At 62.4% G+C, this 56,693-nt stretch carries 55 protein-coding genes and 1 pseudogene (1 of these 56 cut by a window edge); 37 read left to right on the top strand and 19 right to left on the bottom strand.

Annotated elements, in window-relative coordinates; all coding sequences use genetic code 11:
• The 6 genes from KBX17_RS07305 to KBX17_RS07280 form a co-directional block, all read right to left on the bottom strand.
• Positions 1–317, bottom strand: partial view of a spermidine synthase gene (locus tag KBX17_RS07305; RefSeq protein ID WP_256019126.1) — the 5' end (the start) only. It extends 478 nt beyond the left edge of the window; the window shows 317 of its 795 coding nt (coding positions 1–317); the start codon lies at positions 315–317; the stop codon falls past the left edge of the window.
• An 11-nt stretch (positions 318–328) separates the two neighbouring features.
• Complete coding sequence (locus tag KBX17_RS07300) at positions 329–1,078, bottom strand: ABC transporter permease (protein ID WP_255996169.1); 750 nt, start codon at positions 1,076–1,078, stop codon at positions 329–331.
• A 2-nt stretch (positions 1,079–1,080) separates the two neighbouring features.
• The gene (locus KBX17_RS07295) at positions 1,081–1,827 is read right to left on the bottom strand and encodes an ABC transporter permease (protein WP_256019125.1); all 747 of its coding nucleotides are present in this window, start codon (positions 1,825–1,827) and stop codon (positions 1,081–1,083) included.
• Positions 1,824–2,741, bottom strand: coding sequence for an ABC transporter ATP-binding protein (locus KBX17_RS07290; RefSeq protein WP_256019123.1), 918 nt, complete (start codon positions 2,739–2,741; stop codon positions 1,824–1,826). Before KBX17_RS07290 ends, KBX17_RS07295 begins: the two co-directional genes overlap by 4 nt.
• An 81-nt stretch (positions 2,742–2,822) precedes the next feature.
• On the bottom strand, positions 2,823–3,509 hold the full coding sequence (locus tag KBX17_RS07285) for a response regulator transcription factor (RefSeq protein WP_255995151.1): 687 nt from the start codon (positions 3,507–3,509) through the stop codon (positions 2,823–2,825).
• A complete protein-coding gene (locus KBX17_RS07280; RefSeq protein ID WP_256019122.1) occupies positions 3,509–4,636 on the bottom strand; it encodes a sensor histidine kinase in 1,128 nt (375 codons plus the stop codon). The genes KBX17_RS07285 and KBX17_RS07280 overlap by 1 nt, the downstream gene beginning before the upstream one ends.
• Positions 4,637–4,743: 107 nt before the next feature.
• Between KBX17_RS07280 and mnmA the strand changes: the two genes are divergently transcribed.
• From mnmA to KBX17_RS07260, 4 genes are all read left to right on the top strand, one after another.
• Positions 4,744–5,847: a tRNA 2-thiouridine(34) synthase MnmA gene (gene mnmA, locus KBX17_RS07275; RefSeq protein ID WP_256019120.1), complete on the top strand. Its 1,104-nt coding sequence runs from the start codon at positions 4,744–4,746 to the stop codon at positions 5,845–5,847.
• Between the two features lie 38 nt (positions 5,848–5,885).
• Entirely contained in the window at positions 5,886–6,383 is a 498-nt protein-coding gene (locus tag KBX17_RS07270; RefSeq protein WP_256019119.1) for a hypothetical protein, read from the top strand.
• Positions 6,376–7,266, top strand: a complete 891-nt coding sequence (locus tag KBX17_RS07265) for a methionine synthase (protein WP_256019117.1) — start codon at positions 6,376–6,378, stop codon at positions 7,264–7,266. Before KBX17_RS07270 ends, KBX17_RS07265 begins: the two co-directional genes overlap by 8 nt.
• A 110-nt stretch (positions 7,267–7,376) precedes the next feature.
• Complete coding sequence (locus tag KBX17_RS07260; RefSeq protein WP_256019116.1) at positions 7,377–7,760, top strand: hypothetical protein; 384 nt, start codon at positions 7,377–7,379, stop codon at positions 7,758–7,760.
• Between the two features lie 16 nt (positions 7,761–7,776).
• On the opposite strand, the gene KBX17_RS07255 is transcribed toward KBX17_RS07260, so the two are convergent.
• Complete coding sequence (locus tag KBX17_RS07255) at positions 7,777–8,457, bottom strand: 3'-5' exonuclease (protein WP_256019114.1); 681 nt, start codon at positions 8,455–8,457, stop codon at positions 7,777–7,779.
• Positions 8,458–8,528: 71 nt separating this feature from the next.
• On the opposite strand from KBX17_RS07255, the gene KBX17_RS07250 reads away from it, so the two are divergent.
• The 6 genes from KBX17_RS07250 to KBX17_RS07225 all read left to right on the top strand — a co-directional run bounded on the left by KBX17_RS07250 (position 8,529) and on the right by KBX17_RS07225 (position 13,903).
• Positions 8,529–9,287, top strand: a complete 759-nt coding sequence (locus KBX17_RS07250) for a MerR family transcriptional regulator (RefSeq protein ID WP_256019113.1) — start codon at positions 8,529–8,531, stop codon at positions 9,285–9,287.
• Between the two features lie 22 nt (positions 9,288–9,309).
• The gene (gene ligA, locus KBX17_RS07245; protein ID WP_256019112.1) at positions 9,310–11,334 is read left to right on the top strand and encodes an NAD-dependent DNA ligase LigA; all 2,025 of its coding nucleotides are present in this window, start codon (positions 9,310–9,312) and stop codon (positions 11,332–11,334) included.
• Positions 11,335–11,419: 85 nt separating this feature from the next.
• On the top strand, positions 11,420–11,914 hold the full coding sequence (locus KBX17_RS07240; protein WP_256019111.1) for a hypothetical protein: 495 nt from the start codon (positions 11,420–11,422) through the stop codon (positions 11,912–11,914).
• A 188-nt stretch (positions 11,915–12,102) separates the two neighbouring features.
• The gene (locus tag KBX17_RS07235; RefSeq protein ID WP_256019110.1) at positions 12,103–12,636 is read left to right on the top strand and encodes a helix-turn-helix transcriptional regulator; all 534 of its coding nucleotides are present in this window, start codon (positions 12,103–12,105) and stop codon (positions 12,634–12,636) included.
• Positions 12,636–13,652, top strand: a complete 1,017-nt coding sequence (locus KBX17_RS07230; protein ID WP_256019109.1) for a serine hydrolase — start codon at positions 12,636–12,638, stop codon at positions 13,650–13,652. Before KBX17_RS07235 ends, KBX17_RS07230 begins: the two co-directional genes overlap by 1 nt.
• A 2-nt stretch (positions 13,653–13,654) precedes the next feature.
• Positions 13,655–13,903 carry a hypothetical protein gene (locus KBX17_RS07225; RefSeq protein WP_256019108.1) on the top strand — a complete coding sequence of 83 codons (249 nt, stop codon included), beginning with the start codon at positions 13,655–13,657 and terminating at the stop codon, positions 13,901–13,903.
• Between the two features lie 12 nt (positions 13,904–13,915).
• Here KBX17_RS07225 and KBX17_RS07220 read toward each other — a convergent pair whose 3' ends face one another.
• Positions 13,916–14,590 carry an amino acid-binding ACT domain protein gene (locus KBX17_RS07220; protein ID WP_256019107.1) on the bottom strand — a complete coding sequence of 225 codons (675 nt, stop codon included), beginning with the start codon at positions 14,588–14,590 and terminating at the stop codon, positions 13,916–13,918.
• Positions 14,591–14,673: 83 nt separating this feature from the next.
• Here KBX17_RS07220 and KBX17_RS07215 point away from each other — a divergent pair, with 83 nt between their 5' ends.
• From KBX17_RS07215 to KBX17_RS07185, 7 genes are all read left to right on the top strand, one after another.
• On the top strand, positions 14,674–15,813 hold the full coding sequence (locus KBX17_RS07215) for a cytochrome P450 (protein WP_255995161.1): 1,140 nt from the start codon (positions 14,674–14,676) through the stop codon (positions 15,811–15,813).
• Between the two features lie 67 nt (positions 15,814–15,880).
• Positions 15,881–16,186, top strand: a complete 306-nt coding sequence (gene gatC, locus KBX17_RS07210) for an Asp-tRNA(Asn)/Glu-tRNA(Gln) amidotransferase subunit GatC (protein WP_256019106.1) — start codon at positions 15,881–15,883, stop codon at positions 16,184–16,186.
• Positions 16,187–16,189: 3 nt separating this feature from the next.
• The gene (gene gatA, locus KBX17_RS07205; protein ID WP_256019105.1) at positions 16,190–17,644 is read left to right on the top strand and encodes an Asp-tRNA(Asn)/Glu-tRNA(Gln) amidotransferase subunit GatA; all 1,455 of its coding nucleotides are present in this window, start codon (positions 16,190–16,192) and stop codon (positions 17,642–17,644) included.
• Positions 17,645–17,649: 5 nt separating this feature from the next.
• The gene (locus KBX17_RS07200) at positions 17,650–18,951 is read left to right on the top strand and encodes an MFS transporter (protein ID WP_255995165.1); all 1,302 of its coding nucleotides are present in this window, start codon (positions 17,650–17,652) and stop codon (positions 18,949–18,951) included.
• A 10-nt stretch (positions 18,952–18,961) separates the two neighbouring features.
• A complete protein-coding gene (locus KBX17_RS07195; RefSeq protein WP_255995166.1) occupies positions 18,962–19,993 on the top strand; it encodes a 6-phosphofructokinase in 1,032 nt (343 codons plus the stop codon).
• Positions 19,994–20,013: 20 nt separating this feature from the next.
• The gene (locus KBX17_RS07190; RefSeq protein ID WP_255995167.1) at positions 20,014–20,943 is read left to right on the top strand and encodes an NAD-dependent epimerase/dehydratase family protein; all 930 of its coding nucleotides are present in this window, start codon (positions 20,014–20,016) and stop codon (positions 20,941–20,943) included.
• Positions 20,940–21,521: a GNAT family N-acetyltransferase gene (locus tag KBX17_RS07185; protein ID WP_256019104.1), complete on the top strand. Its 582-nt coding sequence runs from the start codon at positions 20,940–20,942 to the stop codon at positions 21,519–21,521. Before KBX17_RS07190 ends, KBX17_RS07185 begins: the two co-directional genes overlap by 4 nt.
• Here KBX17_RS07185 and KBX17_RS07180 read toward each other — a convergent pair.
• Genes KBX17_RS07180 through nadA form a run of 4 tightly spaced genes read right to left on the bottom strand, consistent with a single transcriptional unit; the run spans position 21,518 to position 24,841 of the window.
• Complete coding sequence (locus KBX17_RS07180; protein WP_005290463.1) at positions 21,518–22,432, bottom strand: PrsW family glutamic-type intramembrane protease; 915 nt, start codon at positions 22,430–22,432, stop codon at positions 21,518–21,520. The genes KBX17_RS07185 and KBX17_RS07180 overlap by 4 nt on opposite strands.
• The gene (locus tag KBX17_RS07175) at positions 22,432–22,992 is read right to left on the bottom strand and encodes a hypothetical protein (RefSeq protein WP_156774835.1); all 561 of its coding nucleotides are present in this window, start codon (positions 22,990–22,992) and stop codon (positions 22,432–22,434) included. Before KBX17_RS07175 ends, KBX17_RS07180 begins: the two co-directional genes overlap by 1 nt.
• 36 nt (positions 22,993–23,028) lie before the next feature.
• Complete coding sequence (gene nadC, locus KBX17_RS07170) at positions 23,029–23,880, bottom strand: carboxylating nicotinate-nucleotide diphosphorylase (protein ID WP_005290458.1); 852 nt, start codon at positions 23,878–23,880, stop codon at positions 23,029–23,031.
• Between the two features lie 7 nt (positions 23,881–23,887).
• Positions 23,888–24,841, bottom strand: a complete 954-nt coding sequence (gene nadA, locus KBX17_RS07165) for a quinolinate synthase NadA (RefSeq protein WP_255995169.1) — start codon at positions 24,839–24,841, stop codon at positions 23,888–23,890.
• A 63-nt stretch (positions 24,842–24,904) separates the two neighbouring features.
• Between nadA and KBX17_RS07160 the strand changes: the two genes are divergently transcribed.
• From KBX17_RS07160 to KBX17_RS07145, 4 genes are read left to right on the top strand one after another with little or no spacing between them, the layout of a single operon-like run.
• Positions 24,905–25,417, top strand: coding sequence for a mismatch-specific DNA-glycosylase (locus KBX17_RS07160; protein ID WP_005290455.1), 513 nt, complete (start codon positions 24,905–24,907; stop codon positions 25,415–25,417).
• Positions 25,418–25,463: 46 nt separating this feature from the next.
• Complete coding sequence (locus KBX17_RS07155; RefSeq protein WP_050748818.1) at positions 25,464–26,459, top strand: bile acid:sodium symporter family protein; 996 nt, start codon at positions 25,464–25,466, stop codon at positions 26,457–26,459.
• 49 nt (positions 26,460–26,508) lie between these two features.
• The gene (gene gatB / locus KBX17_RS07150; protein WP_005290451.1) at positions 26,509–28,008 is read left to right on the top strand and encodes an Asp-tRNA(Asn)/Glu-tRNA(Gln) amidotransferase subunit GatB; all 1,500 of its coding nucleotides are present in this window, start codon (positions 26,509–26,511) and stop codon (positions 28,006–28,008) included.
• Positions 28,009–28,010: 2 nt separating this feature from the next.
• Positions 28,011–28,640 carry a DUF6226 family protein gene (locus tag KBX17_RS07145; RefSeq protein ID WP_005290449.1) on the top strand — a complete coding sequence of 210 codons (630 nt, stop codon included), beginning with the start codon at positions 28,011–28,013 and terminating at the stop codon, positions 28,638–28,640.
• 42 nt (positions 28,641–28,682) lie between these two features.
• Here KBX17_RS07145 and KBX17_RS07140 read toward each other — a convergent pair whose 3' ends face one another.
• Positions 28,683–30,086, bottom strand: coding sequence for a hypothetical protein (locus tag KBX17_RS07140; RefSeq protein ID WP_005290447.1), 1,404 nt, complete (start codon positions 30,084–30,086; stop codon positions 28,683–28,685).
• Between the two features lie 69 nt (positions 30,087–30,155).
• Here KBX17_RS07140 and mgrA point away from each other — a divergent pair, with 69 nt between their 5' ends.
• Together mgrA and KBX17_RS07130 are read left to right on the top strand one after the other, a co-directional pair.
• Complete coding sequence (mgrA, locus tag KBX17_RS07135; protein ID WP_005290445.1) at positions 30,156–31,223, top strand: L-glyceraldehyde 3-phosphate reductase; 1,068 nt, start codon at positions 30,156–30,158, stop codon at positions 31,221–31,223.
• A 41-nt stretch (positions 31,224–31,264) separates the two neighbouring features.
• Positions 31,265–32,092, top strand: coding sequence for a DoxX family protein (locus tag KBX17_RS07130; RefSeq protein ID WP_256019103.1), 828 nt, complete (start codon positions 31,265–31,267; stop codon positions 32,090–32,092).
• A gap of 267 nt (positions 32,093–32,359) precedes the next feature.
• Here the strand turns inward: KBX17_RS07130 and KBX17_RS07125 are convergent.
• The 4 genes and pseudogenes from KBX17_RS07125 to KBX17_RS07110 all read right to left on the bottom strand — a co-directional run.
• A pseudogene (locus tag KBX17_RS07125) lies at positions 32,360–33,199 on the bottom strand (glycosyltransferase 87 family protein); the annotation flags it as partial.
• 1 nt (position 33,200) lies between these two features.
• Positions 33,201–35,054, bottom strand: a complete 1,854-nt coding sequence (gene ilvD / locus KBX17_RS07120) for a dihydroxy-acid dehydratase (protein WP_005290441.1) — start codon at positions 35,052–35,054, stop codon at positions 33,201–33,203.
• Between the two features lie 12 nt (positions 35,055–35,066).
• Entirely contained in the window at positions 35,067–35,552 is a 486-nt protein-coding gene (locus tag KBX17_RS07115; RefSeq protein ID WP_255995172.1) for a PH domain-containing protein, read from the bottom strand.
• A 64-nt stretch (positions 35,553–35,616) separates the two neighbouring features.
• Positions 35,617–37,095, bottom strand: coding sequence for a mechanosensitive ion channel family protein (locus tag KBX17_RS07110; protein WP_005290437.1), 1,479 nt, complete (start codon positions 37,093–37,095; stop codon positions 35,617–35,619).
• A 254-nt stretch (positions 37,096–37,349) separates the two neighbouring features.
• On the opposite strand from KBX17_RS07110, the gene KBX17_RS07105 reads away from it, so the two are divergent.
• The 3 genes from KBX17_RS07105 to ilvC all read left to right on the top strand — a co-directional run bounded on the left by KBX17_RS07105 (position 37,350) and on the right by ilvC (position 40,751).
• Positions 37,350–39,143, top strand: coding sequence for an acetolactate synthase large subunit (locus KBX17_RS07105; protein ID WP_370687590.1), 1,794 nt, complete (start codon positions 37,350–37,352; stop codon positions 39,141–39,143).
• 2 nt (positions 39,144–39,145) lie between these two features.
• Positions 39,146–39,673 carry an acetolactate synthase small subunit gene (gene ilvN, locus KBX17_RS07100; RefSeq protein ID WP_005290434.1) on the top strand — a complete coding sequence of 176 codons (528 nt, stop codon included), beginning with the start codon at positions 39,146–39,148 and terminating at the stop codon, positions 39,671–39,673.
• 61 nt (positions 39,674–39,734) lie between these two features.
• Entirely contained in the window at positions 39,735–40,751 is a 1,017-nt protein-coding gene (gene ilvC, locus KBX17_RS07095; RefSeq protein WP_005290432.1) for a ketol-acid reductoisomerase, read from the top strand.
• Positions 40,752–40,880: 129 nt separating this feature from the next.
• On the opposite strand, the gene KBX17_RS07090 is transcribed toward ilvC, so the two are convergent.
• Positions 40,881–41,480 (bottom strand): hypothetical protein, encoded by a 600-nt coding sequence (locus tag KBX17_RS07090; RefSeq protein WP_005290430.1) that lies wholly within the window; start codon positions 41,478–41,480, stop codon positions 40,881–40,883.
• 272 nt (positions 41,481–41,752) lie between these two features.
• Here KBX17_RS07090 and KBX17_RS07085 point away from each other — a divergent pair, with 272 nt between their 5' ends.
• The 11 genes from KBX17_RS07085 to KBX17_RS07035 all read left to right on the top strand — a co-directional run bounded on the left by KBX17_RS07085 (position 41,753) and on the right by KBX17_RS07035 (position 55,436).
• On the top strand, positions 41,753–42,616 hold the full coding sequence (locus KBX17_RS07085) for a cation diffusion facilitator family transporter (RefSeq protein ID WP_005290428.1): 864 nt from the start codon (positions 41,753–41,755) through the stop codon (positions 42,614–42,616).
• A gap of 15 nt (positions 42,617–42,631) precedes the next feature.
• Positions 42,632–44,380 (top strand): DUF262 domain-containing protein, encoded by a 1,749-nt coding sequence (locus KBX17_RS07080; protein WP_005290426.1) that lies wholly within the window; start codon positions 42,632–42,634, stop codon positions 44,378–44,380.
• Complete coding sequence (locus KBX17_RS07075; RefSeq protein ID WP_256019101.1) at positions 44,377–45,294, top strand: hypothetical protein; 918 nt, start codon at positions 44,377–44,379, stop codon at positions 45,292–45,294. The genes KBX17_RS07080 and KBX17_RS07075 overlap by 4 nt, the downstream gene beginning before the upstream one ends.
• Before the next feature lie 41 nt (positions 45,295–45,335).
• Complete coding sequence (gene serA, locus KBX17_RS07070) at positions 45,336–46,919, top strand: phosphoglycerate dehydrogenase (protein WP_256019100.1); 1,584 nt, start codon at positions 45,336–45,338, stop codon at positions 46,917–46,919.
• Between the two features lie 213 nt (positions 46,920–47,132).
• Positions 47,133–49,388, top strand: a complete 2,256-nt coding sequence (locus tag KBX17_RS07065) for a carbon starvation CstA family protein (protein ID WP_370687592.1) — start codon at positions 47,133–47,135, stop codon at positions 49,386–49,388.
• The gene (locus KBX17_RS07060) at positions 49,388–49,591 is read left to right on the top strand and encodes a YbdD/YjiX family protein (protein ID WP_255995177.1); all 204 of its coding nucleotides are present in this window, start codon (positions 49,388–49,390) and stop codon (positions 49,589–49,591) included. Before KBX17_RS07065 ends, KBX17_RS07060 begins: the two co-directional genes overlap by 1 nt.
• A gap of 10 nt (positions 49,592–49,601) precedes the next feature.
• Positions 49,602–50,618, top strand: a complete 1,017-nt coding sequence (locus tag KBX17_RS07055; RefSeq protein WP_256019098.1) for a 3-isopropylmalate dehydrogenase — start codon at positions 49,602–49,604, stop codon at positions 50,616–50,618.
• Between the two features lie 10 nt (positions 50,619–50,628).
• Positions 50,629–52,128 (top strand): cell wall-binding repeat-containing protein, encoded by a 1,500-nt coding sequence (locus tag KBX17_RS07050; RefSeq protein ID WP_256019097.1) that lies wholly within the window; start codon positions 50,629–50,631, stop codon positions 52,126–52,128.
• A gap of 46 nt (positions 52,129–52,174) precedes the next feature.
• Positions 52,175–54,025: a DUF294 nucleotidyltransferase-like domain-containing protein gene (locus KBX17_RS07045; RefSeq protein WP_256019096.1), complete on the top strand. Its 1,851-nt coding sequence runs from the start codon at positions 52,175–52,177 to the stop codon at positions 54,023–54,025.
• Positions 54,026–54,610 carry an exonuclease domain-containing protein gene (locus KBX17_RS07040; protein WP_256019095.1) on the top strand — a complete coding sequence of 195 codons (585 nt, stop codon included), beginning with the start codon at positions 54,026–54,028 and terminating at the stop codon, positions 54,608–54,610. It begins immediately after the preceding gene.
• 34 nt (positions 54,611–54,644) lie between these two features.
• A complete protein-coding gene (locus KBX17_RS07035) occupies positions 54,645–55,436 on the top strand; it encodes a fumarylacetoacetate hydrolase family protein (protein ID WP_256019094.1) in 792 nt (263 codons plus the stop codon).
• Positions 55,437–55,452: 16 nt separating this feature from the next.
• On the opposite strand, the gene KBX17_RS07030 is transcribed toward KBX17_RS07035, so the two are convergent.
• Positions 55,453–56,568 carry an isochorismate synthase MenF gene (locus KBX17_RS07030; RefSeq protein WP_040423755.1) on the bottom strand — a complete coding sequence of 372 codons (1,116 nt, stop codon included), beginning with the start codon at positions 56,566–56,568 and terminating at the stop codon, positions 55,453–55,455.
• Positions 56,569–56,693 lie beyond the last annotated feature (125 nt).

Raw genomic sequence — 56,693 nt, 5'->3', positions numbered from 1 at the left:
TTCTCCCGTGCCAGCACCGCCAAGTCCATGTCCCATTCCACGACCGTGTTGCGCGAATGCGGCCACACGTGCGCGAAGTAGCGCGCGAGCGTGCAGCCCCCACCGCCTAGATGTGTTAGCCGCGGCTTCTCCCAGCTCCTGGTTTCCACTGCCGCGGCGATCCACCGCATGTACTCGAAATCGAGACGCTCCGGCTCGCCGGGGACTATATGCGAGCTGGGCACCCCGTTGACCATGAGCAGCATCGACCCGTCCGGCTCGTGAATGATCTCCGCGACGCCGGTGTCGATTTCGTGGAATTCGCTGTCGTGGGCCATGAAGGTCGAGACTACAGGCGCGCATCAGTTCTGCGCAGATACGTGGTCGCGCCCGCCCAGGCGATGCTCGCGAGAACGATCGAAGCAAGGAGTACTTTCAGGATTCTGCCGACTTCAAGCGCTCCTGCGTACACGACGGCTGTGCTTTCCAGCCACATTGTGTCCGTGAGCAGAGCTTGGGGCACGACGAATTGCATACCCGGTGCACCGGAGGAGAGGACTCCGAATGCGACTATGCTCGCGACGAGCCCGATGGCGATTGGCACTGCAAAGCTGCGGATTGTCATCGATAGCAACGACTGCCATGACGCGACAGCGACGGCTGGTATGAGCGAGAACAACGCGGCCCCGACCAGGCTTGCTGGCGGCGGCCCTGAAAGCCCCGTCAACCAGCCCGCTCCGATACTTAGAACCAAGAAAACGAGCTGCATAAGTATCGTCAACGTCATGATGGTAGCGAGTTTAGAGGTGATCAGAGCTGCGTAAGAGCGCGGTGAAGTAAGCAACGGTGCCCAGTTACCGCCCCGATGCTCAACCCGCCACACCGCCGCCGTGAGAATGGCGATGCCCATGCTCATAAATAACATTCCGTAGAACAGCAGTGCTTGGGACCAGTAGCTGTCCCACCCTTGGTCAAGAGTCTCTAAATTGGCGGCGTAATTGCCGGCTCCGAATGCGACAGCAATGAAAGGCACGCCTAGAACGACCGTCCATATGTAGGAGCGGTGTAGTTTAAGCATGTCGTTGAGGTACAACTGCATGGCTAGACTTCCTTTCTGTTGAGTCGGCGGGTTAACGCCAAGAAACCGACAGTGATCAGTGTTAAGTACGCGAGCCACGCCATCCAGCTTGGATCAGTGGCGGAGATGCCCGTGTCTGAGAAACGGTAGGGAGTCGTAACCGCGAAGTATCCGAATGGGTTCATCGCTGCGAGCCACGGCGGAGACAACATCGCGCCAACCCCGAGGAAACCTCCGACGACTCCGAGCGCTAGCACTCCGACCTGGGATTCGGTCACGGCAGAGAGAATCAGCATCACGGCAAGCACGAGAATGCTCGTGATCACGCTGGCCGCGTAGAAGCCAAACCACGCTAGGGCAGCTTGTCTAGGAGGCAGCGGGGCCCCAAGCAGAATGGGAAGCGAAAAGGACAAACTGAACTCGAGAGTCTTCAACGCGGTGACCAACGGTGCGGTTACGAGCAGTTTGCGGCGTAGAAGTGAGCCGGTTGGCACACCAGCCATCGCGTTGAGCATCCATCCTCCACTCGCGTGTTCGGTATCCACAGCGCGGCTGGCAATGAGGGCAAGCTGTAGCGGGGACATCAGCGACAGCGAGATGGCAAGGACGACCAGGTGGCTGCCCCAAGCATTGTCGGGAAAGGCTGAGAAGTAGCCCACGGACTTTTCGGCGAGGAGATTTATGCAGGAGAAGAGCAGGACTGCAATAGATGTCAGCAATCCAAGCAGGATCACTTTCGTGCGTCGCAGTTTCGCGATTTCAACCATCATGCGCTCAACCCCTCCGTTCCGGTTAGTCCAATGAAGACTTCCTCCAAGCTGCGGCGTTTACGAACAACTTGGTAAAGCGGCACACCGTTGCCGACAAGCCGGGCGCAGATTTCGGCAACTTGTTGGTCGGTTACCCCGGCGAGTTCAATCCCGTTGTCACCGCGCACCGGTCGGAACGCGGCCAGAAGATCTGCGGCGATGTCCTCGGATGGGGTTTGGATGAAGAGGTCGGGCAGTTGAGCGTTGTAAAGCTGCTCTTGCGAACCTTGGAAGATGAGCCTGCCACGGTCGATGATGGTCAAATTCGTCGCCATCTTTTCTATTTCCGAAAGTAGGTGGCTGGAAACGAGCACCGTGCGGCCTTCATCTCGGGCAAGGCTGACAATGAGTTGACGGATCTCCTCGATGCCGGCGGGGTCGAGACCATTGGTGGGTTCGTCGAGTATGAGAAGCTGCGGGTCCCGAACGAGCGCCATCGCAATTCCGAGACGCTGTTTCATGCCGAGCGAATAGTTCTTCACTAGCTTGTCCATGTGCTTGCCCAGACGCACGAGTTCGATTGCACGCTGCGTGTGAACTGGATCGGCCTCGAACAGGCGGGTGGCGATCTGGATGTTCTCACCGCCTGTGAGGTGCGGATACGCCGAGGGCGCCTCAATTAGAGAGCCGACACCGCGGAGAACCTGCTGCCGCGTTTGTCGATTCATCGGCTGTCCGTGGATCTTGATTTCACCGCTAGTTGGAGTGACAAGTCCGAGAAGCATCTTCATGGTCGTGGATTTGCCGGAGCCATTCGGGCCAAGCAGACCGTGCACGGTGCCAGCTGTCACGTTGAGATTGAGGGAGTCAACGACAGTCGTGGAACCGTAGGTCTTTGTTAACCCCTGTGTTGCAATGATCGATGATGTATCCATGCCCTCAAGGCTTCCGCAGGACAGGGGCTGTGCGCGTCGGCGCGGGGCACGATCTTCTGCGTGATACCCGGGTATGAGGGCTTAGGAATCTAGCAAATCGGAGCGCGAGACCAACCCGGTCCGGTAGGCAAAGAGTGCGGCATGCACGCGGTCACGCGAATGCGTCTTCATTAAGACACGGCCAACGTGCGTTTTCACCGTCGGCATGGAGATGAACAGTCTTTCTGCGATTTCCGTGTTGGTCCATCCGCGTCCCACCGCGATGAGGATCTCGTGCTCCCGCTCGGTCAACTCCTCAATGGCGTGACGGTCGGCTGTGGAGAGCGGAATGTTTTCAGCTGGGGCTTCGCTAAGCTTCGCGACGATCCGGTTGGTCGCCCGCGGCGAAATCACAGCATCACCTGTGGCGACGGTGCGTATGGCGTCGAGAAGTGTTTCGGGCTCCGCATCCTTGAGCAGAAAACCGCTGGCGCCGGCGGCGAGTCCGCCCATGACATAATCCTCATCGTCGAAGGTGGTGAGGATAATGACCTTGGCACCGGGAAAGCGTTTCAAAAGCTGGCGGGTCCCAGAAATGCCGTCGAGAACAGGCATCTGCACATCCATGAGCACGATGTCCACCGGACGTTCGCTCATCGCGGCCAGCGCTTCCTCGCCGTTACCGGCGATCCATTGGACATCCATGTCTGGTTGCGAGTTCACGACATTGCGGATGCCATGGAGGAACAGTGCTTGGTCATCGACGAGGCCAATGGAATGAATCTTCATCAGCGCACCTCGCTGGTGATGCTCAGAGGCAGTCGAGCGTTCATCACCCACGTGTTGCCACCGGCAGGGGCGGAACTGAGGGAGCCGTTGATTAATGACGCGCGTTCGCGCATGCCAGGCAAGCCATGCCCGGGGCCGGGTCGCGCTCCCGGCGCGAACCGGTTGTCCACGCGAATGTCCACCTCGTCAGCGGCCCATGACACAGTCAGGTGTGCGTGCCCGTCGCCGTGTTTGAGCGCATTGGTCAGCGCTTCTTGCACGATGCGGTGCACCGTCAGTGAAGTAGGGGGATCGAGTCGAGTGGGTTGTTCGCCACTGACATTCACGCTGACGTCGAGGCCGCCGGCGCGGCTGGTTGTGACGAGTTCGTCGATGTCGAGCTTCGTCGATAACGGCGTAAGCGGGCGGGGATCTGGATCGCGCAACAGCCCCACTACTCCGCGCATCTGACGCAGTGACTCGCGACTGACAGTGCTGATAGTGCGCAGCGCACCGTCCCGGTCGGAACCGTAGAGTGCGCCGTCGGCTTGCGCCACAATGACGGTGAGTGAATGGGTCACAACGTCGTGGATCTCCCGGGCGAGGTGAGCGCGCTGCTCCGCTGAGGCGCGTTCGAATTCATCGCGCTGGCGTTCGAGCTGGAACTGCATGTCCTTTTCTGCGGTCTCTATCGCGCGGCGTCGGAGCTCGCCCATGAGTAGTCCGACGACCAGTAGAGTCACGCTCCATGCGATGTAGGGCACGCGCTGCGAGAATGGCATCGCGACGAGTGGTGCGGAGATGAACGTCGTAGCTATAACTACCCCGCTAAGCAGAGCCACCGTGGCGAAGTCGCGAAGGGGCGAAGATAGGTGGCGACGTGCGATATAAGCCGTGAAGACTACAACCGACACTGTTCCAATCGGCAGTTCGGGTTGGAATGCGCACGCTGCGAGCAAGATGATCGCGACACCAATTGTGAGCAGAGGCCACCGCCATCGTGTAAACGGTGCGGTCGCCGCGCACACAGCGAGCGCACCATCGATGATGCTCGGGCCGTTAGTAAGAGGGCCTATCTGGCCGAAGGTGACAAGCAGTAAAGCCAGCCCGACATCGCGCAGGCTCACATGGCTCGACTGGATCTTCATGACTTACCACCGTAACTTCCGTCTGCGCCGAATACGTCGTACCCGGGCACCACTTCGCCGATTCAGCCGTTTCGTCTCCACGACGTGGGGGACTACACTCTCGCACCGTGCGAGTTTTGGCAGCAATGAGCGGCGGCGTCGATTCCTCTGTGGCGGCGGCGCGGCTTGTCGACGCCGGACACGATGTCGTCGGTGTCCACCTTGCGCTGTCGAAGGATGCGCAGCAGACCCGTGAGTCCGCCCGGGGATGCTGCTCGCTGGAGGACTCTGCCGATGCGCGCCGCGTGTGCGACAAGCTGGGCATCCCGTTCTACGTGTGGGATTTCTCCGACCGCTTCAAAGAAGACGTCATCGACGACTTCGTCGACAGCTACGCCCGCGGCGAGACACCGAACCCGTGTCTGCGCTGCAACGAGAAGATCAAGTTCGCGGCCCTGCTTGAGCGCGCTGTGCAGCTCGGCTTCGACGCGATCGCGACAGGGCACTACGCACTCATTGACGATGCCGGGAACCTGCGCCGGTCCATCGATCCCCAGAAGGACCAGTCCTACGTCCTCGGCGTGATGACACGCGACGAGCTAGACCGCTGCATCTTCCCGGTCGGCGACACCGAGAAGCCCCAGATCCGCGAGGAAGCGGCCGCCCACGGCTTTTCGACGGCGGCAAAGCCCGACTCCTACGACATCTGCTTCATCCCCGACGGAAACACCCAGGCCTTCCTCGGCCGATCCATTGGCATGCGCCCCGGCATGATCGTCGACGAGTCCGGTGCCTCCCTGAAAGAGCACGACGGCGCTTTCCAGTACACGATTGGCCAGCGCAAGGGCCTGAACATCCGCGTTCCCGCTGCCGATGGCCAGCCGCGCTACGTCACTGATATCGACGCCGCGACCGGCACAGTCACTGTCGGCCCGCGTGCCGCGCTCGACGTGCGCACGATTCACGCCGACCGACTGAAAATCCTGCACGAGGCCATGTCTGCGGCTTCTCAGTGCAGCGATCCCATCGCTGCACACGTGCAGATCCGCGCGCATGGGGGAGTTGTGTCCTGCACCGCCCATGTTGACCTGGACGCTGACACGATGACCCTCGAGCTGGCCGAGCCGCTCTCTGGCGTGGCACGCGGCCAGGCCGCCGTGCTCTATCTGCCGGATCCCGACGGCGAGGGCGATGTCGTGCTCGGGTCCGGCACGATCTGCGGTACCGAGTAGGTCCGGGGCTGCTCTTCAGCTCCGCTATCCTCACTAACGTGGACAAGCACCTCATTTGGATTAACCCCTTGTCGCTTCCGTGGCGTCTCGGCCTGTTGGGAGCTCTCGTGCTCATCGCGGGCGGTGTCATCGCGCTCATGGCTACCCAGGGCCTACCGACGGTCATCGGCATCCTGCTGTTGCTTGCCATCGCCGTGGTGACCACGGTGGTCCACCGTATCGGCACCTTCCTCCATGTTGACGGGGATGTGCTGCGCTTCGGCCGCTACCCGCGCCCCCAGGACGAGATTCCGCTCACCCTCATCAAGGGCGCACGAGTAGAAGACCTCCCCGCAGATGAGCGCGTGACAAAGCCGTGGGGGACGCTCGCGCCCGACGCGTCGACGACGCTTGTCGATGTCAACCGCTCCACCCGCGCCGTCGTGCTCTCCCTTCGTGATGGGCGCACCGTCAAGATCGGTGTCGGCAGCCACAGCCCCAGTGCCGAGGACTTTGTAGCTGGCTTGCGGGAGCAGAACAGGAGCATCCATGGCTGATCCTGCCGATGCCGCTCCCACAGCCTTCGGATTGGGCCCTGTCCCCGGCACCGACCTCGTCGCCGCGGCAGACGTGGTGCTATCCGAAAGCCCCCTGCCGCACATTCCCCACCTCCCGGAGCGCGGAGCCGGATCTGATGTCATCGGTCGTACTGCCGCGTTGCTTCCCCTCAACGTCGACATTGGTCCGCGCAGTTGGCAGATTCACGCCCGCCCGCAGATTGCCACCATGCGCGCTCGCGACCAGTGGGAGCGCGACCTCGACTTGCTCGAGGAATTGTGGGCGGGCAAAGTGCCGGAGCTCAAAATCCAGCTGGTTGGCCCATGGACGCTTGCCGCTGAGATTGAGATGCCGAACGGGCATCGCATGATCACGGATCACGGGGCTCTCCGCGACATCACTGATGCGCTGGTGGAGGCTGTGGGGGAGCACAGACGGGACGTCGAAAAGCGCATGGGTGCAACGACTGTCTTGCAGCTCGATGAGCCGAAGCTCGACGCGGTTGTGCGCGGTGCGTTGCAGGGAACGACGGACTATGAGGACATCCCGCCGGTGAGTGAAGACGACGTCCTCGAACGCTTGGGGGTGTTCGGTCCGCACCTGCTCAACGCGTCGCGGCCAATGTACGGCGCGGATTGGTTCACCGTTGGGCGTGCGGTGGATGCGGACGGGCTGGGCGAAGCGCTCGACCGCGGCGCCCGGCCCGTGTTCCCGGTGATGGAACCGAACGACGTCTTCGCGCTCTTCGACCGGATGCAGCTCGACCCGGCGCAGCACGGGTTCGACGTGTACGCCGAGCCTGCCCCGACCTTGCTCTCAACCGCTCACAACTATCGCGCTGCGGTGGAGATGGTGGAGGCGCTGGCCCCAAGATCTAGTTGACATAGGTGCCGCGGAAACGTCGTAAAAGACCAGGTCATAGTTGCATGACGTGGCAATGATGCAATCGAGATCTCGGGCAGGTTCCGTGGTTGACCGGTAATCTGACTTCCATGAGCGAGGCAAAGCTTTCGTGGGAAAAGAGCCAGAATCACATGTGGGTGCTCGCGCTTATGGCGGTGCCCCTCTTCTTCGTCTTCGGGGAGCTGCTTGATAGCTACATCATTGCTTTCCCCATCGCAATGGGTTTCGCGTTGCCGTTCTTCTTCTTGGGTACTACCCGTTATGCGCGCCTCGATGCCACAACTCTGAGCTACAGCAACGGCAGCGAAGAGAAGACCCGTCCAGTGGAGGAGATTTCCCGGATCACCCAGGAACCGATGTCGGGTTCTCTGGTTTTCGAGTTCACGGACGGCACGAGCGACTACGTCGAAAACGGCGGTGACGAACAGGGCGTCAGTGAGTTCGTCGGCCAGGCGCAGCAGTACCTCGGTTAGCTGAGCTGAACTGCGCCTAGTTGAGCATCGGCCAGGCTGTGGTGATGCCTGTGGTGTCCCGCCCGCGGGATTCGCAGAATTTACGGAACTCCGTTTGAATTTCGAAGTGCTGCACGGCCTGGAACTCCATGAGTTCGTCGAATTCCATCTGGGACAGCTGCGGCCAGACCTTGTTCACCTGTTTCCACGCGATGCGCGCGGCAGCGGTAGCATCCGATGTCGCCTCGTGCGCGTTGTCTAAGCGCACCCCGTAGAACTCCGACAACGCACCCAAGTTTCGCTTACCGCCCTTGCGGTAACGGTCCATCGCGCGGTCAATGAGCAGTGGGTCGAACACCGGCCCCGTCACCGTGAAATCGCCGGTGAGTGCGCGCAGCACGGACAGGTCATAGGGCGCATTGAAGACGACCAAGGTCAAGCCTTCATCCCACGCTTGCTTGATCGCGGCTACCGTCTCCTGGAGCACGTCGTCATGGGGCCGCCCCTCAGCGCGCGCCTTTTCCGTGGTGATGCCGTGAATACGCGCCGCTTGTTCCGGGATGTCTACACCTGGGTCGGCGAGGGTTTCGTTGGCGGTCATGGAAGAGCCGTCGATACGCACCAGTGCTGAGGTGACAATTCTCGCGTCGCGCGGGTTCGCGGACGTGGTCTCCAAGTCGAAGGAGAGCATGCGCGAGGCGTTGAAGGTGGCAGCCATGCCCATCATTCTAGTGAGCACACGGACAACCCCATTGACCTTGCCCCAGGGTCAAGGTTCACACTTGTCGTATGAGCTACTCCATCAGCGAAGTCGCAGACATTGTGGGCGTGAGCGCCAAGGCCTTGCGCCACTGGGAGAGCCTTGGCCTACTGGCACCAGAACGCACGAGCGCTGGCTACCGCGAGTACTGCGACGCGGACATCGAACGCGCGGCCGCAATCGCGCTCTACCGCGGTGTCGGCATCGCGCTCGAGAGCATCGCAATGCTTATCGACGCCCCCGCCCACACCCTTCACACTGCGCTCCTGAAACATCGTGACGTGCTGGGTGGGCAGCTCAGCGCCATGCGTGAGCAGATCGATGCAGTGGACAAGTTGATTGCGCAATCTGAGAACGGGACCGTCGACATGGACGCCATCAAGGCGTACCTCGGGGAGAAAATGCCCGAGTACCAGGAGGAGGCAGAGCAGCGCTGGGGTGACACGGCCGAGTGGGCTCAGTCCCAGGAGGTGTTGGCCGGCATGGGGGAGGAGGACTTCGCCCGTCTGCAGCGCGAGCAGGAAGAATTCGCAGCTGACCTTGTCGCCGCCCGCGATGGCGGGGTCGCGCCGGGATCCGCGCAAGCGCGGCAGATCGTCGACCGACACCGGGCAATGATCGGCCAGTGGTACGAGGCGACACCGTCGCGCCAACTCATCCTCGCGCGGATGTACGTGGCCGACGCACGCTTCCACGACGCCTACGCAGGCGCGCAGGACTTTCTTCTCGAGCTGGTCGAGGCGCAGGCTGCTGCGGAAGGCGTTGACGTTAACGACCCTCAGTGGTGAGTCATCTCTACACTTGAATTCCGTGACTGAAGCTCAAGTTAGTGAAGACCTGCTGCGCCAGTGGAACGAGCTGGCGAAGGAGGTCCGCCATCACCGCGACCTCTATTACAACGCCGCCCCCGTGATCGCGGACGCGGAGTTCGACGAGATGTTCCGCCGGCTGCAGCAGCTGGAGGAGGATCACCCGGAGCTCGCTGTGCCTGACTCGCCGACAAAGGAAGTCGGCGCGGCACCCACGAGCACGGCATTCGAGGATGTCGAGCACCTTGAGCCGATGATGAGCTTGGACAATGTGTTCTCCGCTGAGGAATTGGCCGACTGGTTGACCAAGACCCCAGGGCCGTATCTCACTGAGCTGAAGATCGACGGTGTGTCCATTGACTTGGTCTACGAAAACGGCCAATTTACCCGCGCTGCCACTCGCGGCGATGGCAGGGTGGGGGAGAACATCACCGCTAACGCCCGCGTCATCGACGACATTCCGCACGAGCTCACCGGTGACTTCCCGGCATTGTTGGAGGTCCGCGGTGAGGTGTTCATCCGCCCGGAGGACTTCCCGGAGCTCAACGAGCTGCGCCAAAAGGAAGGCGGCAAGCCTTTTGCTAACCCCCGCAACACGGCAGCCGGCGGCCTGCGTCAGAAGGATCCGGAGAAGGTCCGCAACCGTAAGCTGCGCATGATCTGCCACGGCATCGGCGCCCGCGAGGGGGTTGAGTTCTCCTCGCAGCACGATGCCTACGAGAAGCTCGCGGCGTGGGGTCTGCCCGTCAGTGAATACACCAAGCGGGCGGAGACTGCCGAGGAAGTGCAGAAAACCGTCGAGTACTGGGCCGATCACCGCCACGACGCGATCCACGAGATGGACGGCTTGGTGATCAAGGTCGACGATCTAGCTGCCCAGCGCCAGCTCGGCTTCACTTCCCGCGCCCCGCGCTGGGCGATCGCATACAAATACCCGCCGGAAGAGGTGACCACAAAGCTCAAGGACATCGCCGTCTCTGTCGGCCGTACCGGCCGCGCCACGCCGTTCGCTGTGCTCGAGCCGGTCTTCGTGTCCGGGTCGACGGTGTCCATGGCCACGCTGCACAACCAGCACGAGGTCAAGCGCAAGGGCGTGCTGATCGGCGACACCGTCGTCGTCCGCAAGGCTGGGGAGATCATCCCGGAGGTCCTTGGCCCTGTCGCCGACCTGCGTGACGGCACTGAGAAGGAGTTCGTCTTCCCGGAGAATTGCCCGGTGTGTGGCACGAAGCTTGCTCCCGCCAAGGAAGGCGATGCTGACTGGCGCTGCCCGAACACCCGCTCGTGTCCCGCTCAGCTCGGCCAACGCTTGGAGTACCTCGCGTCCCGCGGCGCGTTCGACATTGAGGCTCTCGGCGAGAAGGGTGCGCAAGACCTCATCGCTTCGGGCGTGCTTATCGACGAAGGCGACCTTTTCACCCTCACCGAATCCGACCTTGAGAAGTCCTCGGTGTACACCACCAAGGCCGGCACAGTGAACGCTTCCGGCAAGAAGCTGCTGGCCAATCTCGAGCAGGCCAAGGAAAAAGAGCTGTGGCGTGTCCTCGTCGCGTTGTCGATCCGCCACGTCGGTCCGACAGCTGCCCGGGCGCTCGCATCGCGCTACGGAAGCATGGGAAAGCTTCTCGACGCTTCCGTCGACGACCTCGCCGACACCGACGGCGTGGGCGGAATCATCGCCGAGTCCTTCAAGGAGTGGTTCGAGGTCGAGTGGCACCGCGACATCGTGCGCAAGTGGGGGGCCGCCGGTGTGAACATGGAGGACGAGGCCTCCGATCTCGAGCAGACCCTCGAGGGGTTGACGGTTGTGGTGACCGGATCGCTGGAGAACTTCAGTCGCGACGGTGCGAAAGAAGCGATCCTTTCCCGCGGCGGTAAGGCGGCTGGCTCCGTGTCGAAGAAGACTGACTACGTGGTGGTCGGGGAGAACGCGGGGTCCAAGGAGACGAAGGCGCGGGATCTGGGCATCACGATTCTTGACGAGGCCCAGTTTGAGCAGCTCCTCGCTTCTGGCAGCGTTGAATAACTCTTGTGTGACTGTTGTTAACCTGTGTGGTTAGTGGTAGCTTCATGAACGTTTCAAGTACTACATCTCGTTGTAAGGAATCGTTGTGAAGAACAAACTCGTTGCCGCCACTGTCGCTTGCACTCTGTGCTTGGGGAGCGTTGCAAACGTTGCTGCTGCTCCAGAGAGTCACGCCGACTCTCGCCGCATTGGTGTCATCATTGGCATCACGGCCGGAACCCTGGCTATTGCAGGATCCAGCTTCGCCGCTGGCGCCGCTCTGAGCTCCCAGGGTGGCTTCCAGCCGCTCCAGTTCCCGCAGCCGGAGCCATTCGTGCCTCCGCAGCTCCCGCCGCTCGAGCCAGTTCCAGCGCCTGCCCCCGCCGCAGCGCCTGCACCTGTTCCGGAGGGAGCTCCAGCGCCCGCGCCTGCTCCCGAACAGGCGGCAGCACCTGCGGATGCGCCTCAGCCGGCACAGCCTGTCCAGCAGCCCGCAGAGGCGCCAGCCCCGGCGCCGGCAGCGGAGAAGCCCCGCCAGGAAATCGCATCTGTGAAGTCTGGTGCAACGCAACTCGCACCGGGCGTCGCTCGCTTCATCTAAAGCAGTACCCCTAAGGGGGATCGGGGCGGGTGCTCCGGCAGGGCTCGTCCGCCCTGTTTGATCGCTGTCTCCCACTAATCCAAGCGCGCTGCGGCGCGCTTTTTGCATTTCTGTTGATGGCGTCACGGAGATTCTGTATTTTTAGAGTCGTGGAACAGCATAATTCTGCTCAAGATGAAATTGATTCGATGAGTCTGGAACGTCTTGAACTCCGGGAGCGTTTGGAGGCCCTCGAAGCGCGCGTCGCCGCGCTCGAATCAGCGGCTCCCCGTGACACATCCACCAGAGATTTCTGGGTCGTGGACGGCATCGAGACCGCACACCAGGCGCGGTCCAACACGGATGCCGGGGAGCCCAGAGGCACCTGCCTCGGATCCGTCGTCTTTGCGGGTTCTGTATCTGTTGGGGGCCGCAAGTACTCCTACCAGTGGGAACGCAGTGCCGAGTACCTCACCAGTCACGCCTGGGACGAGTACGTCGAACGCATTGCGGCGATCACGCATCCCGTCCGCGGGGCGATTCTCCGTCGTCTGTTATCCGCCCCTGCGACGGTCGCCGAGTTGGTGGAGGAATCTGTCGTCAGTTCCACAGGCACCGGCTACCACCACGTCGGCGCACTTCAGGACACCGGTTGGATTGTGAAACTTGACGGCCGTTACGAAGTTCGTCCCTCCCGAGTCGTTCCCCTTTTGACCATCATTGCCTCTGGGGAGGACCACTAATGCGACAGATAGATACCTCCCGGATTCTCGTTGGTGCGGTCGCCGCGCTGGTAACCCTGGCAGTTCTGATAGTTTTCGGACCTCGTTATATCGTGTCGGCGACTGAGCAGACCGGCGAGGACGAGATCGTCTCGCTTCTTCAGGCCCACGCGCCCAGCGGTGCCAACGAGCTTGCCGCGTTCATTTATGAAGATGGCGACGTCCGCTACGGCGGGCTGGGTGCAGATGAGCACACTGAATTCGAGATTGGCTCTCTGACTAAGACATTCAACGGCGAGCTCGTGCGACAGCAAATCGATGACGGCTCCCTGCGACTCGACACACAGGTACAGGACATTATCGATGTCGCTGGGACTCCCGTTGCCGACGTCACCATCGAGGAGCTCCTCAATCACACGTCTGGTCTGTCCCGGCTTGAGAGCCTCGGATTCACGCAGATGGTGGCGACGAGCTTGCGTGACGGAGGCAATCCCTACCGGGATGCAACGCCAGAAGATATTCTTGACGCCGCTAAAGACGCGGAGCTGGAAGATCGCGGCGAGAGGAATTACTCAAACTTCGGCGCCGCACTGCTAGGCCAACTCCTCGCAAAGAACGCGGGCACGTCTTACGAGGATCTGCTGCGCACCCGTATTTTCGAACCCGCTGGAATGGATTCGACTTTCCTTGCCCTGTCCGGCACCGTTGAGGGCCACCCGCAGGGCGTCACTTTAGCTGGCCGTACTGCGCAGCGGTGGGACATGAATGGTTGGGCTCCAGCCGGTGCGATCCGCTCCACCGCCCACGACATGGGCAAATATGTCGACTGGGTTGCCGGTCACGGCGGCCCCGAACTCGGCTGGGCTGACCTCGAAGAAGAGGACGCGACCTACATCTTTCATAACGGTGGAACCGGCGGGTACAGCACCATGCTCGTCTGGGATCCCGATTCGCCTACGCCCCGCGCCGCATTCGTCGCTAATTCAAGCGCAGCCAGCGTTGATGATCTTGGCGTCGAACTTCTCAAGGGAGCCTAACCATGATCAACCTCATTCTTCTCATTGTCTTCCTGGCACTCGACACGCTCACCGTGAGGCGGCGGAGATCACCGTCGGAAGGTCTGGTTAGTGTTCTCTTCTCCGTCCCCGTCATCGTGTTCTTAGCGCGCGGGGTGAACTGGAATGGCGATGTCCCGTTTTTCGTGTGGTGGCTGCTCGCAGCCTGGTCAGCTGTCCTCGTTGGCATACAAGCTTCGCGATGGGGTAAGGCGGGCGTCTGCCTTAAGTAGACGTAGCTTGCGCTAGCGGACGAGTGCCCCCACAATCGCCCCGAGGTCCCCAATGTGTGTCACCTCGGAGGCGAGGAAGTCCGGCCCGCCAGTGCGGCCGATGACAAGGAAAAGGCCCGACGATGCCAGCGGTGTGATTGCCAAGGTGGAGTCCAGCAGCCACCAGGATTCGGGTACCCACGTGTCAATGTCGTCGCGGAGGATGCGGGCCTCGGGTGCGTCGATAAGCGCGGGCACAGAGCCGTCGTCCGCGGGAGCCGCCTGCGAGCCCGCAACGCGCTCAATCCCGTCCTCGGTCTCGCGCAGCACGACGGCCCACGAAGACGTCAACGCCTGCGGTATGACGGACACGAGTTCCTCCATGGCTTGCGGGAGGTTGTGGACTTGTCCTGCGACGCGCGCGAGCATTTCCACCTGACCGCGGCGATCGACGCGTCCAGTGAATGGGCGAATGGAATCGACCTCAACGCCGTCGAGAGCAGCTGCGGCAGTGATGATCGAGTCGACCATGCCGCCGGTGGGAAGATCTACGACGATATCGTCGGTGACCACCGGCTGGCCGTCCACGTAGGTGGATTCCACGATATCCACGGATTTGATGTTCGCATCGGCCATGCCGAAAGCCTCCGCCAGCTCACCAAGGCTGCCAGGGGTATCGGGGAGGACGACGCGGATTAGGTAGGACATGGCCTCATTTATATCAACTCGCAGAATCGTGGGCGGGCGTACGATCGAGATTGAGACACCCCCAACCGCATGAGAGGTACAAGATGCAGCCCCACGAACTGCACGAATCGACGCTTGCAGGAACCGAACCCCGACAATATGCAGACGCCCTCCACAGTGCTGGGAACAAATTGGCGAAGGACGGCGATGAGGTCGTTGTCGCCGGCCACGACCTCGCCCGCGAAGTCGCTGAGAATCCCGAACATTACTCATCCGCAGTGTCGCGCTTCATGCAGCTGCCCAACGGGCTCGACGGCGAGCAGCACGCTAAAGTCCGCGCAATGATCGAGCGCTACCTGGATGCCCCTGCAGTCGAAGGGCTCGAACCCGTTCTGCGGGAGATCGCACGCGAGATCATCAATGATGCGCTCGCGCACGGCACTGCAGATGCGGTAGGAGACCTGGGCACGCAGTACGCAGTGCGCGCGATGACGGCCTGGCTTGGATGGCCTTCTGCAGTCAACGACGAGCTCGTCGTATGGGTGGCAGATAACAACGCTGCCACCCGCTCCGGGCAACTCGAGCGCACGGCCGAAGTCGCACGGCGTTTCGATGACATTATTCGTTCCGTCGTCGAACCGTTGCGAGAGAATCCCGATGATTCTGTGACCTCACGCCTTGTTCACGACGAGAGTTTGGGGCGCCCGCTGGAGTTCGAGGAGGTCGTCTCCGTGCTCCGCAACTGGACGGCTGGCGATCTGAGCTCTATGGCCTACTGCATAGGGGTTATCGTGGAGGCCCTCCTCGCCCGCCCAAAGTTGCAGGAGCGTCTGCGTCAGGGTGTTTCTCGCGTCGAGTTCACCGCGATGGTCGATGAGATGCTTCGCGCAGACTCCCCGTTTGTGAGCAACCGCCGCGTCACCACGTGCCCGGTCTCCCTTGGCGGGGTCGATCTTCCTGAGGGGCAGCGCGTGCGCATTCACTGGACTGCGGCGAACCGCGACCCCGAGACTTTCTCTGACGTTGACGGCTTCGACCCCGAGGCAAACGCGGGGGAGAATCTGGTGTGGGGTGCTGGACCGCACGCCTGCCCCGGCAAGGAGCTTTCGGTGGTGGAGCTACAGGCGTTGATTGAGGAGCTGTGCGCCACGGCGGAGCTTTCGCCAGCAGGCGAGGGGGAGCGGGAGGTTCACCCGGTGGGCGGATGGGCATCGCTTCAGGTGCGGCTTACCGCTCGCGGATGAAGAATCCAGCTTGACGTAAGATAAGGCGCGTTAACCACAACCCGAAGATTGAAGAAGGTGGGACAACGTGGCTGAAGCTTCAGGAATTTCCCGCGATGAGGTCGCAGTCATTGCGCGTCTGGCGCGCATCGCCGTGAGCGACGAAGAGCTGGATCAGCTCGCTGGTCAGCTGGACACCATTGTGGAAGCTGTGTCAGCAGTGCAGGCCGTGGACACCGAGGGCGTGGAGCCGATGAGCCACCCGCACTCCATCGACGCGGGCATGCGCCCCGATGTTGTGCGCCCCACCCTGACTCAGGAGCAGGCGCTCGACCAGGCACCAGAGGTCGAAGAAGACCGCTTCATGGTTCCGCAGATTCTGGGGGAGGAGTAGACGATGGCGAACTGGACCGAACTGCCCGCACACGAACTGGCAGAAAAGATTCAGGCGGGTGAGGTGACCTCCCGCGAAGTCACACAGGCGTTCCTCAACAAAATCGCTGAGACCGACGGTGAGATTGGTGCTTTCCTGCACGTCGGTGCGGAAGAAGCGCTGCAGGTCGCGGAAGAGGTCGACGCGCAGGTCGCCGCCGGCGAGAAACCAGCCTCCCCGCTGGCTGGCGTGCCGCTGGCGCTGAAGGACCTGTTTGTCACCACCGATGCACCGACCACTGCCGCCTCCAAGATGCTCGAGGGCTACATGAGCCCGTACGACGCCACGATCGTGACGAAGATCCGCGAGGCAAAGATCCCGATCCTGGGCAAGACGAACCTCGACGAGTTCGCCATGGGGTCTTCGACCGAGAACTCCGCGTACAAGATCACCCGCAACCCGCACGATTTGGAGCGTACTCCGGGCGGTTCCGGTGGTGGCACGGCTGCGGCTCTGGCCGCCAACCAGGCTCCGCTGGGCATCGGCACCGACACCGGCGGCTCGATCCGCCAGCCGGCATCGCTGACCGGCACAGTGGGCGTGAAGCCTACCTACGGTGCTGTGTCCCGTTACGGCATGATTGCTAACGCTTCCTCCCTGGACCAGTGCGGCCCATGCGCCAACTCTGTTCTCGATGCCGCGCTGCTGCACGAGGTCATTGCTGGCCACGACGAGTATGACGCGACCAGCGTGGACAAGGACGTGGCCTCCGTGGTCGAGGCTGCCCGTGAGGGCGCATCCGGCGACCTGTCTGGTGTCAAGGTTGGCCGTGTCAAGCAATTCGGCGGCGAGGGGACTCAGACTGGTGTCGTCGAGGCTATTGACGCTGCGTTCGCTCAACTGGAGAAGCAGGGCGCGGAGATCATTGAGGTTGATTGCCCGAACTTCGAGCACGTCATGGGCGCGTACTACATCATCCAGACCTCCGAAGTTTCGTCGAACCTGGCCCGTTTCGACGGCATGCGGTACGGCCAGCGCAGGGGAGAAGGCTCTGCAGAGGAAGTCATGGCGCGCACCCGCGGCGAGGGCTTCGGTGACGAGGTCAAACGCCGCGTCATCCTGGGCACCTACGCACTTTCTGTCGGCTACTACGATGCCTACTACCTGCAGGCCCAGCGCATTCGCACGCTTGTTGCGCAGGATTTCCAGAAGGCCTTCGAACAGGTCGACGTGATTGCCGGCCCGGCCACCCCGACGACAGCTTTCAAGCTCGGTGACAAAGTGGATGACCCGCTGGCGATGTACAACTTCGACCTGTTCACTTTGCCGCTCAACCTCGCGGGCCTGCCCGGCATGAGCGTGCCTGCCGGCACCGCCTCCGACACCGGCCTGCCGGTGGGCCTCCAGCTCATTGCGCCGGCCTTCGCCGATGAGCGCCTCTACCGCGTCGGCGCCGCTTTTGAGGCCGGCAGGGCGTAGGTTTCTTGCACGGTTCGCGGCCCTGGTTCGCGCTGTCGGCGCTGACGATCGGGTACTTCCTGATCATGTTCGATCAGGGCCTCATGCCGGTGATCACACCGCACCTTCCGGCTGAAGTGTCCGGCGCGGTGTGGCTCACCAGCATCTACCTGTTGTGCACGGTCGTGCCGATGCCGGTGACTGGCAGGCTGGGGGATAAGTACGGCCAGCGCACTGTCTACCTCGCCGGGTTGGGCACGTTCGCGGCCAGTCTGGTGCTCGCAGCGGTGTCATGGTCGTGGCCGGTCATTGTGATCGCCCGTGCGCTGCAAGGCCTTGGTTCCGCGATCTTCCTGCCACAGGCATTCGGCTTGATCAATCGCATTTTCCCTTCCGACGGTAGGGGCAAGGCGTTCGGGTTTTGGGGCGTTGTCGGCTCGGTCGGATCGCTGCTTGGCCCTATTGTTGGCGGAGTTTTCGTAGGCAGTTTCGGTTGGCGCTCAACCTTCATCCTGCAGGCCGGCATTGCCGGGGTTGGCCTCGTCCTAGCCGCCTTCTGGCTTCCGCGTCTCGCTCCAACTTCCGTACTCATTCCCGTCGGTGCCGCGGCGATGTCCTTTGTCGGCCTTGGCGCGTTGGTGTACGGCATCCAGTTCGGTTCGTGGATCCCGCTGGTCGGCGGTGCGATCGTGGTGCTTTTGCTGGTGCGAACATCGTCATTTGTTCCCCGTGAGCTCTACCGCGACCGCAACTTCGTCCTGGGCACCTCTGCCATTGTCGCCATGGGTTTCGCGGTCGCGGCGATGTTCATCCCGGTCATGTACTGGCTGCAAACCGTCGCAGGTGTCAGTGCACAGACCGCCGGCCTACTCACGGCCCCGATGTCGGTGGTGGCCATGCTGCTCACCCCGTGGGCCGGAGCGCTGTCAGACAAAATCAGCGCCAGACTTTTGTGCACTGCGGGCTTTGCGACGATGGTGGCCGCTCTCATCATCGCCTGGTCCATCACAGTTTCTGCTGCCGACTACCGTTGGTTCGCGCTTGTGACCGCGCTGTTGGGACTTGGCAGCGCCTTCGTCTGGGCGCCCAATGCCACCACGACGATGCGCAATGTGCCGGATTACGCCGCCGGGGCGGCCAGCGGGGTGTACAACACGCTGCGCCAGATCGGCAGCGTCGTCGGCGTGGCGTTGACCGGCGCAGTCCTTGCCTCCGGCCAGGTCGCTTCTACCGCTGGACCTGCGATCTTGCTGTCGGCGATCGTGCTGGCCATCGGGGCGGCCGCGTCGGTCTTTCTTCGTACGGACATCCCCGCGCAATCGCGCTAGTGTGGAGCGCATGCGCCTAGCCACTCTCACCTCCGGCGGCGACTGCCCCGGCCTCAATGCTGTCATCCGTGCCATCGTCCGTACCGCCAGCTCAGAATTCGGGTCCACGGTCGTCGGTTACCAGGACGGCTGGGTGGGTCTCATGGACGACCTGCGCACGGACTTGTACGACGACGCGTTCATCGACTCTATCCTGCTGCGCGGCGGCACGATCCTGGGCACCGGCCGCCTCCACCCGGACAAGTTCAAGGCGGGTATCGATCAGATCAAGGCGAACCTCGACGACGCGGGCATCGACGCGCTGATCCCGATCGGCGGCGAAGGCACGCTCAAGGGTGCCAAGTGGCTCTCCGACAACGGCATTCCGGTGGTGGGCGTGCCGAAGACGATCGATAACGACGTCAACGCCACCGACTACACCTTCGGCTTCGACACCGCGGTGTCGGTGGCCACGGACGCGATCGACCGTCTGCACACCACGGCGGAATCGCACAACCGCATCCTCATCGTCGAGGTGATGGGCCGCCACGTCGGCTGGATCGCCCTGCACGCGGGTATGGCCGGCGGCGCGCACTACACGGTGATTCCTGAGGACCCCTTCGATATCGAGGACATCTGCAAGGCGATGGAGCGCCGCTTCCAGATGGGGGAGAAATACGGCATCATCGTCGTCGCCGAGGGCGCCGTGCCGAAGGAAGGCACGATGGACGCGGGACTTGGCGAAGAAGACGAATTCGGCCACAAGACATTCACTGGCATGGGCCAGATCATCGGCGACGAGATCCACCGCCGCCTGGGCTACGACGTGCGCACGACGGTGCTCGGCCACACGCAGCGCGGCGGCACGCCGACGGCCTACGACCGGGTGCTGGCGACACGTTACGGCGTGCACGCCGCGCGCGCGGCGCACGAGGGCAATTTCGGCACGACGGTCGCGCTGCGCGGCGAGGACATCACGCTCGTCCCGCTCGGCGATGCGGTGGAGAACCTCAAGCGCGTGCCGGAGCGCCGTATCCGCACGGCGCGGTCCATGTTCGGATAGCCGTCAGTTAGAATCACCGCGTGCGAACTCTCGTCACCGGCGGTGCCGGCTTCATTGGATCTCATCTCGTCGATCAGCTCGTCATGGCAGGCCACGAGGTCGCCGTGCTGGACAATTTGAGCAGCGGTCGGCTCGAAAACATCAGCCACCAGACTGCAGTCGAGCTCGTCGAGGGGGACGTGGGGGATAAGGGGCTAGCAGATGTCGTCGATAAGCTTGCTCCTGAAGTGATCTTCCACCTCGCCGCGCAGATCGACGTGCGCAAATCCGTCGAAGACCCGATCCTCGATGCGCAGGCGAATATTCTGGGCACGATCAATGTCGCGGAAGCCGCGCGGAAGGCTGGCGTGCGCAAGATCGTGCACACCTCGTCGGGCGGCTCGATTTACGGCACACCCAGCGAGTTTCCCGTCGACGAGTCCTTCCCGGTCGACCCGCACTCGCCGTATGCCGCGTCGAAGCTCGCTGGTGAGCAATACCTGGGCATTTATCGCCATCTGTACGGAATGCAAGCGAGTTTCATCGCGCCGGCGAATGTGTACGGCCCGCGGCAGAACCCGCACGGCGAAGCCGGGGTCGTGGCGATTTTCTCGGAGAACCTCTTGCATGGCCGTCCGACGAAGATTTTCGGCGGCGGCACGAACACGCGCGACTATGTTTACGTGGGCGATGTCGCGCGCGCATTCGTCCTCGCGGCGGGTGAGCGCGGCGACGGGGTGCGCTTCAATATCGGCACCTCTGTGGAGACGACTGACCGCGAATTGCACACGTTGGTAGCCAAACATGCGGGCGCGCCCGATGCGCCCCAGAATTTCCCGCCGCGGCTTGGCGACGTCCCCCGCTCCGCCCTCTCCGCCGCCCGCGCGAAGGAGATACTCGGGTGGGAGCCCACCGTCAGCCTCGACGAAGGCGTGGCACGGACCGTCGACTATTTCCGGAGGACGCAGTGAATTTTTGCGACAACCCCACCCTGAGCAACCAGTGGGTCACTCTCGAACCGTTGAGCCTCGATCATGCGGCGGCTCTGGCGTTAGCCGTCGGGGACTTGTGTGACCTGTGGTACCAGGACCACATTCCCACGCCTGGCGGCGTGCCGGAATACATCGAGAAGAACCTCGCCGATCAGGAGCGCGGCGAGCGCGCCCCGTGGGCGATCGTCGACTCGGCCGGCAACGCCATCGGCGTGACCACGTTCCTGCACCCGGATCCCGTGAACCGAAGCATCGAGATCGGGTCGACGTGGATCACTAAAGACGCTCAGGGTGCGCCGTTCAATAAAGCGGCGAAGCTCCTCATGCTGCAGCGCGCGTTCGAGGACCTGGGGTGCCTGCGCGTGGAGATCCGCACGCACTTCATGAACCGGCAGTCGCGCGCCGCGATCGAGAGCCTCGGTGCCAAGCTCGACGGGGTACTACGTCGCCACAAGATCCTCAAAAGCGGCCTCGTGCGCGACACGTGCGTCTACTCCATCTTGGACACCGAGTGGCCCGAGGTTAAGACCGCGCTTCAGGCGCGGCTGCGCGCTTAAGACCGCTGCCTGGCTTCTCGGGCTGAAACTTCCTCAACAGTCGCTGCGGAAGCTCCATGCGAGGCGGATTCAGTCCCCTCAGTCGTCTCCGCGATGTCTCGGCGGCCGATCTTGCGGGTGTGTAGGTAGAGCCAGATTCCGCCGATCCAGGTGAACGCAATGACCGCGATCAACGCCACCAGCGGGACGATCTCGCCGGGTAGCTCGGTTGAGGCGTTGAAGATCGAGTGAATGGCGAATCCGAGGAAGTACCAGATGACCAGTTGGCCGATGCGCCAGCCGAGAGATTTGTCCGTGCGGCACAAGAAGACGCCGAGGCCCCATGCCGAGAGACCGAGGTAGAGCGAGTGGCCCCATGGTCCAGGGACGGTCCGGGCGGCATACCCCATGAGCGAGCCCTCGACATCGGAGTTGAGGTTGTCGAGCGCCGCTTTCAAGATGTAGGTGGCGTTCTCCAGCGCCGCGAAGCCGAAACCGACGGCAATCGCGATGGTCACGGCCTCAATGGGGCGGCGGATGCGGAAGATCATGGTGCTCAGGATGAACACCGTGGCGAATTTGAATAACTCCTCGGCTGTGGGGCTCAGCAGAGCGAATCCCAAACTGCCCAAGCCCAGCCAATCCTTGAAGGCGATGATGGATTCATTCGTGGTCACTGAAGGGGCGCACAGAGCCATACCTGAGACGAACCCCGCGAAGATGAAGGCGGGAGAGGAATGAACAGGGCGACCCGGGTGGTTGCGCAGCAGAAGCCACGCCAGCAGTAACCACAGCGCCGCGAGCAATGCGCTCATTGCCGCGATCGTTGCGTTGAAGGGGAGCTGGCTGAAGTAGATAACCGACCAGACAGCGGAGGCGAGGAGGATCAGGATTCCTGCGATGCGGAGGATGAGGTTCATTTTGTCGGTCACTAGTCGCCCTCCGTTTCCTCGGAATCGTCAGCGGAACTATCAGTGTTCACGTCAGCGGAGTCGATCAAACGTTGGGCGAGCTCTTCTGCGTCGTCCCCGCCGAAAGAGAAGTAGCGGGTGGTCTGCCCGTCGGCAATGGAGACGGCCACGAGATGGCGTTCGGCGTCTGCCTCGGTGCGCTTCACATGCACGCCTTCACGCGGGGACCCGACGTTGCCGGTTTCCACGTTCCGGTCGAGTGTCACTCTGCGGTAGAAGCGGGCGAGGGCTTTCTCTGCGTTGTTGGGTGCCGGTTCGGAGCGGCCAAGAATGCGCGTCGAATCGCAATCCCACGCCTTCGTGCTTTCCGCGAAGCCCGCCGGGTTGCTGCACACAAGCTGCCCGCCGTTCTCGTCGGGCACGCCAATGCTGCCCAACTCCACAGGGTTGTCGGGCACCTGGGACTCTTCGGGTGTCGTGGTGGCGTCGACAACGCGCGGAAAGGCCAGCGCGGCGGCGACGAGGAATAAAAGAATAAGCCCGAGCACGATCGGTGCCCGGGAGGATTTCAAATCATTCATAACGCCGATCATGATACATAACGGCGGCTATCACTGCTATACGGCGTCCAGTCCGATGTCGAGGATGGCAACCGAGTGCGTGAGCGCGCCGACCGCGAGAAAATCCACGCCGGTCTCCGCGTAGGCGCGGGCTCGGTCGAGCGTCAATCCGCCCGAGGATTCCAGCTTCGTCCCGGGGGACAGGGCATCGCGCTTATCGACGGCTTCCCGTGTCGCCTCCACGCCGAAATTATCCAGCATGACCAGATCTGGTGTGAATGCCAGGACTGCTTCAAGCTGGCCGAGGTCGTCGACTTCAACTTCGCGGGGCAGGTCCGGGAAGGCGGCGGTGGTGCGCCGGTACGCTTCTGCCACGGTTCCGACGCTGGCAACGTGATTGTCCTTGATGAGAACGGCGTCGCCCAGGCTCATTCGGTGGTTGACTCCGCCGCCGCACCGCACCGCGTATTTAGCTAGGTCGCGGTATCCGGGCAAGGTCTTGCGGGAATCGCGGACTCTGGTGCCGGTTCCTGCGAGCTGTCGGGTCCACTCGTGCGTGCGGGTAGCGATGCCGCTGGCGTAGGTGAGCAGATTCAGTGCCGTGCGTTCAGCAGAGAGGATCGACCGCGCGGGGCCGGAGACTGTCGCGAGACGGTCGCCTGGCGCGACTAGGTCGCCGTCGGCCGCGTGGACCGCCACGTCGATGTCTGGGCTGACTTCGTGCATGGTCCACGCGACGGTGTCCAGGCCCGCGACCACGCCGGGTGTGCGTGGGACGACGATGGCGGTGAGGTGGGCGTCGGCGTCGACAGTCGCCTCGGTCGTGGCGTCGGGGCCGTGCGTGAAATCTTCCTCGAGGCCGAGGCGGATGAGGCGCAGCGCGGCGTCTTTATTCAGTGGTGCACTCATCCGCGGGTCACTCTCCGCTGCCCGGGTTGCCGATGGCGATCATGCGCTCCAGCGACTGGCGCGCCTTCGCGGCGGTCTCCTCGGGCACAGTGACTTCGTCGCGCATGTCCCGAAGGCTGGCCACGAGTTTCTCCGGGGTGATCATTTTCATGTATTTGCAGGAGGCCTGGGGGTTGACGGGCTGGAAGTCCGCCAGCGGGGATTTCTTCTGCAGTTGGTGGAGCATGCCCACCTCGGTAGCCACGAGGACTGTGCCTTCAGTGTCCCGGTCCGCCTGGTCCAGCATGCCGCCGGTGGAGAGCATGTGCACGCGCTCCGGGGCGATGACGCCCTCGCTGGCGAGATAGATCGCTGAATTCGCGCAACCGCACTCCGGGTGGATGTACAGGGGAGCATCCGGGTGCGCGGCTGCCTGGTCGGCGAGCTCCTTGCCGTTGATGCCGGCGTGCACGTGGCATTCGCCGGCCCAGATGCGGATATTCTCGCGGCCGGTTTGCCGTTTGACGTGCGCGCCGAGGAATTGATCCGGACAGAAGAGGATCTCTGCGTCGGGGTCGATGGAATTGACCACGTCGACGGCATTGGAGGACGTGCAGCACACATCGGTGAGGGCCTTCACATCCGCTGTGGTGTTGACGTAGCTGACCACCACGGCGCCCGGGTGCTCGGCCTTCCACTCGCGCAGCTGCTCGGCGGTGATCGAATCGGCGAGGGAACAACCGGCGGCTTCGTCCGGGATGAGCACGGTCTTGTCGGGGCTGAGGATCTTCGCGCTTTCCGCCATGAAGTGCACGCCGCAGAAGACGATGACATCGGCGTCCGTGTCGGCCGCAATCCGGGACAGCGCTAGGGAATCGCCGGTGAAATCCGCGATGTCCTGGATCTCCGGGATCTGGTAGTTATGCGCCAGAATAACGGCGTTTCGTTCCTTCTTGAGTTTTTGCACTTCATCGGTCCACATATGTTCAATGTAGCGCTCATGGCCGCAGTGAAATAACGGAATGCCGCACTAAGGTCGGAAAACATGCATGACCGGATTCCCAATCCTTGCCGTCTGCTCATCGTGGGCATCAATCCCGGAACGCTGTCCGAGGAAGTGGACGCGCCGTTCGCACACCCGGGCAACCGCTTCTGGCCTGCGCTCGACAAAGCGGGCATCACCCCGTACCGGGTGTACGCCAGCGAGGGGTTGTCGGAACAGGACGCAAAGATGCTCGCAGAGCGGGGGATCGGCTTCACCAACCTCGTTGCCCGTATGACACCGAAAGCGTCCGACCTGGCCACAGAAGAGTTGGTGGAGGGAGGGGAGAGGCTTGAGGCTGTCGTCGATAAGCATCGCCCTGGCGCCGTGATGTTCGCGGGCATCGGTGCGTACCGCGGCGCATTCGGGAGGAGGAAAGCGCAGCGCGGGTTGCAAAGCGGGATGATCGCGGGCGTGCCCGTGTGGGTGGTGGGGAATCCGAGCGGGCTGAACGCGCATGAGACCGTCGAATCGCTTGCGGCGAGCTACCGCGAGGTGTGGGAGGCAACGGCTTGACCCCCTGTTGCAGGAATCCCGCTATATGGACGCTATAGTCCACAGTATGGAATCTATGAATCTTGCCCAGAGCCGGCGCGCGGAAGAGCGCTCGGCGTTCGTCGCCACCCTCGGCTTCCCGTTGCTGGTGATCGCCGGCGGCGTGATCGGCTTCGCCGCGCCCGGGGTCGTTGAACCGATTTCCGGGTGGACGACGTGGCTGCTCGGCGTGGTCATGTTCGGCATGGGTCTGACGCTGACGGGCAACGACTTCGTGTTCGTGGCCAAGAAGCCTCTGCCGGTCGTGATCGGCGTGGTGGCGCAGTTCGTGATCATGCCGCTTGCTGCTGTCGCGCTGACGTGGGCGCTGCGCCTGCCGCCGGAGATCGCCGCGGGCGTGATCTTGGTCGGCTGCGCGCCGGGCGGAACCTCGTCGAATGTGGTCTCCTACCTGGCGCGCGGCGATGTCGCGTTGTCGGTGACCATGACATCGGTGTCGACGCTGCTCGCGCCGATCTTCACGCCGCTGCTCACCCTGTGGTTGGCGGGCGAGCACATGGATGTCAGCGCTGGGCCGATGGCGTGGTCGATCGTGAAGATGGTCATCCTGCCGGTCGGTCTCGGCCTGCTCGTCCGTTTGCTGGCACCGCGATTTGTCGCGGCGGTCTTGCCGGCGCTGCCGTGGGTCTCCGTGTTGGCGATCGCGGCGATCGTGGCCATCGTCGTGGCGGGCTCCCGCGACAAGCTCGCGCAGGCGGGGCTCATCGTGCTTCTCGCCGTCGTGCTGCACAACGGTCTCGGCTACATCCTCGGCTATGTCACCGGCAAGGTGACGGGCCAGCCGGAGGCATCCTCGCGCACGATGGCCGTGGAGGTCGGCATGCAGAATTCGGGTATGGCGGCCACCCTCGCCGCGGCGTATCTCAGCCCGCTGGCCGCGCTGCCGGGCGCGGTGTTCTCCGTGTGGCACAACATTTCCGGCGCGATCCTGGCGCTGCTTTTCCGCGCAAAGGACAAAAAGGAGCAGTCCGGGCAGCCAGACAAGGCGCAGGTGGAAGCGTAAGAGGAGCTATCGTCTCGGCGAAGGGCTAAGGGCACTACACTTGGCAACCATGACTGCGTACGACCTGATGGATTACAGCGACGTCCTGGAAAAGTACGACCCAGTGATGGGTCTCGAGGTGCACGTGGAGCTGTCCACGGAGACCAAGATGTTCTCCACCTCCTCGGCCCACTTCGGTGCGGAGCCGAATACCAATATCGACCCGGTGTCGCTCGGTCTGCCGGGCGCTCTGCCGGTGGTCAACGCCAAGGGCGTGGAATGGGCCATCAAGATCGGTCTGGCGCTCAATTGCAAGATCGCCGAGTCGTCCCGCTTCGCGCGCAAGAATTACTTCTACCCGGACCAGCCGAAGAACTACCAGATCTCGCAGTACGACGAACCGATCGCGTACGACGGCTACCTCGACGTCGTGCTCGACGACGGCACCGAGTGGCGCGTCGAGATCGAGCGCGCTCACATGGAGGAGGACACCGGCAAGCTGACCCACCTGGGTTCCGCGTCGGGCCGCATCTCCGGCGCGACGGCGTCTTTGGTGGACTGCAACCGCGCGGGCATCCCGCTGATCGAGATCGTGACCAAGCCGATCGTCGGCGCCGGGGAGCGCGCTCCAGAGGTCGCCCGTGCGTACGTCGGTGCGCTGCGCGAGCTGGTCAAGGCGCTCGGCGTGTCCGACGCGCGCATGGACCAGGGCTCGATGCGCTGCGATGCGAACGTCTCCCTGCGCCCCAAGGGCCAGGAGGAATTCGGCACCCGCACCGAGACGAAGAATATTAACTCGCTCAAGTCCGTCGAGCAGGCGGTGCGCTACGAGATGCAGCGCCACGCAGGTGTGCTCGAAGCCGGCGGAGAGATTGTCCAGGAGACTCGCCACTACCAGGAGACTGACGGCTCTACCTCGAAGGGACGCCCGAAGGAGGAGGCGAGCGAGTACCGCTACTTCAACGACCCGGACTTGCCGCCGGTCATTGCGAAGCCGGAGTGGGTCGAGGAGATCCGGGCGACTCTGCCGGAGCTGCCGTGGGTCCGCCGCGCGCGCATCCAGGAGGAGTGGCAGCTGCCGGAGAAGGAATTCCGCGACCTGGTCAACGCCGGTGCCCTCGACCTCATCGTCGACACCGTCGAAGCGGGCACGACGCCGGACGAAGCCCGCGCATGGTGGGTGTCCTACATCGCCGGTAAGGCCAACGAGGCTGGCCGCGACCTGGACTCCCTCGGTGTCGAGCCCGCCGATGTGGCTCGGGTGGTCGAACTGGTCAAGGAAGGCAAGCTGACCACCAAGCTGGCTCGCCAGGCAATTGACGGTGTCATTGAGGGTGAAGGCCGCGTGGACGAAGTCGTCGATAAGCGCGGGCTCGAGGTCGTGCGTGACGACGGGGCGATCGAAGCCGCAGTCGACGAAGCTCTCGCAGCGAACCCGGACATCGTGGAAAAGTACAAGGCCGGCAACACGAAGGTCACCGGCGCCATTGTGGGTGCGGTCATGAAGGCCACCCAGGGCAAAGCAGACCCCAAGTCAATCAACGAGATCATTGCGAAGAAGCTCGCGTAGCCGTGGAACGCTACCAGCGTCCGTACATCGGGCCTGTCGAGATTCGCGATGAGTCAGGGCGCGTAATTCCCTACGGACGTAGGTGGGAGGGTTCGCCGCCGGATGAATCCTACGAGCTGCTGACGCATCCGGAACGGTTCGCTCCGCTGCACCCTGTCGCTGACGCTCTGGTGGATTACCTCATCGCTCAATACAACGTGGCGGTAGATCACTACCCCCTGCTGGATTCTCTTCATCAACAGCCAGCTCCCACCGTGGTGCGTGCCGTGCGTTTGACACCGTTGGCACCGCAGACCGCGCCGTTGACTTTCGTCTATTCCGGTCTACCGGGCATTCATCTTCACGCCGGCGCGGTTTCCTGCTGGCCTTTCCCGTCCTGCGGTTGCGACGCCTGCGACGAGGTGTGGGACGAGGCAGCTGATCAGCTCGAGGAGATCGTACGAGACGTGGTCAGCGGGCGCTTTGCCGAGCGTTTACGACACCAGGGATCGTCATGGTGGATGGAAAGCACTAACGTCTTTTCTGACGGCGACAGCTGGGCAAGCACCCAGGTCAACCGCGAGACGCTCGCAGATGTGCAGCGCCGTATGGCAGGTGTGCCCGAGAAGTGGCGCCCCTGGCCGCGGCTGTAACTTCGGTGGCACCCAGGGTAAGGCCGACTAAACGTCGACCTCCTACCTCGTGTCGGGTTTGACCGCGGGGAACTCGCCGGTCTTGTACATCTCTTCGTAGGACTTCCAGTGAATTTCATCGCCCGGGGTCTCGGGCGCGCCGTCGTAGGCATCCGATTCCGGGTCGAGAGCGGGGACGTCGGCTAGTGCGAAGTCGCTGGAGTCATCCGCGTCGAGATCAGCTGCGACCTCTTCCTGCACGGACTGCCACAATTCTTGGTCGCCGACATGGGAGTCGGATGCCAGTTCTTCGACCTCGGCCCGTTCCTCGTGCGTGAGGTCGTCCGAGTCCGGGTCGAGCTGTGTTTCCGCTAGCTCGGCGAGGCGCTCGCGGCGCCCAGCCTCATCCTTAATGTTCTGGCGGTCGCGGAACCACGCCACACCCATGATGATCGCCAGGATGAGACCGAGGTACCCCAGGACTGGGTAGACCCATCCGACCAGGTCCGCGAAGCCGATGAAGGACAGGGCGAAACCGATGAGCACGACGATGAAGTAGTAGGGGCGGAACTTCGCCGGTTTGTCGTGGCTGAGGCGACGGCCGAGCGCGTAGAAAAGACCGACGGCAGTGTTGTAAATCATCAGGTAGATGACCACGGAGACCACGGTGCCAACAGTTGGGTGCATGGAGTCGAAGACCTTTAGCAGCGGCAGGTCCGCATCCATGACGTGCTCCATGTTGAAGAAGAGCACGAACACCAAGATCATCAGCAACACAGCGAACATGATTCCGCCGAGCAGGCCGCCCTTGCCGGCCTGCGCCGGGTTGAGGTGGGAACCGGCGAACACCAGCATCATGGAGGCGTCCATGATGAGCACCAGCGTGGCGTAGTTGAGTGCGGTGACAAGCCAGTTACCGAAGGTTCCCGAAGCGTGCTGGTTCTGCTGCGCGAGCTCGTTGATGCTGCTGAGGTTGTCCGGCATGTTCATCACGGTGATCACGAACGCGCCGAGGAGACAGATGATCAGCAGCGGGGTGATGAAGGAGATCACGTTGGTGAGCTTGTCGATGTCCAACAGGCCCGACAGCAAGAGCAAAACCACCATGATCGCGGAACCGACCCAGGTGGGGAAGCCGAACTGCTGCTCCATGTTCGAGCCGGCACCGGCCACCATGACGAAACCGATGCAGAACAAGGTGAACATTGTGGTGATGTCCATGTAGCGCGCCACCCATGGGCGCGAGACGCTGCGGAAGACCGCACTGTGGTCCTCCGCTAGGTAGTAGGACCCGAGCTGGTAGATCCAGGCACTGAAGACGGCGATGGTCACACCGGCTACGGCGGCACCCACGATGCCCCAGTAGCCGAAAGAGAGGAAGTACTGGATGACTTCTTGTCCGGAGGCGAAGCCGGCTCCGACAGTCAGACCGACAAGGGCGAGCGCCATTTTGAATGATTTCTGCATGAAAAGCCTTATTTTGAGGGAGAATTCGAGCGGTCCGAGAGTACCAGATGTCTGGCACAATTGGTGAGCATGAGTTCTTACACAGCAGACCCTGACCGCTATGCCCGCGGAGGCGAGAACTGGTTCAGGCGGTGCGGCAACTCTGGGTTGAAACTGCCGCCTGTGTCGCTGGGGTTCTGGCACAACTTCGGCGATGACAAACCGCTAGAGACGCAGCGTGCCATTATGCGCCGCGCGTTCGACCGCGGTGTGACCCACTTCGATCTGGCCAACAACTACGGTCCGCCGAACGGCTCCGCAGAGATCAACGCCGGCAGGATCCTCCGTGAGGATTTCAGCAGTCACCGCGATGAGTTGATCATCTCGTCGAAAGCTGGCTGGAACATGTGGGACGGTCCCTATGGATTCGGCGGGTCCCGCAAGTACCTCATGTCGTCGCTGGATCAGTCGCTTGAGCGTCTCGGGCTGGATTACGTGGACATCTTCTACCACCACCGCCCGGACCCGGACACGCCGCTGGAGGAGACAATGTACGCGCTGCGCGATATCGTCGCGTCTGGAAAAGCGTTGTACGTCGGCATTTCGTCCTACGGCCCTGAGCTGACAGAGGAAGCCGCTGAGTTGATGGCGGGGGAGGGGTGCCCGCTGCTTATCCATCAGCCGAGCTACAGCATCTTCAACCGCTGGGTGGAGGATGGTTTGCTCGACACGGCCGCCGAGAATGGTTTGGGCGTGATCGCGTTCTCGCCGCTGGCGCAGGGTCTACTCACCGACCGCTACCTCGACGGGATCCCGAAAGATTCCCGAGCGGCTGCGGGCAAATCCATTCGCGATGGAATGCTTTCCGAGTCCAACCTCGAGGCGGTGCGCAAGCTCAACGCTATCGCTGAGAAGCGCGGCCAGACGCTGGCACAAATGGCTATTGCTTGGGTTCTGCGCGACGAAGGCGAACGCAGCGTGACCAGTACGCTCATCGGCGCATCCAGTGTTGCGCAGCTCGACGACAACCTCGACGCGGTGAATAATCTCGCGTTCAGCGATGAGGAGCTTTCGCTTATCGACGGCATCTCCGCGACCGTCGACGGTACTTCCATCAACATCTGGGGTGGCGCTACAGCTTCGCGCACACGCGGTTAGCTTCGCGGGTTTGGGCCCAGTGCTGGCCTAGATTGAAGTGCATGACTGATTCAGGCAGCACCTCCTACCGCAAGAACCTCGAGCCCGTGAACGAGCTGGATGACTTCGGTGACGTTCCCGAGGCTCCATCTGTGTATGACCGGACGGGCAAGGCCGCGCCCACTGAGGTGTTTCCTTCGGCACCCACGCCGCAGCCGGAAACTGAAGTGGGCGAGCCAGTGGCAGCGTCTCCCGCCGTAGGCGAGTCTGTCAGTATCGGTGCCCGCGAGCCTTTGGCTCGGCCGGTCGACGTTGAAGTCAACGGCCCCGCGGCTCCGGTCGGCACGGTGCCTGCAGCTCCAGCGGTTGTAGAACCCGCGGCTGAAGCACCTGTCGGCCGCGGCACGATCGATGTCGGTGTGTTTATTCTCCGCCTCGTCCTCGGTGCACTGTTGATCATCTCGGGCGTGGAGACCTTCTTCCAGCTGGGCGGCAACCCAGGTCTGCCGGGGCTAGAGGAGCAGTTCGCCGGGTACAGCTATCCGGGCATCCTCGCCATCGCCTTGCCGACGCTGCAGTTGGCGGCGGGCGTGTTCCTGGTACTCGGTCTGCTCACCCCTGTCGCCGCGATGCTCGCCATCGCTGCCACTGGTTTTGAATCCCTCCACCTGATTACCGCTTCGGAGAACGGTGCGAACGCGTTCACCTGGAACCCTGCTGTGTGGCTAGCGATCGCCCTTCTGGGCATGGCTGCGTCCGTCCAGTTCACCGGACCGGGCCTTTTCAGCGTCGACTTCGGCCGCAGCTGGGCACGCCGCCCCATGACCAGTTCGTGGATCTGCGCCGCCTTCGGCGTCGCTGCGGCGTTCCTTATGTGGTGGTTCCTGTAGCGCTACCGCCAAGTAGGCGATGAAGACCGTCAACCCCATTAACCCGATGATGTTGGTGTTGAGCCACAGCGGCCACGCCCACACCTGCGCCTCGCTCTCGTCGATAATCGTGTAGCTCGGCGAGATCAGCGCACCTGCTGCAACCGCGAGTAGGACGCGCATGTTCTTCTCCCGGGCAGCGAAGATGAGCGGGAGGATGAGAATGACTCCCACCCAGTGGTGCGAAACCGCGATCGGTGCGCCCAGCGAAATGCCCAGCACCACGACGAGAAGCCCTTCGACACTGCGGCCGCGCTGCTCGAGGCGGTACGCAATGAAGATCGACAGCAAGGCGAATGTCAGCAGAATGAAAGGCGCGAGCGACTCGACGGTCCCTGCGCTGAGTAAACCGCGCGAGAGCATGCCGCCGACACCCTGGTTGGGCGGGTAGAACACGTCGCCGCCACGATCGGTGGCGAAAAACTGCTCCGTCCAGAAGTAGATGGACTCCTTCGGCCGTAGACCGAACCCGATCAGCGCCGTGAGAGCGAAGAACCCGGCGGAGCGCGCCACAGACCACCAGTCTTTGCGCACCAGAAAAATGACACCGTACGCGGCCGGGGTGAGCTTGATCCCGGCTGCGATGCCCACGCCAATGCCGCGAATCTTCTTCGGGGTGTACCCGAGCACATCCGCTGCCACCAGCAGGATCAAGAACACATTGATCTGGCCGTAGTAGAGGTTCATGTACACGGTGTCCAGCAGCGTGGACAACCCCGTCAGCCCGATCGCCCACATCCACCATCGCTCCAGTCCGAGGCGGTGGCAGGCCATCCCGATGACGGCGAAGATGGCCAGAATGATCGCGGTGTTCCAGGCAATGTCCATCGCTACTTCGGGCAGCCAGGTCAGCGGCACGAACAGCAACGCGGCAAACGGCGGGTAGATGAAGGCGAAGCCCGAGCGGGTGGGAAAACCGTCGTAAAGCGGATCGCCGTTGACTAACGCATTGCCGGCGTCGCGGAACACACCGACGTCGAGAAGCGTCTCGTTCGCCGCCAGGTAAAAGCTGTGCCCGAGGTTGATTGCGCCGATGAGCGCGCCGAGCAGGACGAAAACTACAGGCATGCTAATCGACGCGCCGAACAGCGCCCTTGTCTGCAGACGTGGCCATCTTGCTGTACGCCCGCAGCGCCTTCGTCACGTGCCGGGTGCGAGTAGGTGTCCACGGGTTCTCCGAAGCCTCCATGGCCTGGCGGCGGCGATCCAGCTCATCCTCGTCAACATCGAGAGTCAGCTTGCGGTCACGCACAGAGATGGAAATCTGGTCACCGTTTTCAATCAAGCCGATCAATCCGCCGTGCGCGGCCTCGGGGGAGATGTGGCCGATGGACAACCCCGACGTGCCGCCGGAGAAGCGGCCGTCGGTGATCAGCGCGCACTTCTTGCCCAAGCCAGCGCCCTTGAGGAAGGACGTCGGGTGGAGCATTTCCTGCATGCCGGGGCCACCCGCCGGACCCTCGTAGCGGATCACCACGACTTCACCCGGCTGAACCTCGCGGGACAGGATCATTGAGACGGCCTGTTCCTGCGAGTCAACGACACGGGCGGGGCCGGAGAACTCCCAGAGTTCCTCCTCCACGCCAGCGGTCTTCAAAACCGCCCCGTCCTCCGCGAGATTGCCGCGCAGGACCACCAGTCCGCCATCAGCGCTGAAGGGGTGGTCGAAGTCGTGGATGACGCCATTGACCGAGTCGGTGTCCAGTTCGTCCCAGCGGTTGGACTGGGAGAACGCTTCGGTGGAGCGCACACCGCCGGGGGCAGCGAGGAAGAGTTCCTTAGCTTCGTCGGTCGCTTTGCCGCCGCGGATATCCCAGTCGTCGAGCCAGTCCTGCAGGTTCTCATAAACGACAGAGCGAACGTCGGTGTGCAATTTGCCGGCGCGGTTGAGCTCACCCAAGATGGCGGGGATGCCGCCTGCACGGTGGACATCTTCCATGTGTGCGGTGCCGTTCGGGGCGACCTTCGAGATGCAGGGAATCTCGTGCGACAACTCGTCGATGTCCTTGAGGTCGAAGTTGACCTCGCCCTCCTGAGCAGCGGCCAAGGTGTGCAGGATGGTGTTGGAGGAGCCACCCATAGCCATGTCCAGTGCCATGGCGTTGCGGAAAGCATCGCGGTTAGCAATGCTGCGCGGCAGCACCGACTCATCGCCCTCGCCGTAGTACTGACGGGTGATGTCCATGATCGTGCGGCCGGCGCGTTCGAAGAGCTGGCGGCGGGCAGTGTGCGTGGCCAAGGTGCTGCCGTTGCCCGGCAGGGACAGGCCGAGAGCCTCGGTCAGGCAGTTCATCGAGTTCGCGGTGAACATGCCCGAACAAGAACCGCAGGTGGGACAAGCGGACTCCACGATGCGGTCCAAGTCCTCATCGGAGATGTCGTCGTTCGCCGAATAGGAGATCGCGTCAACAAGGTTGGTCTTCTTGCCGGACTGCGCCACGCCGTCAATGACGACAGCCTTACCGGCCTCCATCGGGCCGCCGGAGACGAACACGGCGGGTATGTTCAAACGCATGGCGGCGTTGAGCATGCCTGGGGTGATCTTGTCGCAGTTGGAAATGCACACCATCGCATCGACAGTGTGGGCGTTGACCATGTACTCCACGGAGTCGGAGATGATCTCGCGGCTGGGCAGAGAGTAGAGCATGCCGCCGTGGCCCATGGCAATCCCGTCGTCCACCGCGATGGTGTTGAATTCCTTGGGCACACCGCCAGCTTCACGCACGGCCTCCGCGACGATGTCGCCGACGTTCTTCAGGTGCACATGCCCGGGCACAAACTGGGTATAAGAGTTCACAATGGCCACGATGGGGCGGCCGAACTCGTTGTCCTTCGTGCCTGTGGCCTTCCACAGAGCACGGGCACCGGCGGCCTGACGGCCAGCGGTGGTGACCCGAGAACGAAGGGGGATCGCGTGAGACACGTGCTTGCTCCTTTAGCTGTCGTGTGCGTTGTCTCGGCGCTCGTATTCCTCTTTCGAGATGAGCATCGAGTTGCCTTCCTGGTCTGTAACTTCGACCATCCCGTCTGCGGCTTCAGCGGCTTCGGTGATCACGTCGGTGATCCGTCCGCCGGAGGCCTCTGACAGTGCGGGCAGTGAGTTGAACGTTACTCCTGGCATGGCGTACTGGCTGCCGTCGGCCACAGTTGCTTTCGCACCGGCACCTTCGAAACTGACACCCTCCAAATCGTCCCAGTCGATGGAGACGTTCTTCCTGAATAGGTACGTCAACTCCAGCCCGTGGTCACTGACATGAGTCTTGGCGGTGAACACCCACGCCAAGAACAGAATGGGGAAGATGAGCAGCCAGCCCAGGTACTGCGGTGCCCAAGAAATGCCGATGAGAGCGATACCCATGATGAGCCCGACCGCGAGCACGTGGGTGCGTTCGGGTGTGAAGGTGCGGCCTTCGGAAGTCATGGGAGACATGCTATCGAATGCCCCGGACACTCTCTAAAACACAGCCAAGTACCGGTAGGGTCAGCTAGTTTTGCGTCTGCTCGGTCTGCTCTGCCTCTTGCGGAGCGCCCGTCGGCTGGGACGGGGCTTCGCTGGGCTGCTGCTGAGTGGGCTGCTGCGCGGGTGTCGTGGCCGGCTGTTGCTCCGGCTGTTGCTGGTTCTGCCGTTGTTGCTGCTGCTCCGACGTCGGCGCCTGGGTCTGCTCGGTTGCCGGTGTCTGCTCCGTAGTCGGCGGCTGCTTCGTTTCAGTCGGCGTTGTTGATTCTTCCGGCACAGTTGATGTCGGGTTCACCCGTGGCGGGGCGAGAACACCGGATCGCGCTTCGCTATCTTCGGCAGCGGACATGGTCAACCCGCGGAAGATGAGCAGCACGATGAAGGCTGTGATGAGCGCTCCGGTGGACGCGCGGACGCGTCCGCCGAGTGTGCCAAGCGCGTGCCTGCGTTGAGTCTGATCTTGGGCAGCTGGGTCGTTGTCTGCCTCCGGAATCTCCGTGTCACCGGCGGTGATGCCGGTTCGGTTCGCGGGGATCACTGTCGTGTGAGCCTCTTCAGCGCCTTCGAGGCCCCAGTCCGAGGCGTAGCGTTTCGACGCGAATGCGGGTGCGAAGGCGGACGTCTTTGGGTTGTCAGGGTCATCCGTGGTCTCGCCGCTGACGGGGGTAGCTGAACCGTACTCATCGAAGAACTCTTCGAGAACATAGACGTTGATGGCTCGCTCGATGGGGAACTGGTCGCCAGGGGAGCAGCGGATCATATACCGGATGTCCAGTGTCCACGGCATTCCCACAGTCGTGGGAGCGTTCAAGTTCAAACCCGGTTGGGAGAGCAGTTCGCCCCGGATGAGCGGTTCGATCTCCGGGTCGGCGATGGCGCGGCGGGCGGCGCTGTCGGCGCGTGCGATGACTTCCTCGGTGTCGCGCGAACCCAGCAGCGGGACCGGGACGACGACTAGCGCCCGCGACCAGTGGTTGGAATTGTTAATGCACACCTGGGCGGCGGAGTTCGGGATGGTCACCGTGTACTCCTCCAGCGTGCGCACCTGGGTGGAGCGCATGGTGATCTGGATGACGGTGCCCGTGAGATCCACGCCGTTGCCCTGGAAGGTGACGAGGTCGCCCACGCCGTACTGTTTCTCGGACAGGATGAAGAACCCTGCGACGAAGTCGGCGATGATCTGCTGCGAGCCGAAACCGACAGCGGCGGAGATCACGGTGGCGGGGATGGCAGCGCCGGCGAGCGAGAACCCGATCTGCTGCAAGAGGAAAACCAGGATGAGGAAGTAGGCGATGATCTGGATGATGTAAATGCCTACTCCGGCAATTGCCAGCGAGGACTTGCCCTCGTCTTCGTCCTGGGAAGCTTGGATCCGCTTCTCGACGATCCGGTTTGCCAAACGCCCTGCACGCGGCACGAGCATCGCGAGGATGATCAGGAGCGCAAGGTTGATGCCTGTGTCGGCGATCCAGCTCCACACCTGGTTGAAAATTAGTTGAAACGGCATAGCAGTTTTAACCCTATCCCGTTATTGCCTATAGAGACCTGGGAGATGTGTATGATCTAGGCATGTTCACATTCGACCTAGTGGTAGTACCAGCGCGGCGCTCGGCCTACGCGTGAAGTACGTCACTGCCTGAGGTCGGAAACGACAAGCGCCCCCGCTAATCTAAAGCGGGGGTTTTGTTCTGGTAGACACCGCACAACTCATAAAGGAGTTCGAGAAAAGTGGCAGCGTCACAAAGCAAACAGTCGGAGAGGATGACGGGAGCGGAAGCGATCGTCCGCAGTCTCGAAGAGCTCGGCACTGAAGTCATCTTCGGTATCCCGGGCGGAGCAGTGCTGCCGCTGTACGAGGCTTTGTTCTCCGCTGAGAAACTGCGCCACGTTTTGGTGCGGCACGAACAGGGCGCGGGTCACGCCGCAGAAGGTTACGCCTGGGCATCCGGCAAGGTCGGTGTGTGCCTGGCCACGTCAGGACCGGGTGCCACCAACCTCGTCACCGCGCTGGCGGACGCGTACCTGGACTCCGTGCCGCTTGTCGCCATCACCGGTCAGGTCGGTTCCTCGCTGTTGGGCACCGACGCCTTCCAGGAGGCGGACATCCGCGGGATCACCATGCCGATCACCAAGCACAACATCATGGTGAGCCACCCGGACGAGATCCCGGGTGCGCTCGCCGAAGCGTTCCACCTCGCCAGCACCGGCCGCCCGGGCCCGGTCCTGGTCGACTTTCCGAAGGACGTGCAGAACGCGGAGCTCGACTTTGCCTGGCCCCCGGCTGTGGACCTGCCGGGCTACAAGCCCACGACAAAGCCGCACTCGCGCCAGATCACCCAGGCGGCGAAGCTGATCGCCGAGGCGAAGAAGCCGGTGATCTATGCCGGCGGCGGCATCATCAAGGCGGGCGCACACAAGGAGCTGCGCGAATTCGCCGAACTGACCGGCGTCCCGGTTGTCACCACGCTCATGGCTCTCGGGGCTTTCCCGTCCCACCATGAGCTGTTCATGGGAATGCCGGGCATGCACGGCACCGTTCCTGCGGTAGCCGCGCTGCAGAAGGCTGACCTGCTCATCACTATCGGCGCGCGTTTCGACGACCGTGTGACCGGCGACCCGGACCGCTTCGCTCCCGACGCGCAGGTCATCCACGCCGATGTGGACCCGGCCGAAATCGGCAAAATCCGGGCTGTGGACGTGCCTATCGTGGGCGATGCCCGCCAGGTGCTCTCCGAGTTCACGGATGTCTTCAAGAAATCGAAGAAGATTTCCGCTCCGAAGATCGACGAGTGGAAGGGTTACCTGGGCGACATGAAGCAGCGCTTCCCGCGCGGATACGACCCGCAGTCGGACGGGTCTCTGTCCCCGCAGTACGTCATTGAGACTTTGTCCAAGGAAGTCGGGCCCGAAGCCATCTACGTTGCTGGTGTGGGCCAGCACCAGATGTGGGCTGCCCAGTTCATCGACTTCGAGCACCCGCGGACCTGGCTCAACTCCGGTGGCCTGGGCACCATGGGCTTTTCTGTTCCGGCAGCGCTCGGTGCGAAAGCCGCGTGCCCGGACAAGGAAGTCTGGGCGATCGACGGTGACGGTTGTTTCCAGATGACCAACCAGGAGATCACCACTGCGGCGGTGGAGGGCTTCCCGTTCAAGGTCGCCCTGATCAACAACGGCAACCTGGGCATGGTCCGTCAGTGGCAAACGCTGTTCTACGAGGGCCACTACTCCCACACGAAGCTGCACCAGGACACCATGTACGTGCCGGATTTCCTGGGTCTCGCGTCTGCGCTCGGTGCTGAAGCGATCCGTGTGATCACGGAGGATGAGGTGCTGCCCGCGATCCAGCGCGCCCGCGAGATCAATGACCGTCCGGTGGTCATCGACTTTGTGGTGGGCGAGGACGCTCAGGTGTGGCCGATGATTTCCGCCGGTAGCTCGAACTCTGAGATCCAGTACGCGCGTGATCTGCGCCCGCTTTTCGACGAAGAAATCTCCGCCGGTGAATCACCCGCCGACATCCACGAAACCGTGCAAGAAGTGAACGAGGAGAACTAGCAATGACTACCAACGATCTTTATGACGATGTGACCCGCAGCGTCCTGTCTGTGCTGGTTCAGGATGTCGACGGAATCATCACCCGCGTCACCGCCATGTTCACCCGCCGCGGCTTCAACCTGGTCTCCTTGGCCACAGCCAAGACGGAGACTGAGGGGATCAACCGCATCACGGTGGTTGTGGACGCCTCCGAACATGCCGTGGAGCAGATCACGAAGCAGCTGCACAAGCTGATCCACGTGATCAAGGTGATCCGCCTGGAAGAGGACAAGTTCATCGCGCGCTCCCTGATGCTGGTGAAGGTCAACGCGAACAACAGCAACCGACCGCAGGTTGTCGATGCCGCGAATATTTTCCGCGCCCGCGTGGTGGATGTGTCGCCGGATTCGGTGGTCATCGAGGCGACCGGTACGTCGAGCAAGCTGAAGGCTCTGCTTGAGGTGCTCGAGCCCTTCGGTATCCGCGAACTGGTTCAGTCTGGACGTGTTGCGCTCAACCGCGGCGCGAAGACGCTGGCACCCTCTAAGTAAATTTGAAACGCCCCTCCCGTATAGTGGGATAGGCACATATCCCGACGAAAGGTTTCTCACCATGGCTATTGAGGTCTTCTACGACGACGATGCCGATCTGTCCATCATCCAGGGTCGCAAGGTCGCCATCATCGGCTACGGCTCCCAGGGTCACGCGCACGCTCAGAACCTGCGCGAGTCTGGTGTCGAGGTCGTCATCGGTCTGCGCGACGGCTCCAAGTCCGCTGATAAGGCAAAGGAAGCTGGTTTCGAGGTCAAGTCCAACGCGGACGCAGCTGCTTGGGCTGACGTCATCATGCTGCTGGCCCCTGACACCTCCCAGGCTGAGATCTTCAAAAACGACATTGAGCCGAACCTCAATGAGGGTGACGCTTTGTTCTTCGGCCATGGCTTGAACATTCACTTCAAACTCATCGAGCCGGCAGAGAACATCACCATCGGCATGGTCGCGCCGAAGGGCCCGGGTCACCTGGTCCGCCGCACCTTCGTCGACGGCAAGGGCGTGCCCTGCCTGATCGCCGTCGAGCAGGACCCGAACGGCAACGGCCGTGAGCTTGCCCTGTCGTACGCAGCCGCGATTGGTGGCGCACGTGCGGGCGTCATCCCGACCACCTTCGAGGCTGAGACCGTCACCGACCTCTTCGGCGAGCAGGCTGTGCTGTGTGGTGGCCTGGAGGAGCTGATCATGAACGGCTTCGACGTCCTGACCGAGGCTGGCTACGAGCCGGAGATGGCGTACTTCGAGTGCCTGCACGAACTGAAGCTGATCGTTGATCTGATCTACGAAGGCGGCATCGGAAACATGAACTACTCCGTTTCGGACACTGCCGAGTTCGGCGGCTACCTCTCCGGCCCGCGCGTCGTGGACGAGGGGGCTAAGGACCGTATGCGTGAGGTGCTCAAGGACATCCAGTCCGGCGAATTCACCCGCCGCCTTGTCGCCAACGTCGACGGCGGCAATAAGGAGCTCGAGGGCCTGCGCGACCAGATCGCACAGCACCCGATCGAGACGACCGGCGCTAAGCTGCGCGACATGATGAGCTGGGTCAAGAACCCCCTGACAGACACGGCGCAGTAAATCGCTTCTCGACGACAATGAGCTCCCCGGTAGGGGAGCTCATATTTGTTTGTCAGTTTTCTTTGGGTTTCAGATACGACAACGCCCCGCTCCCCAACGACAGGGGAGCGGGGCAGAAGCCTTTCGCGCTTAGTTGGTGGCGTTCTCTACGGCGTCACCGGCAGCGTCCTCAGCCTCATCAGCAGCGTCGCCTGCGGTGTCGGCAGCGTCACCAGCGGCATCGCCAGCGCTATCAGCAGCGTCGCCTGCGGCGTCACCAGCATCGCCGGCAGCGTCCTCAGCACCCTCAGCCGGGCTAGCCTCGCCAGCCGGAGCCTCGGTGGTGGTCTCGTCGACGGTGGTGGTGCCAACGGTGGTGGTGGACGGGTCAGCGTCGCCCTCGTCGCCGTTGCCGGAAACCAGAGCGTAGATCAGCCAGCCGAGCAGCAGCAGGGCGAGCAGACCCAGCAGCCACTTCCACCAGTTGCCGCCGCCGTTCTCGGTCTCCTGAGCGGCGGTGGAGCCACCGGTCGTGGTCGCCGGACGGTTTGCCGCAGCGGTGGTCTCGGTGCGGGCGGTGTTCTCCTCGTCCGGGACGATGCGGGACTCGCTGACGCGGGTTTCGTCGATCGGCTCGCCGCGGCCGATGCGGTCCTCAGCGTTACCGATGCGCTCGGTCGGCAGGTTGTTCGCGTCGTGCGGCAGCTTGTTCGGGTCGTTCGGGTTCAGGTTCGGGTTCTTGGAGGTCATCTCGACACCTTTCTAAATAACGCATCTCGTAACTTACAAGTAACCAAGGTAACAACTTTTCCGGTGACGTGACGGGAAGGGGTGAAACAAGTTGGGGATGGGTCACCTAGATTCATGAGTTTACTCCCAGGTGAGGCACAGTTTTCGTCGATTTCCAGTTTTCAATAGAGTTGCAATAAGAGCCAAAATGTCATAAAGTGGTGACCGTGAGGGAACACAAGCACGACCATGGACACCATGGGCATGGTCACCAGCACCATGATTCCGCGCCCATGTGGGCGCTTGCGGTCGCGCTTGGGATCACCGCGATTGTGTTCCTCGCGGAACTTGCCGGCGGCTGGCTGTCCGGGTCCATGGCGTTGCTCGCAGACGCGATGCACATGCTGTCGGATGCCACCGGTCTCATCATCGCACTCATCGCAGTGCTGATTGGCCGGCGGAAAGTCTCCGCGTACGCGACCTTCGGATACCGCCGGGTGGAGGTGCTCGCGGCGGCACTGAACGCCGTCACCGTTGTGGTCATCTCCATCGGGATCGTTGTGGGGGCGGTGCGCCGTCTGGGCAGTGGGGAAGAGGTGCACACGGCCACCATGATCACAGTGGCATTCGTGGGTCTGGTGGCCAACATCCTTTCGGCGGCAGTGCTCTATTCCCAGCGGAAGCACTCCATCAACGTGGAGGGTGCGTTCCTTCACGTGATGGTGGACTTGCTCGGATCAGTCGCGGTCATCGTGGCGGGTCTGGTCATTGCCTTCACGGGGTTTCAAGCTGCAGATGTCATTGCGTCCCTTTTGATTGCAGGGATGGTGCTCCCGCGGGCGTGGGAGCTGCTCAAGACGTCGATAAGCGTGCTGCTGGAACGAGTGCCAGCGCACATTGACCCTGCTGAAGTCGAGGCCGCACTGTTGTCGATTGACCATGTGGAGGGCATTCATGACCTGCACCTGTGGTCAATGAGTGGGAACAACGTGCTGTGCACTGTTCACCTCATCACACGCGGCGATCAGGGGGTGCTGCTTGACCGTGCGCAGGCGCGTCTGCGCGAATTCGGGATCGACCACGCCACCATTCAGCTTGAGGGGCCTGAGCACTCAGCTCACGAGGTATTCTGCGCCCCTCATGAACACGCGCAGTGATCTAGAGTTGTGGTCATGGGGTTTACCACGCCGAGCTACTCCTTGACCGACCTGTTTGCGCGCATTGATCGTGGCGAACTGCAGATTCCTGACTTTCAGCACACATATCTGTGGGATGTGGATCGCACGCGCACCTTGATTTCCTCTGTGCTGCGCGGATACCCGGTGGGCACCTTGCTGGCGTTGGATACCCGCAATGAGCCGATGCGCTTCAAACCGCGCACGCTTCCTGGGGCGCCGGAGACAGACAACGAGCCGGGGCTTCTGCTTCTCGACGGCCAACAGCGCCTCGCCTCTCTCTACCTTGCCCTGCAAGGTGACGGTCGTCTGGAGGTGCTGGATTTCCGTCAGCGCCGGATCCATCGCCGCTACTTCGTTGATGTGCGTGCGGCGGTACGGGCTGAGCCAATACCAGAGGAGGCCATTTTCGCCGTGGATGATGAGGGAGTGATTCGCTCCCACTTCGGTCCGGACATTCCCGGCGGCATCACTGACCGCCAGACGATGGTGGACAATTACGTCGTGCCGGTGTCGGCGCTGCTGTGGGAGGAGGGAAATGATCTCCTGTTCGATATGGCGGCCAATGCGGAGGATCCGTCGTTACGCGAGGATGTGAAAGCTTTCCACCGCAGCATTGTCCGTCCGCTGGCCGCTTACGACTTGCCGATGACCCGTCTTGAACGCGGCACATCCCAAATCGGTGTCGGGCAGATTTTCGCGCAGGCGAACTCCCAGGGCGTGTCGATGGACGTGTTCGAGCTGCTCACTGCAGTGTTCGCGCTGGAGAGCCCGGACTTCTCACTGGCAGCTCACTGGGAGGAGTGCGAGGGGGTGCTGCACCAATACCCAGCGCTGCGATCGGTGACGCGCGTGCGTTTCCTGCGCGGTGTTTCGCTGCTGGTATCCGGCATGAACGGTTTCGCGCGCGGTCACCGCGGTGACATTCTCAACCTGAAACTGGATGAGTACCTGTGGGCCTCCCGCGATCTGCTCGCCGCGTTCGAGCGCGCTGCGCAGTTCCTTTCGGACCGTTGCATCTTCAGCGTCGACCAAGTGCCCTATAACGGCCAATTGGTGCCGCTGGCTGTGATTCTCGCGCGCCTGTCCTACGAAGACGGTTGCCTGGACAATCCGGCGACGTGGGACCGCATTAACCAGTGGTACTGGAGCGGGGTGTTCGGAGAACTGTACGGAGCGCACTCGCCGTCGATACGCGCGGGCTCGGACGTGGACCAGGTCACCCCATGGGCGAAGGGCGAGACCGAGGTTGTGCCCAAGACGGTTCAGGATGCAGAGTTCGTCGAATCCCGTCTCATCACCGCTGACGAAGACTCGGGCGTCTACCGCGGTCTTTTCTCACTCCTCATGGCGCGCGGTGCGAGGGACTGGCGCACGGGCAAGCTTTTCGACGGAACCACCGTCGCCGAACTTCAACCTGGCTTCTACCAAGTTTTCCCGCCCGGTTTCTGCCGCGTGCACAATGTCGACCCGCAATTGGCGGCCTCCGTGCTCAACCGCACACCGCTGGGTAAGCGGACAGAAAGCGTCATGGAGGGCAATGACCCGAAGCGTTACCTGTCCCGGCTACAGTCCAAAGCCATCATGGAAGATGACGAATTTGATGCGCTGCTAGCCACCCACGAGATTGAGCCGGAGTACCTGCTCACGTCGAACTGGCAGGCGTTTTTCGCGGACCGCCACGAGCGGTTCCTGGGCATGATCGAGTACGCCATGAACAAGCCGGCGCAGCGAGACCGCGTATGAAGCTACGTCGCAGCTTCGCTGTCTTCGGCTCGTGCATTGTGCTCGCCGGCTGCACATCCGAGAGTCCTGGCCCTGAGGCGGACACGTCCACCGCTGGCAGCACGAGCAGCACAAGCAACACGGCAAACAAGGACCCCGAACTCCAGGAAGCCCGCACTGTGAATTCTTCCCGCCACGTGGCGGAGCAATTTGAGGGCCATCCCGTCGTGCTCGACGATCCGCATGGGTTCGCAGCGACCGAATTGTTCTTCGAATCCTCCGAGATTCTGATTCTCTCGGACGGGGACATGCATTCGCAGCTGCGCGCGGCATCCGTGGCTGCGGTCGCACATGCCCCGATGGTCATTTACGACAGCGACCACCACAATCAGGTCATTCAGGAAATTGAGCGACTCGGCGCGCACACTATCTTCGCGGTGGGTTATGTTCCGGTGCTCAACTACACGGAGGATCTCGTGATCGTGCGTGACCCGGGCGGGCTGGAGGCGCTTGAGCAAGCGACGTCTTTAAAATTCACCGAACACGTCGTGGAATCGCCAGACGATGCCGCTGTGGCGGTGGCGGACCTCAACGCCTCTGAACCCACGTGGCTGCGCGCGGGATTCCCCGGGGAGCAGAAGGTTCCGGAGAACGCGGAAAGCGGGACGGTGCCTCTTCAGTCGCGGCTGGATGCAGAGATGGCGCCGCAGGTCATCGCACTGGACAGCGCTTCTGTTCCGGCGATCGCTACTGCCCGGGCCTACGGAGCAGCGGTGACCGTGGTGCCGGATCCGGATCCCCGGGCCGCACGGGAAACCCTGCTTGCCACAGCCGGTTTGGCGGACAAACCCTTAGTCGCCCTCGGGCGTGACTTTGGAACGGGAGAGGATCTGGCAGACCGCATCGCGGAAGCGGAAGCGGGGGCGCTAAACTAACCAGCGCTGCTGATATCCCGTTTCCAAGGAGAGTACCCACCGTGTCTAAGCCCGTCGTTCTCATCGCCGACAAGCTCGCCCAGTCCACTGTTGATGCCCTCGGAGACGCAGTAGAGGTGCGGTGGGTTGATGGCCCGAACCGTGCGGAACTGCTCGCAGCTGTGCCCGAGGCTGAGGCTCTTCTCGTGCGTTCTGCAACGACTGTGGACCGTGAGGTTCTCGAGGCTGCTCCGAACCTACGCATCGTGGGCCGCGCTGGTGTCGGCCTGGACAACGTCGACGTGCCGACGGCCACGGAGCGCGGCGTGATGGTCGTCAACGCACCGACCTCGAACATTCACTCTGCTTGCGAGCACGCAATCGCGTTGCTGCTGTCCACTGCCCGCCAGATCCCGGCGGCCGACAAGACCCTGCGCGACGGTGAGTGGAAACGTTCTTCCTTCAAGGGCGTGGAGATCTTCGGAAAGACCGTCGGCATCGTCGGCTTCGGCCACATCGGTCAGCTGTTCGCGCAGCGTCTGGCCGCCTTTGACACTGAGATCATTGCGTATGACCCGTACGCGAACCCGACGCGTGCCGCGCAGCTCGGTGTTGAGCTGGTCGAGTTGGATGAGCTGGTCTCCCGTGCAGACTTCGTGACCATTCACCTGCCCAAGACGAAGGAAACGCAGGGCATGTTCAATGCTGAGCTGCTGGCAAAGGCGAAGGAAGGCCAGATCATTGTCAACGCGGCCCGCGGCGGGCTTGTCGACGAGCACGCGCTTGCCGACGCGATCACAAACGGCCCGATTCGCGGTGCAGGTTTCGATGTCTATGCCAGCGAGCCGTGCACCGACTCCCCGCTGTTTGAGCTGGAGGAGGTCGTGGTGACCCCGCACCTGGGAGCGTCGACTGCGGAGGCACAGGACCGCGCTGGCACTGATGTCGCAGACTCTGTGCTCAAGGCTCTCGCGGGCGAATTCGTCCCGGACGCGGTCAACATCATTGGTGGCGCGGTGAACGAAGAAGTGGCAGTGTGGCTCGATCTGTCCCGCAAGCTCGGTCTGCTGGCCGGCAAGCTTCTCGACGACGCACCGGTCTCCCTCAAAGTCACCGCCCGCGGGGAGCTGTCCCACGAGGATCCGGCCACGCTGGCGCTGTCTGCCGAGCGCGGTCTGTTCTCCGGCATCGTTGAAGAGCCCGTGACCTTTGTCAACGCCCCGGCCATTGCGGAGGCCCGTGGCCTGAACGTCGAATCCGGTGTTGCTTCCGAATCCCGCGGCCACCGTTCCTCCCTGGAGGTTCAGCTCGTGTCTGCCTCCGGTGACACCGCCACCGTCGAAGGGGCGCTTACGGGTCTGGAGCACGTGGAAAAGATCGTCCGGATCAACGGCCGCGGTGTGGACATGCGCGCAGAGGGCCGCAACCTGTTCCTGTCCTACACCGACCAGCCGGGCGCCCTGGGCAAGGTCGGTTCCCAGCTGGGCGAGCACGACATCAACATTGAAGCTGCGGCGCTGACACAGTCCGTCAAGGGTGACGGTGCCTTCCTGATCCTGCGTGTGGAGTCCGAGGTGCCTGCTGATCTTGAAGCTTCCGTCGCGAAGTCCATCGAAGCGGACTGCTTCCAGCTGGTGCTCGACTAGCTCATGCGCGTATATATTCGTGGCTGATTAGGTCATCTCGCTCGACCGATACGCTCCAGCGAAAGAAACTTATCCCGGATGTGAATTAATCCGGGATTTTTCTGCGCCCGTCTCCGCGCATATGCGAGTATTTACGCACTTCATTTTCTTAGCCTAATTAAGGGGGCGAACTTGACCACCGCAGTTGAACGCGACGAGTCGCAAGCGGGCGCAGTGCCGCGCGAAAGGCTCGAAATCACCACGACACCCGACGGGAAAGAGCACGTCGTCGGCGTGACGCCGAAGAAAGCCATCGGCGCCGTCGAGCGTGTCGTCATTGGTTTCGCGGCAGTGCTCACCGCGCTCGGCTGGGGCGCGATCGCGTTGCACCGCGGCGAGACCATCAATTCGGTGTGGCTCGTGCTCGCCGCCATTGGCACATACATCATCGGGTTCAGCCTGTATGCCCGTCTCGTCGAGTACAAGGTGGTCAAGCCGCGGAATACCCGGGCGACACCGGCCGAGTATGTCAATGACGGTTCTGATTTCGTTCCCACCGACCGCCGCGTGCTCTTCGGCCACCACTTCGCTGCGATTGCCGGCGCCGGCCCTCTCGTCGGCCCGGTCATGGCCGCGCAGATGGGGTACCTGCCCAGCACGCTCTGGATCATCATCGGCGTCGTGCTTGCCGGCGCGGTGCAGGACTACCTCGTTCTCGCCGTGTCCCAGCGCCGCCGCGGCCGCTCCCTGGGGCAGATGCTCAAAGAGGAAGTCGGCCAGGTCGGCGGCGTCGCCGGCAGCATCGCCACCATGGTCATCATGGTGATCATCATCGCCGTGCTGGGCCTGGTCGTGGTCAACGCCCTGGCGGAGTCTCCGTGGGGCGTGTTCTCCATCGCGATGACCATCCCGATCGCCTTGTTCATGGGCGTGTACGGCCGTTTCCTTCGGCCGGGCCGCGTTGCGGAAGTCTCCGCCATCGGCGTGGTGCTGCTCATGGCGGCGATTCTCGGCGGCGGGTACGTCGCGGAGACCTCCTGGGGTGCGGAACTGTTCACCCTGTCCAAGGCCACGCTGGCAGTCTGCATCCTGATCTACGGTGTGGTCGCCTCCATCTTGCCGGTGTGGTTGCTGCTCGCCCCGCGCGATTATCTGTCCACCTTCATGAAGATCGGCGTGATTGTCATGCTGGCGCTGGCGATCCTCATCGACCGGCCCGAGGTTCACATGCCGGCGATCACATCCTTCGGCCTAGAGGGCGGCGGCCCGGTATTCTCCGGCAACCTGTTCCCGTTCCTGTTCATCACCATCGCCTGCGGCGCGCTCTCTGGTTTCCACGCACTGATTTCTTCCGGCACCACCCCGAAGCTGCTGGAGAAAGAGACGCACGCACGCGCGATCGGGTACGGCGGCATGCTCATGGAGTCTTTCGTGGCCATCATGGCGCTGATCACCGCTGTGGTGCTCGATCGGCACATCTACTTCGCCATCAACTCCCCGAAGGCAAAAACCGGCGGGGAAGAAGCTACCGCGGCTGAGTTCGTCAACAGCCTGAACATCCCGGGGCAGGGAGTCTCCGCAGAGCAGCTGACGGCCCTCGCCGAGGCAGTGGGGGAGCCGAGCATCGTGTCCCGCACCGGCGGCGCACCGACCTTCGCCATCGGCATGTCCGAGATCATGACCAATATCTTCGGACACCCGGGCATGCAGGCATTCTGGTACCACTTCGCCATCATGTTTGAGGGCCTGTTCATCCTTACCGCCATTGATGCCGGCACCCGCGTCGCCCGCTTCATGATGGGCGACATCATCGGCAATGTCTCTGGCCTGGAGAAGTTCAAGGACCCGTCCTGGCGCGTGGGCAGCTGGGTGTCCACCGTTCTCGTCTGCGGCATGTGGGGCGCGATCCTGGTCATGGGTGTGACCGACCCGCTCGGCGGCATCAACGTGCTCTTCCCGCTGTTCGGCATAGCCAACCAGTTGCTGGCGGCGATCGCACTGTGCCTTGTCACCGCGATCGTGTTCAAGAAGGGGCTGTTCAGGTGGGTGTGGATCCCGGTGGTTCCGCTGGTGTGGGACCTGATCATCACCATGACGGCGAGCTGGCAGAAGATCTTCAGCGACGATCCTGCGATCGGCTACTTCGCGCAGCACTCGAAGTACAAGGACGCGCGCAACCAGGGCCTGGAGACATTCCAGGCGGCGGGCAGCCCGGAGGAGATCGACATTGTCGTGCGGAACACGATGATTCAGGGCATTTTGTCCATCTTCTTCGCAGTGTTGGTGATTGTCGTGGTCGTGGCGACGGTGGTGGCGTGCGTGCGTGCGGTGCAGGCCCACAAACGCGGAGAAGAGATCGAGACCAACGAGGAACCCGATGTCTCGTCCACCCTGTTCGCCCCGCGCGGGATGCTCGCCACGGCGGAGGAGAAAGCAGTGGCGAAGGAGTACGGGCTCGAATTGAATTCACCGGCGGAAGCGGGGCATTAATGGGTGCTATCGCACATGGTGCCGTCTCGGCATTCAAGTGGACGAGTTGGTACATCAAGGAGCTGATGGGCGATAACGACTACGCGAAGTATTGTGCGCATCAGCGCGCCCACCACCCGGACGCAGAATTGATGACGGAACGGGAGTTCTGGAAGACGCGGTGGGCACACCAAGAGGCGAATCCGGGGAGCCGTTGTTGTTAAGCTGAGCTGCATGAAAGTTGCGGTTATTGCAGGGGACGGCATTGGTCCCGAGGTGATGGAAGAAGGTCTCAGAGTTCTGCGCGCGGTGCGCGGAGACGTGGAGCTCACCGAGTACGACCTCGGCGCTCTCCGCTACCTGCGCAACGGCGAGCTGCTGACCGATGAGGACTTGGACAGCTTGCGGGAGCACGACGCGATCTTGCTCGGCGCGATTGGCGACCCAGACCGCGTTCCGGCAGGCGTGTTGGAGCGCGGTTTGCTGTTGCCGCTGCGCTTCAAACTGGACCATTTTGTCAACCTTCGCCCATCGAAGCTGTACCCGACGGCGGTGAGCCCGTTGGCGAACCCTGGGGATATCGACTTTGTCGTTGTGCGCGAAGGAACAGAGGGCCTGTACTGCGGAAACGGCGGCACCCTGCGCCAGGGCACCCCCGCGGAGGTTGCCAGCGAGGTCTCCCAAAACACCCGCTACGGTGTGGAGCGCCTTGTCCGCCACGGTTTCGAGACCGCCATGGAGCGACGCAAGAAGCTCACTCTCGTGCACAAGACGAACGTGCTCACCAACGCCGGTGCGCTATGGCAGAACACCGTCAACGATGTCGCCCGCGAGTACCCGGAGGTGAACGTCGATTACAACCACATCGATGCCGCGACGATCTACATGGTCACCGACCCGTCGCGCTATGACGTGATTGTCACCGACAATCTCTTCGGCGATATCCTCACCGATCTTGCTGGTGCTGTCGCCGGTGGTGTTGGTTTGGCGTGCTCGGCCAACATCGATGCTTCCCGCACCAACCCCTCCATGTTCGAGCCGGTCCACGGATCCGCACCGGATATTGCGGGCAAAGGCATCGCGGATCCGACCGCGATGATTCTCTCCGTCGCCATGATGCTGCGCTGGCTTGATGATGAAGATGGAGCCTCCCGTATCGAGGCTGCTGTCGCCAACGACGTGTCTGCACGGGGCGGGGAGGAGATCTCCACGGAGCGCGTCGGCACCCGCATCGCGGAGGCTCTCAAGTAGACTTCGGCCTATGTCTTATAGGCCAGTCACGGCTGCCGTCCTGGTAGCGTCCGCTCTCGTTCTCTCATCCTGCACCAACGACGGCCAGGATGCAGACCCAGAGGTCAGCCGCGAGGAGCAGCTCGCAGCTGATCTTGTTTCGGACGGTTCGGTGGTGATCGCTGATTCGGACGACACAGGCACCGAAGTATCCCAGCAGTTCTTTGAATCCTCCGACACCGTCGTGGTGTCTTCTGCGGAGAAGGACGACCAGCTGCAGGCTGCGGCGATCGCCATTGATCTGGGTGCGCCGATGCTGACACAGCAGGAGGAGTCCAGTTCGGCCGTCGACGCTGAGGTGCAGCGCCTGGGGGCGGAGCGTGTGATTGAGGTCGGCACCGGATCCGAGCAGGACGACGAGGATTTACAGGCGATCGAAGACACCGCTGCGCTGACTGCAGAGGACGGCCACGAGGTTGCTGCGGTGGCTGAGGCGGGGGAGCAGACCCACGATGGCGGGAGCAGCACGCCGATCTTCGTCACTGAGCTGACGTCTCGTGCCGCAGCTGCGACCGCAGCAGCGTCAAAGCTTCCGCTTACCGTGCTGCCGTACGCAGATCCCCGGGTGACTAGTGAATCCATCGCGCAGGTCGATGGCCACGACGCGGTCGCGCTGGGCCAACAATTCGGCGACACCGAGCATTTCCGCGACGTGATTTCTCTTGCCGGCAACGGTGAGCTTCCCGGCGGTGGCGGGTTGGTGTTCCCGGGACGCCGGATGATCGCGCTGTACGGCCACCCGTCTGGTCCCGCACTGGGTCAGATGGGTGAGCAGCCGCCCGCGGAATCTGTTGATGTGGTCAACCAGTATGTGGAGGAATACAAAGCGTTCTCCGACGAGCAGGTCATTCCTGCCTTCGAGATCATCGCGACTGTCGCGTCGGAACACCCAGGGGACGACGGCAACTTCACAAACGAGTTCGATCCGGCCGAGCTGGAACCGTACATCGACGCGATCGTGGACGCCGGGGGATATGCAGTCATTGACCTGCAACCGGGTCTGACCACCTTCAAGGAGCAGGCACTTCTCTACGAAGACTTGCTCAAGCGCCCCAACGTCGGCCTGGCGCTCGACGCGGAGTGGAAACTTCAGCCAGGCCAGGCGCCGGCCGCGCAGGTCGGTTCTGCTGACGCGGCGGAGATCAACGAGGTCACCGAGTGGCTCGCTGATCTGACCCGCGAGAATAACCTGCCGCAAAAGGCGCTCATCGTGCACCAATTCCAGGTGGCTATGTTGCCGGACCGTGAAAGCATTGACACGTCCCGCCCGGAGCTGTCCTTCATTCTCCATGCGGATGGTCACGGATCCCCGGGCCAGAAGTACGACACCTGGAATGTGTTGCGTGAGGGCTTGGACCCGGGCTTTTTCCTGGCGTGGAAGAACTTCATTGACGAAGATGAGCCGATGTTCACGCCGGAGCAGACCTACAACGAGGTCGATCCACGCCCCTGGTTTGTGAGCTACCAGTAACTCTAAACTGCTTTATCCGGGCTAACTTTCTGGCAACGTTAGCCCCATGACAGTTGAGCTCGACGAAGTCCGCAGCTTCCTTGCCCAGCACGAGCCCTTCTCGCACCTGCCAGAGGAGACCCTTCGTGAGCTGCCGCGGCACATGCGGATCATTTACGTCCGGCGCGGTGAGACGGTTGTTGACTACGGCCAGGTGAACGACAACCTGTACATCATCCGGTCGGGAGCGGTGGATATTCTGGCCGAGGGGGACGCCCTCATTGACAGGCGCGATTCCGGCCGCAACTTCGGATACTCAACACTTGTCGATGAGCCTGAGTCCAGATACGCCATGGTCGCCATCGAGGACAGCATTTTGCTCGTGCTCCCGCGCGCACCGTTCACCCAGCTGATCACTGACAACCCGGACATCAAGCGGTTCTTCGAGTCGCTGTCCCGCCGTGTCGCTGCACACGCCCACGAGATCAATGACCCCGGCAATTCCGATACCCTGCGCATGACCGTCAGCGACATGATCCGGATGGGGAACCTGGTCACCGCGCGTTTCGACGAGTCCATCCGCGCAACCGCAGTGAAGATGGTTGAGGCGAACGTGTCCAGCATCGTCATCTGCGGCGGCGCGGAAACAGGCATTCTCACCGACCGCGACTTGCGTAAACGTGTGGTAGCGAAAGGTCTGGACACCTCGGTACAGGTGGCGGAGGTGATGACAGCGCCGGTGCGCACGATCGCCCCGGACACGAAGTTGTTTGAAGCCATGCTCATCTTGAGCGAGTTGGGCATTCACCACCTCCCGGTGACCCAAGACGACCAGATCGTCGGTGTGCTGACCAGTTCGGACATCATGCACCAGCTCCAGTCCGACCCGATCTACCTCGCCGCAGACGTAGCGGGAAGCAGCAGGGACGAGCTCAAAGATGCTTATCGACGAGCCGCCGCCGTGGCGGCCCGCTTCCTGGACAGGGGCTCGTCGGCACGCGAAGTGCAGCAACTCCTGACCAGCATCGCTGATGCGATCGCACGCAGACTCGCTGAACTGGCGGCTGAAGAGCTCGGTCCCGCGCCCGTGCCGTACGTGTTCGTCGCAGTGGGCTCCCAGGCACGCCGTGAAATGGGCCCAGCGTCGGACCAAGACAACGCTCTGGTGCTGGATAACTCCTACAACGAGGCCGAGCACGGCGACTACTTTCGCCGCTTCACGGAGTTCATCTGCACCGGACTGGCCGAAGCTGGCCAGGCGTTGTGTCCGGGTGAAATGATGGCTTCCCAGCCGCAATGGCGGATGACGGAGGACGAGTGGAACGCGACCTTCCACACGTGGATCACCGCTCCCGAGTCCGAGGCGCTGCTTAACGCGCAGATCTTCTTCGACTTCCGCTGCCTGTTCGGCGACGAGGAGATGGCGCAGCGCGTCCACGACAACGCAGTGGTCGCCGCGCATGGTTCACAGCGCCTGCACGCGCATCTCGCGGCGCTCGCGACGCGACGCGAACCCCCGATCGGATTCTTCCGCGGCTTTGTTGTGGAGCGGTCCGGCGAGTACGCCGCCACCCTCGACGTGAAGAAGGGTGGCACTGCGGCGGTGGTGCAGATGGCGCGACTTTATGCGATCCTGGCGAGCGCTACCGACGTGGGCACGCAGACGCGCATTGAGGCATCGGCAGGGCAGAGCATTTCTCCGCGGGGCGCCGAAGATCTCTTGCGCGCCTACGACTACATTTCCAACCTCGCGCTGCGGCACCAAGCGAATCAGGTCCGTGCTGGTGAAGAACCGAACTACCGTATCGACCCGACCCAGCTGTCCAGTATTGACCGCGACGCACTGCGTGACTCCTTCCGCATCATCAAGGGACTGCAATCCGCGATGGCGTCGAAATTCCCGGTTGGGTCGATCTAGATGCTCGGTCTGAAAGGCGGCGGCCTGTTCGGTCCGCCCAAGCGAGACATCGTCGACGGCCAGCTGCTGGCGGTGGATGTGGAGACTACCGGGCTGAAACCGGATGAGCACCACCTCGTCTCCATCGGGTGGGTGCCGGTGACGGACCGAGTGATTGATCTCTCCGGTGCCGGCTATTTCGTGTTGGTGGGGGCGTCGGTAGGCGACTCTGCAACGGTGCACGGGGTCACTGACGACGACATCGCGCGCGAGGGTGTGGATGCGCAGGTCGCTCTCGATGCTTTCCTGCAGGCTATCGAGGGGCGCGCGCTGCTGGCGCATTTCGCGCAAATGGAGACTGACTTCATTGATGCGCTGCACAAGAGGGTGTATGGAAAGCGCTTCCGGCTTCGTGAGGACGAAGTCGTAGACACTCTCTCCCTCGAACGCCGCCATATGGAGCGCATGGCCACGTACCCACGCGGGGAGGATCTGCGTCTCGCTCGCGTGCGCAGCCGGTATAACCTGCCCGATTACGGTAACCACAACGCGTTGACTGACGCGCTCGCCTGCGCGGAACTCTATCTGGCGCTGACAGCCAAATAGCCCTGAATATTTTTCGTCGCGTATGCTCAACCCCATGCGTTTTGGACGAATTGCGACACCCGAGGGAATGACTTTCGCAGTCATCGACGACGACGGCACGACCGCCAAGCAGATCGCCGGTACTCCGTTCACTGAGCCGGAATACACGGGCAAGGAGTGGGCGCTAGAGGACGTACGCCTTCTCGCCCCGATGCTGCCCAGCAAGGTGGTAGCCATTGGCCGCAACTACGCCGACCACGTCGCTGAGGTGTTCAAACAGTCCGCAGAGCACTTGCCGCCGACTCTCTTCCTGAAGCCGCCGACAGCCGTGATCGGACCGGAGGCGGCCATCAAGATTCCCGAGTTCGCCACCCGCGTCGAGTTCGAGGGCGAGCTCGCATTGGTCATCGGAACACCGTGCAAGAATGTCAAGGCTGAAAACTGGAAGTCCGTCGTCCGCGGCGTCACGATCGTCAATGACGTTTCCTCCCGCGATCTGCAATTCGCTGACGGCCAGTGGGCGCGCGCCAAGGGCATCGACACTTTCTGCCCGCTGGGCCCGTGGATCGAGACCGACCTGGACAAGTTCGACTTCGACGACCTGTCCATCAAGGCGCACCTGACGCACGACGGTGAGACCGAGACCAAGCAGGATTCCAACTCCAACCAAATGATCTGGAAGCTGGGGAAGATCATCGAGTTCATCACCTCCGCTTACACGCTGCTCCCGGGCGACGTCATTTGCACCGGCTCCCCAGCAGGAACTGCTGAAATGGTTCCGGGCGACCGGATTGAGGTGGAAATTGCCGGAGTCGGCTCGCTGGCCAACCCGGTTGAGCGCGCGTAACAAGCGCTATCGCTGACTAGAGGCCCAGCGCACGCTGGATGGTGAGGAGCTTCGCGGTTGTTTCCGCGAGCTCCTCTTCTGGTTTCGAGGCTGCCACTAGGCCGCCGCCGGCCCACGCGCGGGCAGCAGTACCGTCACCATTGACCTCGGCGCAGCGGATGGACACCATGTATTCACCGTCACCGTGGGAATCGCACCAGCCAACCGTCCCTGCGTAGAACGATCGGTCCGTCTCCGCGGTGGTGATCAACGCTTCCGCAGCGTACTGCGGGGATCCGCAGACAGCGGGAGTGGGGTAGAGGCGGGTGGCTAGGTCGAGTGCGCTGGGGGCGGGGTCGTAGAGCACGCCTTTGATCGGTGTGGCAAGGTGCCACATCTCGTTCGTGCGGTCGAGAACGGGCCGGTCCGGAATGGTCAGCTCCCGGCACAGCGGAGTGAGAATGTCTCGAATGTGCTCGACGACGTAGGAGTGCTCGTCGAGATCCTTTGTAGAGTTGTACAGCTTCTCGCCTGCTGCACGGTCAGCATCCTCATCGTCGAAAATGCGGGGTGCGGAACCGGCAAGCGGATATGAGGTGATCTCCAGCCCCTGCTTGCGTATGAGGAGCTCGGGGGAGGAGCCGACAATCATGTGTCCGGGCTTTCCAGCGGGAGTCAGGTCGGCGATGAACCCGTCGCGGGTGGAGGAAAGTTCAATCAATCGCGCTGCAACAAGGCGTGGGTCGACAGGGGGATCGAAGACGAAGTCGACGGACCGGGCCAGTACTACCTTGTCCAGGATCGAGTTGCAGATTGTGTCCACCGCCGCCTCCACACGGCGTAGGTGTTCGTGGGGTTCTGGGTCATACCCGGCAACCGCCGCGTGGAGTTGAGCGCCCGGCCCTTCGCGGTAGTACGAGTGCGGCTGTAAGGTTCCCGCCTCGGTAATGATCTGCTCTGGCACAGTGAGGGCGGCTGGCGCATCCCGGTCGAAAGGGAGTGCTCCCACCACCATGTTCACCTCTCGACGCTGCAGAGCAGCTACCGCATCCCACGGTTCGATGAATGTCGAGGTGGTTCCCTGAGTGCGCACGGAACCGCTGGCCCGCGACAACAGGAAGTCGGGCGCAGTTTCAGGGCGGGGTGAGGGCATGAGCAACGATTTTAGCGTCCCCGGCAAGCACCGCATCCGCCGGGTTGACAGGCAATTTGGGTTCCGCGTTGAGCAAATTAGTGCGTGCTACTCAAGTGGCATGTGTGTCCCGCGGGATGCTCCAA

Source organism: Corynebacterium sp. CCUG 65737 (assembly GCF_024454115.1).
In the GTDB taxonomy this organism is placed as follows: Bacteria; Actinomycetota; Actinomycetes; order Mycobacteriales; family Mycobacteriaceae; genus Corynebacterium; species Corynebacterium genitalium.
Note: the sequence above shows the minus strand (reverse complement) of the source record. Positions and strands in the feature narration are given on the sequence as shown.

Bases quoted from the DNA above. Each gene is read 5' to 3' on its own strand.
- KBX17_RS07290 (WP_256019123.1), bottom strand. From the start codon at position 2,741: ATGGATACATCATCGATCATTGCAACACAGGGGTTAACAAAGACCTAC.
- KBX17_RS07130 (WP_256019103.1), top strand. From the start codon at position 31,265: ATGACTGATTCAGGCAGCACCTCCTACCGCAAGAACCTCGAGCCCGTG.
- KBX17_RS07230 (WP_256019109.1), top strand. From the start codon at position 12,636: ATGCGACAGATAGATACCTCCCGGATTCTCGTTGGTGCGGTCGCCGCG.
- KBX17_RS07265 (WP_256019117.1), top strand. From the start codon at position 6,376: ATGGCTGATCCTGCCGATGCCGCTCCCACAGCCTTCGGATTGGGCCCT.
- KBX17_RS07085 (WP_005290428.1), top strand. From the start codon at position 41,753: ATGTGGGCGCTTGCGGTCGCGCTTGGGATCACCGCGATTGTGTTCCTC.
- nadC (WP_005290458.1), bottom strand. From the start codon at position 23,880: ATGAGTGCACCACTGAATAAAGACGCCGCGCTGCGCCTCATCCGCCTC.
- KBX17_RS07075 (WP_256019101.1), top strand. From the start codon at position 44,377: ATGAAGCTACGTCGCAGCTTCGCTGTCTTCGGCTCGTGCATTGTGCTC.
- KBX17_RS07105 (WP_370687590.1), top strand. From the start codon at position 37,350: ATGACGGGAGCGGAAGCGATCGTCCGCAGTCTCGAAGAGCTCGGCACT.
- KBX17_RS07300 (WP_255996169.1), bottom strand. From the start codon at position 1,078: ATGCAGTTGTACCTCAACGACATGCTTAAACTACACCGCTCCTACATA.
- KBX17_RS07225 (WP_256019108.1), top strand. From the start codon at position 13,655: ATGATCAACCTCATTCTTCTCATTGTCTTCCTGGCACTCGACACGCTC.
- KBX17_RS07235 (WP_256019110.1), top strand. From the start codon at position 12,103: ATGAGTCTGGAACGTCTTGAACTCCGGGAGCGTTTGGAGGCCCTCGAA.
- KBX17_RS07035 (WP_256019094.1), top strand. From the start codon at position 54,645: ATGCGTTTTGGACGAATTGCGACACCCGAGGGAATGACTTTCGCAGTC.
- ilvC (WP_005290432.1), top strand. From the start codon at position 39,735: ATGGCTATTGAGGTCTTCTACGACGACGATGCCGATCTGTCCATCATC.
- nadA (WP_255995169.1), bottom strand. From the start codon at position 24,841: ATGTGGACCGATGAAGTGCAAAAACTCAAGAAGGAACGAAACGCCGTT.
- KBX17_RS07160 (WP_005290455.1), top strand. From the start codon at position 24,905: ATGCATGACCGGATTCCCAATCCTTGCCGTCTGCTCATCGTGGGCATC.
- KBX17_RS07175 (WP_156774835.1), bottom strand. From the start codon at position 22,992: ATGAATGATTTGAAATCCTCCCGGGCACCGATCGTGCTCGGGCTTATT.
- KBX17_RS07215 (WP_255995161.1), top strand. From the start codon at position 14,674: ATGCAGCCCCACGAACTGCACGAATCGACGCTTGCAGGAACCGAACCC.
- KBX17_RS07080 (WP_005290426.1), top strand. From the start codon at position 42,632: ATGGGGTTTACCACGCCGAGCTACTCCTTGACCGACCTGTTTGCGCGC.
- KBX17_RS07260 (WP_256019116.1), top strand. From the start codon at position 7,377: ATGAGCGAGGCAAAGCTTTCGTGGGAAAAGAGCCAGAATCACATGTGG.
- KBX17_RS07195 (WP_255995166.1), top strand. From the start codon at position 18,962: ATGCGCCTAGCCACTCTCACCTCCGGCGGCGACTGCCCCGGCCTCAAT.
- KBX17_RS07280 (WP_256019122.1), bottom strand. From the start codon at position 4,636: ATGAAGATCCAGTCGAGCCATGTGAGCCTGCGCGATGTCGGGCTGGCT.
- gatB (WP_005290451.1), top strand. From the start codon at position 26,509: ATGACTGCGTACGACCTGATGGATTACAGCGACGTCCTGGAAAAGTAC.
- KBX17_RS07110 (WP_005290437.1), bottom strand. From the start codon at position 37,095: ATGCCGTTTCAACTAATTTTCAACCAGGTGTGGAGCTGGATCGCCGAC.
- KBX17_RS07030 (WP_040423755.1), bottom strand. From the start codon at position 56,568: ATGCCCTCACCCCGCCCTGAAACTGCGCCCGACTTCCTGTTGTCGCGG.
- mgrA (WP_005290445.1), top strand. From the start codon at position 30,156: ATGAGTTCTTACACAGCAGACCCTGACCGCTATGCCCGCGGAGGCGAG.
- KBX17_RS07045 (WP_256019096.1), top strand. From the start codon at position 52,175: ATGACAGTTGAGCTCGACGAAGTCCGCAGCTTCCTTGCCCAGCACGAG.
- KBX17_RS07090 (WP_005290430.1), bottom strand. From the start codon at position 41,480: ATGACCTCCAAGAACCCGAACCTGAACCCGAACGACCCGAACAAGCTG.
- KBX17_RS07115 (WP_255995172.1), bottom strand. From the start codon at position 35,552: ATGACTTCCGAAGGCCGCACCTTCACACCCGAACGCACCCACGTGCTC.
- KBX17_RS07040 (WP_256019095.1), top strand. From the start codon at position 54,026: ATGCTCGGTCTGAAAGGCGGCGGCCTGTTCGGTCCGCCCAAGCGAGAC.
- KBX17_RS07050 (WP_256019097.1), top strand. From the start codon at position 50,629: ATGTCTTATAGGCCAGTCACGGCTGCCGTCCTGGTAGCGTCCGCTCTC.
- KBX17_RS07255 (WP_256019114.1), bottom strand. From the start codon at position 8,457: ATGGCTGCCACCTTCAACGCCTCGCGCATGCTCTCCTTCGACTTGGAG.
- KBX17_RS07140 (WP_005290447.1), bottom strand. From the start codon at position 30,086: ATGCAGAAATCATTCAAAATGGCGCTCGCCCTTGTCGGTCTGACTGTC.
- KBX17_RS07155 (WP_050748818.1), top strand. From the start codon at position 25,464: ATGGAATCTATGAATCTTGCCCAGAGCCGGCGCGCGGAAGAGCGCTCG.
- KBX17_RS07055 (WP_256019098.1), top strand. From the start codon at position 49,602: ATGAAAGTTGCGGTTATTGCAGGGGACGGCATTGGTCCCGAGGTGATG.
- KBX17_RS07295 (WP_256019125.1), bottom strand. From the start codon at position 1,827: ATGATGGTTGAAATCGCGAAACTGCGACGCACGAAAGTGATCCTGCTT.
- KBX17_RS07220 (WP_256019107.1), bottom strand. From the start codon at position 14,590: ATGTCCTACCTAATCCGCGTCGTCCTCCCCGATACCCCTGGCAGCCTT.
- KBX17_RS07060 (WP_255995177.1), top strand. From the start codon at position 49,388: ATGGGTGCTATCGCACATGGTGCCGTCTCGGCATTCAAGTGGACGAGT.
- KBX17_RS07285 (WP_255995151.1), bottom strand. From the start codon at position 3,509: ATGAAGATTCATTCCATTGGCCTCGTCGATGACCAAGCACTGTTCCTC.
- ilvN (WP_005290434.1), top strand. From the start codon at position 39,146: ATGACTACCAACGATCTTTATGACGATGTGACCCGCAGCGTCCTGTCT.
- gatA (WP_256019105.1), top strand. From the start codon at position 16,190: ATGGCGAACTGGACCGAACTGCCCGCACACGAACTGGCAGAAAAGATT.
- KBX17_RS07250 (WP_256019113.1), top strand. From the start codon at position 8,529: ATGAGCTACTCCATCAGCGAAGTCGCAGACATTGTGGGCGTGAGCGCC.